Source organism: Enterococcus faecium, from assembly GCF_029023785.1.
Classification (GTDB): domain Bacteria; phylum Bacillota; class Bacilli; order Lactobacillales; family Enterococcaceae; genus Enterococcus_B; species Enterococcus_B faecium.
The window spans coordinates 1,757,672-1,815,342 of sequence record NZ_CP118955.1 but is presented as its reverse complement, the minus strand read 5'-3'; the positions used below and the strand labels follow the sequence as shown (position 1 = coordinate 1,815,342).

At 36.4% G+C, this 57,671-nt stretch carries 56 protein-coding genes (1 of these 56 cut by a window edge); 48 read left to right on the top strand and 8 right to left on the bottom strand.

Annotation, left to right across the window (positions count from 1 at the left end; translation table 11 throughout):
* Window positions 1-138: 138 nt before the first annotated feature.
* Window positions 139-1,371: an aminopeptidase gene (locus tag PYW34_RS08840; protein ID WP_002286469.1), complete on the bottom strand. Its 1,233-nt coding sequence runs from the start codon at window positions 1,369-1,371 to the stop codon at window positions 139-141.
* A gap of 255 nt (window positions 1,372-1,626) precedes the next feature.
* On the opposite strand from PYW34_RS08840, the gene PYW34_RS08835 reads away from it, so the two are divergent.
* Window positions 1,627-2,196 carry a TetR/AcrR family transcriptional regulator gene (locus PYW34_RS08835; RefSeq protein WP_002286467.1) on the top strand — a complete coding sequence of 190 codons (570 nt, stop codon included), beginning with the start codon at window positions 1,627-1,629 and terminating at the stop codon, window positions 2,194-2,196.
* 177 nt (window positions 2,197-2,373) lie between these two features.
* Here PYW34_RS08835 and PYW34_RS08830 read toward each other — a convergent pair whose 3' ends face one another.
* Complete coding sequence (locus PYW34_RS08830; RefSeq protein ID WP_002286465.1) at window positions 2,374-2,814, bottom strand: flavodoxin; 441 nt, start codon at window positions 2,812-2,814, stop codon at window positions 2,374-2,376.
* A gap of 157 nt (window positions 2,815-2,971) precedes the next feature.
* Here PYW34_RS08830 and map point away from each other — a divergent pair, with 157 nt between their 5' ends.
* From map to PYW34_RS08695, 27 genes are all read left to right on the top strand, one after another.
* Entirely contained in the window at window positions 2,972-3,736 is a 765-nt protein-coding gene (map, locus tag PYW34_RS08825) for a type I methionyl aminopeptidase (protein WP_002294533.1), read from the top strand.
* A 31-nt stretch (window positions 3,737-3,767) separates the two neighbouring features.
* Window positions 3,768-4,691: a YihY/virulence factor BrkB family protein gene (locus PYW34_RS08820; protein WP_002286461.1), complete on the top strand. Its 924-nt coding sequence runs from the start codon at window positions 3,768-3,770 to the stop codon at window positions 4,689-4,691.
* Window positions 4,692-4,766: 75 nt separating this feature from the next.
* Entirely contained in the window at window positions 4,767-5,906 is a 1,140-nt protein-coding gene (locus PYW34_RS08815; RefSeq protein ID WP_002286457.1) for an MraY family glycosyltransferase, read from the top strand.
* Window positions 5,899-6,699 (top strand): glycosyltransferase, encoded by an 801-nt coding sequence (locus PYW34_RS08810; RefSeq protein ID WP_002286455.1) that lies wholly within the window; start codon window positions 5,899-5,901, stop codon window positions 6,697-6,699. The genes PYW34_RS08815 and PYW34_RS08810 overlap by 8 nt, the downstream gene beginning before the upstream one ends.
* Window positions 6,699-7,526, top strand: coding sequence for a glycosyltransferase (locus tag PYW34_RS08805; protein ID WP_002286453.1), 828 nt, complete (start codon window positions 6,699-6,701; stop codon window positions 7,524-7,526). The genes PYW34_RS08810 and PYW34_RS08805 overlap by 1 nt, the downstream gene beginning before the upstream one ends.
* Window positions 7,527-7,530: 4 nt before the next feature.
* Window positions 7,531-8,238: a glycosyltransferase family 2 protein gene (locus tag PYW34_RS08800; RefSeq protein WP_002286451.1), complete on the top strand. Its 708-nt coding sequence runs from the start codon at window positions 7,531-7,533 to the stop codon at window positions 8,236-8,238.
* A 99-nt stretch (window positions 8,239-8,337) separates the two neighbouring features.
* Window positions 8,338-9,204, top strand: a complete 867-nt coding sequence (gene rfbA, locus PYW34_RS08795; RefSeq protein WP_002286449.1) for a glucose-1-phosphate thymidylyltransferase RfbA — start codon at window positions 8,338-8,340, stop codon at window positions 9,202-9,204.
* A gap of 13 nt (window positions 9,205-9,217) precedes the next feature.
* Window positions 9,218-9,790, top strand: a complete 573-nt coding sequence (gene rfbC, locus PYW34_RS08790; RefSeq protein ID WP_002286442.1) for a dTDP-4-dehydrorhamnose 3,5-epimerase — start codon at window positions 9,218-9,220, stop codon at window positions 9,788-9,790.
* Between the two features lie 21 nt (window positions 9,791-9,811).
* A complete protein-coding gene (gene rfbB / locus PYW34_RS08785) occupies window positions 9,812-10,840 on the top strand; it encodes a dTDP-glucose 4,6-dehydratase (RefSeq protein ID WP_002333319.1) in 1,029 nt (342 codons plus the stop codon).
* 97 nt (window positions 10,841-10,937) lie between these two features.
* Window positions 10,938-11,789 (top strand): dTDP-4-dehydrorhamnose reductase, encoded by an 852-nt coding sequence (gene rfbD, locus PYW34_RS08780; RefSeq protein WP_002294531.1) that lies wholly within the window; start codon window positions 10,938-10,940, stop codon window positions 11,787-11,789.
* Window positions 11,790-11,822: 33 nt separating this feature from the next.
* Window positions 11,823-13,856 (top strand): DUF7657 domain-containing protein, encoded by a 2,034-nt coding sequence (locus PYW34_RS08775; RefSeq protein ID WP_002294530.1) that lies wholly within the window; start codon window positions 11,823-11,825, stop codon window positions 13,854-13,856.
* A 43-nt stretch (window positions 13,857-13,899) separates the two neighbouring features.
* Complete coding sequence (locus PYW34_RS08770; protein ID WP_002322625.1) at window positions 13,900-15,180, top strand: EpaQ family protein; 1,281 nt, start codon at window positions 13,900-13,902, stop codon at window positions 15,178-15,180.
* A 209-nt stretch (window positions 15,181-15,389) separates the two neighbouring features.
* Window positions 15,390-16,196, top strand: coding sequence for an ABC transporter permease (locus tag PYW34_RS08765; RefSeq protein ID WP_002289081.1), 807 nt, complete (start codon window positions 15,390-15,392; stop codon window positions 16,194-16,196).
* An 11-nt stretch (window positions 16,197-16,207) separates the two neighbouring features.
* Window positions 16,208-17,428 carry an ABC transporter ATP-binding protein gene (locus tag PYW34_RS08760; protein WP_002289079.1) on the top strand — a complete coding sequence of 407 codons (1,221 nt, stop codon included), beginning with the start codon at window positions 16,208-16,210 and terminating at the stop codon, window positions 17,426-17,428.
* Entirely contained in the window at window positions 17,418-19,004 is a 1,587-nt protein-coding gene (locus tag PYW34_RS08755) for a class I SAM-dependent methyltransferase (protein ID WP_002294528.1), read from the top strand. Before PYW34_RS08760 ends, PYW34_RS08755 begins: the two co-directional genes overlap by 11 nt.
* Window positions 19,005-19,042: 38 nt before the next feature.
* Window positions 19,043-21,181, top strand: a complete 2,139-nt coding sequence (locus PYW34_RS08750) for a glycosyltransferase family 2 protein (protein ID WP_002294527.1) — start codon at window positions 19,043-19,045, stop codon at window positions 21,179-21,181.
* A 293-nt stretch (window positions 21,182-21,474) separates the two neighbouring features.
* Window positions 21,475-22,866, top strand: coding sequence for a sugar transferase (locus PYW34_RS08745; RefSeq protein WP_002295430.1), 1,392 nt, complete (start codon window positions 21,475-21,477; stop codon window positions 22,864-22,866).
* 19 nt (window positions 22,867-22,885) lie between these two features.
* Window positions 22,886-23,926: a glycosyltransferase family 2 protein gene (locus PYW34_RS08740; protein WP_002295428.1), complete on the top strand. Its 1,041-nt coding sequence runs from the start codon at window positions 22,886-22,888 to the stop codon at window positions 23,924-23,926.
* Window positions 23,927-24,105: 179 nt separating this feature from the next.
* The gene (locus PYW34_RS08735; protein ID WP_002295426.1) at window positions 24,106-24,978 is read left to right on the top strand and encodes a LicD family protein; all 873 of its coding nucleotides are present in this window, start codon (window positions 24,106-24,108) and stop codon (window positions 24,976-24,978) included.
* Window positions 24,975-25,676 (top strand): IspD/TarI family cytidylyltransferase, encoded by a 702-nt coding sequence (locus PYW34_RS08730; RefSeq protein ID WP_002295424.1) that lies wholly within the window; start codon window positions 24,975-24,977, stop codon window positions 25,674-25,676. Before PYW34_RS08735 ends, PYW34_RS08730 begins: the two co-directional genes overlap by 4 nt.
* A 7-nt stretch (window positions 25,677-25,683) precedes the next feature.
* Complete coding sequence (locus PYW34_RS08725) at window positions 25,684-26,751, top strand: NAD-dependent epimerase/dehydratase family protein (protein ID WP_002324408.1); 1,068 nt, start codon at window positions 25,684-25,686, stop codon at window positions 26,749-26,751.
* Window positions 26,744-27,715: a glycosyltransferase family 2 protein gene (locus tag PYW34_RS08720; RefSeq protein WP_002295420.1), complete on the top strand. Its 972-nt coding sequence runs from the start codon at window positions 26,744-26,746 to the stop codon at window positions 27,713-27,715. Before PYW34_RS08725 ends, PYW34_RS08720 begins: the two co-directional genes overlap by 8 nt.
* A 66-nt stretch (window positions 27,716-27,781) precedes the next feature.
* Window positions 27,782-29,215 (top strand): O-antigen ligase family protein, encoded by a 1,434-nt coding sequence (locus PYW34_RS08715; protein ID WP_002330257.1) that lies wholly within the window; start codon window positions 27,782-27,784, stop codon window positions 29,213-29,215.
* Window positions 29,216-29,250: 35 nt separating this feature from the next.
* Window positions 29,251-30,075 (top strand): LicD family protein, encoded by an 825-nt coding sequence (locus PYW34_RS08710; protein ID WP_002295416.1) that lies wholly within the window; start codon window positions 29,251-29,253, stop codon window positions 30,073-30,075.
* 65 nt (window positions 30,076-30,140) lie between these two features.
* Entirely contained in the window at window positions 30,141-31,112 is a 972-nt protein-coding gene (locus PYW34_RS08705; RefSeq protein ID WP_002295415.1) for a glycosyltransferase, read from the top strand.
* A 10-nt stretch (window positions 31,113-31,122) separates the two neighbouring features.
* Entirely contained in the window at window positions 31,123-32,547 is a 1,425-nt protein-coding gene (locus PYW34_RS08700) for a lipopolysaccharide biosynthesis protein (RefSeq protein ID WP_002295413.1), read from the top strand.
* Between the two features lie 201 nt (window positions 32,548-32,748).
* Window positions 32,749-33,696, top strand: a complete 948-nt coding sequence (locus PYW34_RS08695) for an NAD-dependent epimerase/dehydratase family protein (protein ID WP_002295412.1) — start codon at window positions 32,749-32,751, stop codon at window positions 33,694-33,696.
* Between the two features lie 39 nt (window positions 33,697-33,735).
* Here the strand turns inward: PYW34_RS08695 and PYW34_RS08690 are convergent, their stop codons facing one another.
* Window positions 33,736-34,896, bottom strand: coding sequence for a serine hydrolase domain-containing protein (locus PYW34_RS08690; RefSeq protein WP_002295411.1), 1,161 nt, complete (start codon window positions 34,894-34,896; stop codon window positions 33,736-33,738).
* A gap of 164 nt (window positions 34,897-35,060) precedes the next feature.
* Between PYW34_RS08690 and mltG the strand changes: the two genes are divergently transcribed.
* From mltG to PYW34_RS08655, 7 genes are all read left to right on the top strand, one after another.
* A complete protein-coding gene (mltG, locus tag PYW34_RS08685; RefSeq protein WP_002295410.1) occupies window positions 35,061-36,236 on the top strand; it encodes an endolytic transglycosylase MltG in 1,176 nt (391 codons plus the stop codon).
* Between the two features lie 135 nt (window positions 36,237-36,371).
* Window positions 36,372-36,851, top strand: coding sequence for a transcription elongation factor GreA (gene greA / locus PYW34_RS08680; protein ID WP_002295409.1), 480 nt, complete (start codon window positions 36,372-36,374; stop codon window positions 36,849-36,851).
* Between the two features lie 167 nt (window positions 36,852-37,018).
* Window positions 37,019-37,750, top strand: a complete 732-nt coding sequence (gene liaF, locus PYW34_RS08675; RefSeq protein WP_002295408.1) for a cell wall-active antibiotics response protein LiaF — start codon at window positions 37,019-37,021, stop codon at window positions 37,748-37,750.
* Window positions 37,747-38,814: a two-component system sensor histidine kinase LiaS gene (liaS, locus tag PYW34_RS08670; protein ID WP_002318624.1), complete on the top strand. Its 1,068-nt coding sequence runs from the start codon at window positions 37,747-37,749 to the stop codon at window positions 38,812-38,814. Before liaF ends, liaS begins: the two co-directional genes overlap by 4 nt.
* A gap of 6 nt (window positions 38,815-38,820) precedes the next feature.
* Window positions 38,821-39,453: a response regulator transcription factor gene (locus PYW34_RS08665; protein ID WP_002295404.1), complete on the top strand. Its 633-nt coding sequence runs from the start codon at window positions 38,821-38,823 to the stop codon at window positions 39,451-39,453.
* A 139-nt stretch (window positions 39,454-39,592) separates the two neighbouring features.
* Complete coding sequence (locus PYW34_RS08660; protein ID WP_002289151.1) at window positions 39,593-40,258, top strand: potassium channel family protein; 666 nt, start codon at window positions 39,593-39,595, stop codon at window positions 40,256-40,258.
* A gap of 27 nt (window positions 40,259-40,285) precedes the next feature.
* Window positions 40,286-40,579, top strand: a complete 294-nt coding sequence (locus tag PYW34_RS08655) for a HesB/YadR/YfhF family protein (RefSeq protein ID WP_002289149.1) — start codon at window positions 40,286-40,288, stop codon at window positions 40,577-40,579.
* 67 nt (window positions 40,580-40,646) lie between these two features.
* Here PYW34_RS08655 and PYW34_RS08650 read toward each other — a convergent pair whose 3' ends face one another.
* Together PYW34_RS08650 and PYW34_RS08645 are read right to left on the bottom strand one after the other, a co-directional pair.
* Entirely contained in the window at window positions 40,647-41,594 is a 948-nt protein-coding gene (locus PYW34_RS08650; RefSeq protein WP_002289148.1) for a phosphoglycerate dehydrogenase, read from the bottom strand.
* A 177-nt stretch (window positions 41,595-41,771) separates the two neighbouring features.
* Window positions 41,772-42,575: a DUF1189 domain-containing protein gene (locus PYW34_RS08645; protein WP_002295402.1), complete on the bottom strand. Its 804-nt coding sequence runs from the start codon at window positions 42,573-42,575 to the stop codon at window positions 41,772-41,774.
* A gap of 145 nt (window positions 42,576-42,720) precedes the next feature.
* Between PYW34_RS08645 and PYW34_RS08640 the strand changes: the two genes are divergently transcribed.
* From PYW34_RS08640 to PYW34_RS08620, 5 genes are all read left to right on the top strand, one after another.
* Entirely contained in the window at window positions 42,721-43,635 is a 915-nt protein-coding gene (locus PYW34_RS08640; protein WP_002317368.1) for a cation diffusion facilitator family transporter, read from the top strand.
* Between the two features lie 47 nt (window positions 43,636-43,682).
* Window positions 43,683-44,153: a GtrA family protein gene (locus tag PYW34_RS08635; RefSeq protein ID WP_002292862.1), complete on the top strand. Its 471-nt coding sequence runs from the start codon at window positions 43,683-43,685 to the stop codon at window positions 44,151-44,153.
* 84 nt (window positions 44,154-44,237) lie between these two features.
* On the top strand, window positions 44,238-44,846 hold the full coding sequence (locus tag PYW34_RS08630) for a superoxide dismutase (protein ID WP_002295401.1): 609 nt from the start codon (window positions 44,238-44,240) through the stop codon (window positions 44,844-44,846).
* A 133-nt stretch (window positions 44,847-44,979) separates the two neighbouring features.
* The gene (locus tag PYW34_RS08625; RefSeq protein WP_002292860.1) at window positions 44,980-45,180 is read left to right on the top strand and encodes a cold-shock protein; all 201 of its coding nucleotides are present in this window, start codon (window positions 44,980-44,982) and stop codon (window positions 45,178-45,180) included.
* A gap of 753 nt (window positions 45,181-45,933) precedes the next feature.
* Window positions 45,934-47,160, top strand: coding sequence for an LCP family protein (locus PYW34_RS08620; protein WP_002295400.1), 1,227 nt, complete (start codon window positions 45,934-45,936; stop codon window positions 47,158-47,160).
* 107 nt (window positions 47,161-47,267) lie between these two features.
* On the opposite strand, the gene PYW34_RS08615 is transcribed toward PYW34_RS08620, so the two are convergent.
* Window positions 47,268-47,738, bottom strand: a complete 471-nt coding sequence (locus tag PYW34_RS08615) for a TspO/MBR family protein (protein ID WP_002292857.1) — start codon at window positions 47,736-47,738, stop codon at window positions 47,268-47,270.
* Between the two features lie 321 nt (window positions 47,739-48,059).
* Here PYW34_RS08615 and PYW34_RS08610 point away from each other — a divergent pair, with 321 nt between their 5' ends.
* Window positions 48,060-48,638, top strand: a complete 579-nt coding sequence (locus PYW34_RS08610; RefSeq protein WP_002292856.1) for a lytic polysaccharide monooxygenase auxiliary activity family 9 protein — start codon at window positions 48,060-48,062, stop codon at window positions 48,636-48,638.
* Between the two features lie 173 nt (window positions 48,639-48,811).
* On the opposite strand, the gene rlmD is transcribed toward PYW34_RS08610, so the two are convergent.
* Window positions 48,812-50,194 (bottom strand): 23S rRNA (uracil(1939)-C(5))-methyltransferase RlmD, encoded by a 1,383-nt coding sequence (gene rlmD, locus PYW34_RS08605; RefSeq protein ID WP_002295399.1) that lies wholly within the window; start codon window positions 50,192-50,194, stop codon window positions 48,812-48,814.
* A 106-nt stretch (window positions 50,195-50,300) separates the two neighbouring features.
* Here rlmD and recX point away from each other — a divergent pair, with 106 nt between their 5' ends.
* From recX to ntdP, 3 genes are all read left to right on the top strand, one after another.
* Window positions 50,301-51,098 (top strand): recombination regulator RecX, encoded by a 798-nt coding sequence (gene recX, locus PYW34_RS08600; RefSeq protein ID WP_002295398.1) that lies wholly within the window; start codon window positions 50,301-50,303, stop codon window positions 51,096-51,098.
* Window positions 51,091-52,269, top strand: coding sequence for an A/G-specific adenine glycosylase (mutY, locus tag PYW34_RS08595; protein WP_002296955.1), 1,179 nt, complete (start codon window positions 51,091-51,093; stop codon window positions 52,267-52,269). Before recX ends, mutY begins: the two co-directional genes overlap by 8 nt.
* A 93-nt stretch (window positions 52,270-52,362) precedes the next feature.
* Complete coding sequence (gene ntdP / locus PYW34_RS08590) at window positions 52,363-52,896, top strand: nucleoside tri-diphosphate phosphatase (RefSeq protein ID WP_002290817.1); 534 nt, start codon at window positions 52,363-52,365, stop codon at window positions 52,894-52,896.
* Between the two features lie 77 nt (window positions 52,897-52,973).
* Here the strand turns inward: ntdP and PYW34_RS08585 are convergent, their stop codons facing one another.
* Window positions 52,974-53,408 carry a GNAT family N-acetyltransferase gene (locus PYW34_RS08585; RefSeq protein WP_002290819.1) on the bottom strand — a complete coding sequence of 145 codons (435 nt, stop codon included), beginning with the start codon at window positions 53,406-53,408 and terminating at the stop codon, window positions 52,974-52,976.
* A gap of 168 nt (window positions 53,409-53,576) precedes the next feature.
* Here PYW34_RS08585 and PYW34_RS08580 point away from each other — a divergent pair, with 168 nt between their 5' ends.
* From PYW34_RS08580 to PYW34_RS08565, 4 genes are all read left to right on the top strand, one after another.
* Window positions 53,577-54,530, top strand: a complete 954-nt coding sequence (locus tag PYW34_RS08580) for an IS30 family transposase (RefSeq protein WP_000222572.1) — start codon at window positions 53,577-53,579, stop codon at window positions 54,528-54,530.
* Between the two features lie 86 nt (window positions 54,531-54,616).
* Window positions 54,617-55,735, top strand: a complete 1,119-nt coding sequence (locus PYW34_RS08575) for an AI-2E family transporter (RefSeq protein ID WP_002290821.1) — start codon at window positions 54,617-54,619, stop codon at window positions 55,733-55,735.
* A gap of 127 nt (window positions 55,736-55,862) precedes the next feature.
* A complete protein-coding gene (locus tag PYW34_RS08570) occupies window positions 55,863-57,239 on the top strand; it encodes a hemolysin family protein (RefSeq protein ID WP_002295395.1) in 1,377 nt (458 codons plus the stop codon).
* Between the two features lie 400 nt (window positions 57,240-57,639).
* Window positions 57,640-57,671, top strand: the beginning of a protein-coding gene (locus tag PYW34_RS08565; protein WP_002295394.1) for a peptide chain release factor 3. 1,549 nt of this gene lie beyond the right edge of the window; only the first 32 of its 1,581 coding nucleotides appear in the window; the start codon lies at window positions 57,640-57,642; the stop codon falls past the right edge of the window.

The window sequence follows — 57,671 nt, the reverse complement described above, 5'->3', positions numbered from 1 at the left end:
AATACTTACAACTTTCCTTTTCAAAGTACCATATAAAAAAACGGTGGGGTTGTTTAGCGAAATAAAGGATCTAAGCCAATAGCTTAGATCCTTTATTCTATGCTTTATATTATTTTTTGCATGTGTGCGAAAGTATACTCAAGCCCAATCGCCATTTCGGAAAATCGGTACTGTAGAGCCATCTTCACGGATTCCGTCGATATCCATCTTGTCAGATCCTACCATGAAATCTACGTGGGTTTGACTTCTATTCAATCCAGCTTCTGCTAATTCTTCATCGGACATTTCTGTACCGCCTTTCACACTGAAGGCATAAGCAGAACCTAGTGCTAAGTGATTCGATGCGTTTTCATCAAATAATGTATTGAAAAAGATGATGCCAGATTGAGAAATAGGTGAAGGGTCAGGTACAAGTGCGACTTCTCCTAAACGACGCGCACCTTCATCTGTATCAAGCAGTTTTGCTAAGACATCTTCTCCTTGTTCGGCAGAAAAATCAACAACTTTTCCATCTTTAAAAGTAAATTTCATACCCGAGATGATGGTGCCAGCATAACTCAGTGGCTTTGTACTTGAAATGTAACCATCTACTCGATGACTGTCAGGTGCTGTGAACACTTCTTCCGTCGGCATATTTGCCATGAATTTTTCTCCACGAGCATTATAGCTTCCAGCGCCTTCCCAAAGATGGTTTTTAGGCAATCCGATAATGATATCTGTACCGGGAGCAGTATAGTGAAGGGCAGAAAATTGTTCTCGATTCAATTCTTCTGCTTTTTTTGCTAATTTTTCATCATGCTTCTTCCATGCTAAGACAGGGTCTTCTTCATAGACACGAGTCGTTTTGAAAATCTGATCCCATAATGCCTCAACTTGTTTTTCTTCTGGCAGTTCTGGGAAGACTTTTGCTGCCCATTGTTTACCAGCCGCAGCCACGACAGTCCAACTGACTTTATTTGCTTGAGTTGCCTTGCGTAAATTCATTAGTGCTTTGCCATTCGCTGATTGATAAGACGCTACTCGATGGCTATCTACACCAGCAAATGCATCGGGATCGGCAGAAACAACGCTGATCCTGCTTGCTCCTTTTTCAAGCCATTCATCCGCTTGATCGATTTTAGATTGTGGTACATTCTCAATACGATCCGTTGCAGCATGTAAAAGAAATTCTCTTTGGATCTGGTCGTCAGTCCATTGAACGATAACCTCAGCGGCTCCTAGTTTATAAGCTTCTTGTGTGATCAATCGAGCAAGGGGTGCCTGTTCCACGCTGATCTGTAAAACAACTGTGTGTCCTTTTTCTGTGGCTACGCCAGTTTCTGCAATTAAGCGTGCATATTTTTTTAGAAGTTCATTAAAATCAGATAACATAATAAAAATTCCTCCTCACCATTTTTTCTGGTAACTATTAGCATGATACCATTTAATTATGATTCAAACAATGAGGCTTTAAATAAAAAAAGGAGGTTATTTTTTTAAGGTTAAGTTTCATGATATATGTTACTACTTGCTATTTCAGCTTGTGAAGAAAATCAAAAACTAATTTTGCATATCAAAAAAAACATGTTACAATGAAATTAATCAATGGTGGAAGCGTTATAAAAAAATTAAGGAGATTAAAAAAATATGGCAAGAAAAAAGACGATTACTAGAGAACAGATTTTGGCAGCTGCTTATGAAGTAGCTGCCACCGATGGATTTACACGATTTACTGCGAGAAACATCGCGAACAAAATGAATTGTTCCACGCAACCGATTTATCTTGAGTTTAAAAATATGGATGACTTGAGACAAGCTCTTTTTGAGCAGATCTATGATCATTTACAATATGAAGTGTTCACTGTTGAGCATACAGGGAATACGATTATCGATCTTGCTTTTAATTATATCCATTTTGCAAGAAGAGAGAAGAAGTTGTATCGTTCACTGTACTTAGAAGAATATGGTGGAGGAAAAGAGATGCAGAATTTCTCTTATACTTACTTTGTGAATACAGTGAAACGCGATCCAGCTTATGTGAATCTTTCAGAAGAGCAGATCGAATCTTTGTATAATGGGACATGGATCATAGCTACTGGGATCGCAGCTTTGATGTCTTCAAGCATCATCCATCCAACTGATGAACAGATTGAAAAGATGATCCAAGACAGTATAGATGCTATCTTGAAATTCAAAGAACCAATCGAAATCGATTGAATATACTCAAAAGTTCCACAAATCAGTAGGTAACAAGAGATGTGTCAAAATAAGGAAAAGTTCGTTTTTCTTACAGCGTATGCATTTTTAACTCCCGAAGAACTCTTCCATGAATGCAATGAATAAAAGAGCCATCCAGATTGAATAAATCTGGATGGCTCTTTTATTGCAAGTATATTAAATTTTTGCGACTAGTTCTTTAGCGAAAGCTTCTAAATTTTCGATATCTTCTTCTTCAGCATTCAGATCCACTTTAACATTTTCGGCTCCTTTTGATGCGCCTGTTTTTGCAAAAGCAGCATCGAAATCATCCACCGATTTGCAGAATTCATCGTAAAAAGTATCACCAGATCCGCAGACACCGTAAATTTTTCCCAATAGATCCAATTCTTGCAAGTCTTCATAAAAGTCTACGATCTCATCAGGCAGATCGCCATCATCGTATGTATAAGTAGCTACTACGCAAATATCTGCCTCCTCGAATTCATCTGCATCTACTTGGGTACATTCGTTGATTTCGACTTCGATATCCAGATTTTCAAATGCTTCTGCAACAATATCGGCGATTTCTTCAGTGTTTCCTGTCATGCTAGCATATACGATTTTTGCTAAAGCCATGATGTGCCTCCTCGTTTATAATTATTTAACAATTATGAATTATACCAAAACATCATTGAAAAGAAAATAAAACCTAGAGACACCTGGGGAATGTCATTTGGCTAAATGTATGCCGCTATGTTAAAATGAGAGGGATTTGTAAAAAGGAGACGAAAATATGATTACTTTAAAATCAGCACGTGAAATTGAAATGATGGCAGAATCTGGAGCTTTATTAGCAGATGTACATAAAAATCTGCGTGATTTTATAAAACCAGGAATCACAAGTTGGGATATTGAGGTATTTGTCAGAAACTATATCGAGAGTCATGGCGGAATTGCTGCGCAAATTGGCTTTGAAGGGTATGAATATGCGACTTGTATCAGTATAAATGATGAAATTTGTCATGGATTCCCTCGTAAAAAGCCTTTGAAAAACGGTGATTTGGTAAAAGTCGATATGTGTATCGATTTGAAAGGCGGCATTTCTGATTCTTGTTGGGCCTATGTAGTTGGAGAATCTACACCTGAGATCGACCGATTGATGGAAGTAACGAAGAAAGCTTTGTACATCGGTATTGAGCAAGCACAAGTAGGGAATCGGATTGGTGACATCGGTCATGCTATCCAAACTTATGTAGAAGGCGAAAATCTAGCGATCGTTCGTGATTTTATTGGTCATGGCGTTGGTCCTACGATTCATGAAGAACCAGCAGTTCCTCATTACGGAGAAGCTGGAAAAGGGTTGCGGTTGAAAGAAGGCATGGTTATCACGATCGAACCTATGGTTAATACCGGAACTTGGAAAATGAAAATGGATCCTAACGGCTGGACTGCGTATACAAGAGACGGCGGACTTTCTTGCCAATATGAACATACATTGGCTATTACTAAAGATGGTCCAAGAATTTTGACATCACAAGGAGAAGAAGGCACTTATTGATCTATCCAGTCAATAGGTACGGGAGAGGTACATGAAAGTTTGGAACAAAATAAAACAAAATGAAAATCTGATGCGCTTTATTGAGACGACTCAAAAGCGCATCACTGATTCAGAAATGAGTACGACCTCTGTCGTCGTTGCTTATTATTTACTCTTGTCTTTATTTCCATTGATTATTGCTTTTGGTAATATTTTACCGTTTCTCCACATCGATCAAGAGACTGTACTGACCTATTTACGAGAAGTGATTCCTGAGACCGTTTACCAGTTTATCGGTCCTGCAATCAAAGACCTTTTGACACAAAGTTCAGGAGGCTTGTTATCCGTTTCTGCATTAGCGGCTTTATGGTCTGCAAGTCAAAGTATCAATGCTTTGCAAATTGCGATGAATAAAGCGTATGGCGTAGAAAATAGAAAAAATTTTTTGATCGTCCGTTTCTTCTCACTAATTGTCATTGTCTTGTTCATGATTGCTATTAGTGGGGTAACTATCGTTCTTGGGTTGGGACAGCTGATTTTGGATGCTATTCAGCCAATCGTACAAATACCCGTGAACTTTATCGATCAGTTCCAAACTTTGAAGTGGCCAATCACATTGGTAGCTTTATTTGTCATCATGTTCTTGATTTATTTAATTGTCCCTAATGCTCAGTTGAAGTTGAAGACGATCATTCCGGGCACGATCTTCGCTACTGTCGGCTGGATGCTGTTATCACAAGTGTTTAGTATCTATGCTAGGTATTTTGCAACGAGGATCAGCGGTTATCAGATCATAGGAAGTTTTATTGTACTCATGCTTTGGCTTAATTTTGCTGCTACGATCATCATTTTGGGCGGAATCATCAATGCAGTTGTTCAAGAATACGTGACGGGTCATCAAATCAAAAAACGTCGAGATCCAAGCCGAAAATGGTTCAATAAATTGAAAACTAAATTTTCTCATAAAAAAAAGTAGAAACAAGAGTTCTTATTGTAAATTTATATCAGTAATTTATAATAATTATGACTCTTAATTAAAGTAGGTGCCCATATGCTTGTTTCTTTTAGTATGGTTATAAGATTTTTTCTGACAATTTTATTATCACTGATATTAACACCTGTATTCAAAATCATTTCAGTACAAACAGGTATGGTCGACAAACCAAATGAAAGAAGAATAAATAAAGTTCCAATGCCTTCAGCGGGCGGACTGCCTATCTTTATTTCATTTGTTATATCGACTTTATTCTTATTCCGTAAAATTATCCCTCAATCGTATATTGTACCGATCTTGATTGCTTCTTTAGTAATCATAGTCACAGGAGTGCTCGATGATAAATATGAGCTGACACCTAAACAAAAAAGTATAGGGATCTTGATTGCTTCTCTTATTATTTATTTTGTAGCAGATATACGTATTGATTCCTTCACGCTTCCTTTTATTGGATATATCCAACTAGGCTGGCTTAGTTTTCCCGTAACGATTTTTTGGATCTTCGGTATCACGAATGCGGTCAATCTGATTGACGGTTTGGATGGGCTGGCGGCAGGGATTTCATTGATCGGTTTAATTACGATAGGAATCATTGGATATTTTTTCCTCCATGCTTCTACAGTGTATATTCCAGTTGTTATTTTCTGTCTTGTAGCAAGTATTATCGGTTTTTTTCCTTACAATTTTTATCCGGCAAAGATTTATTTAGGCGATACAGGAGCTCTATTCCTAGGGTTTATGATGGCCGTCCTTTCACTACAAGGGCTGAAGAACGTGACTTTTGTTTCATCGATTTCTTTGCTGATCGTCATGGGAGTGCCGGTAACAGACACGTTTTTTGCTATCATTAGGAGAAAAGCAAACCGTGTTTCTTTTTCTACAGCAGATAAAAAACATCTTCATCACCGACTAATCAGTTTAGGCTTTACTCATAAAGGTGCTGTCCTGACGATTTATGCGATGGCTTTGATGTTTTCTTTCACAGCTATGGTCATGAATTATACTGGAAGAATCGGAACGATCATATTGATTATTGCCATGTTGTTTGCTGCAATTTTATTATTTGAATTGATTGGTCTGATCAATGAGAAACATCAGTTTATTTTAAAAACATTGCGATTTTTAGGGAATAAAGAGTACCGTACGCAAGTAAAACAGAAATATTTGAAGAAATGGAACCGTCATATAGATGAATAACAAATTAAACCAGCCGATCCTTATTAGTATTGTGACGGCAAACAGTGATAAAATTTTTCGGACACTAGATAATTTTATTTCAACTGTAAAAGATGAAACAGCAGTAAAAATCCGAATTTTTGACAACAATTCACTTCCCGAGTACAAAAAAAGACTAACAGAGTATAGGAAATATCCCTACATCGATATCTATTTTCATGATGAAAATTCCGGATTTGGTTATGGACATAATCACAATCTGATAGCTAGCGATTCTCGCTATGGCATTATTTGTAACCCAGATATTTTAGTGGATGAAGAGACAGTTACAGCATTGGTCTTGTTATTGAAAGAACATCCGGAATGTGCGATGTTAGCACCTAAGATTCTTAATGAAGATGGAACAACTCAGCACCTCATCCGTGAGCAGCTGGCTGTTTTTGATTACGTTTTGCGCTTTGTGCCTTTCAAATGGGTCAAAAAAAAGTTTGACAAACGACTGGCTGTGTTTGAATGCCGAGGATTGCCTACTGATGCTAATAGTTATGTACGGATGATCTCAGGTAGTTTTATGGTAGCTGATATTGATAAATTTAAAGAGATAAAGGGGTTTGATGAGCGTTTCTTCATGTACTTTGAAGACAACGACTTGTGTTTGAGTTTTGAAAAAGCAGGTTACAAGTTATTGTACACACCCTTTTATGCAGTTATCCATTTTTACGGGAAGGGTGCGCATCGAAATGCAAAACTGTTTCGCGTGTTTTTGACTTCTATGATGAAATTTTTCAATAAGTGGGGGTGGCGTTTTTTCTGATGAAACCAGAAATATTAGTAGTCGTTGTGCTTTATCAGCAACTATTCAGTCAATCTCCAGCTTATGGACCATTAAGCAAAGCACTTAGCGAAAAGCAAATTCAGCTTATTATTTACGATAATAGTCCTCAAAGGCAGCAAAATGAGCTGTTTGAAAAAGAAAATATCGTTTATCATCATGATCCGCAAAATCCTGGTTTAGCGGTGGCTTATAATTTTGCGTTGTCTCAAGCAGATGAAGGAACACGTTGTCTCGTCACTCTGGATCAGGATACGAGGCTAGTCGACGATTATTTTGAACTATTGCGTAAAGTAACCTTTACAGATGAATGTGTTGCTGCAGTTCCGATGATTTTTTCTGGGAGCCGACAAGTTTCTCCCCTATATTCAGATCGTTATATCAATCGTACAGCTCAAGCAGTAGAAGTTGAAGGCCCAACAGCTGAACGAATCATGGCAATCAATTCAGGTGTTGCCTGGTCTGTCAAATTTCTAAAAAAGATTGGCGGGTTTAATCCTGCTTTTTCTTTAGATTTTTTGGATCATTGGCTGTTTTGGAAAGTGGATCAGTTGGAAAAAACTGTGGAGATCCTTCCTGTACGAATGGAACATGATCTTTCGGTTTTAGACTATGAAAAAGTTTCAAGTAATCGATACCGTTCTATTTTACAAGCAGAAAATCGATTTTATCATGAATATGATCAAAGGCATTTATCCAGTCACCGACGACAATTATTGTTAAGAACAGCTAAACAGTTCTTGACCGTCAAAAACCGGCATATCTGGCGGATGACTTTGCGCTCATATGTTAAGAATTGGAAGGTGTGAATTCGTGCGTTCGGTTTGTATAGCTACCTTTAATGGAGGCAGATATTTAAGAGAGCAGTTAGATAGTATTTTATCTCAGCTTTCAGCAGAAGATGAAGTAGTCATTTCTGATGATGGGTCAGTAGATGATACATGGGATATATTAACTGAATACGCAGAAAAAGATAAGCGAATCCAGCTTTTTTCGGGGCCTCGTCAAGGATTGATCGCTAATTTTGGTTATGCGATCCAGCAGACGAAAGGAGATCTAATCTTTTTGGCAGACCAAGATGATGTTTGGTTGGAGACAAAAGTGAAAAAGATCACTGACTATTTTGAGCAGAATCCGGATCAGCTAGTAGTAGTTTCTGATTTAATCATTGTGGACAGCGAGCTGCAAGAGATCCATGATTCGTATTTTTCGTTTCGAAATTCCAAAGAAGGATGGCTTAATAATGTGATAAGAAGTCACTATATTGGTGCTGGTATGGCTTTCCGGTCTTCTTTAAAACCCGATATTTTGCCGATCCCGTCAGAAGTGCCGATGCATGATATGTGGATTGGTTTGCTGGGAGGAAAGAAGACTGGGTTCCTAAGAGAACCGTTAACTCTGTACCGAAGACATGATTTAAACGCGAGTGAGATTGAAACACATTCTAAATTACGGCAAAAAATTTCTTGGCGTGTTCATCTGATTACGGCGTTGATCAAACGAAAATGGTTTAAACGTTGATAAAAGATGTTTAAATCCTTAATATTTCCATGACAAATATAACAATTGATGAGATAATAACAAAGTGAAATTTGAAATCAAAAAGGAGAGCAGATATCCATGAAGGGAATCATTCTTGCTGGGGGCAGCGGAACACGTCTGTACCCTTTAACAAAGGCAACATCGAAACAATTGATGCCGATTTATGACAAACCAATGATTTATTATCCAATGTCTACTCTGATGTTGGCGGGAATCAAAGAAATTCTGATTATTTCAACGCCACAAGATACACCACGTTTCAAGGAATTATTTGGAAACGGAAATGATTTAGGACTGCAGATCGAATATGCAGTACAAGAAAGTCCAGATGGATTGGCACAAGCGTTTATCATTGGAGAAGAATTTATTGGAGATGATAGTGTCTGCTTGGTATTAGGGGACAATATTTACTATGGTGGCGGTCTGTCTAAAATGTTGCAACGAGCAGCTTCAAAAGATACAGGCGCGACAGTATTTGGCTATCATGTCAATGATCCAGAACGCTTTGGTGTAGTAGAATTTGATGAGAATATGCAAGCTTTGTCGATTGAAGAAAAGCCTGCTCAGCCAAAATCAAATTACGCTGTAACTGGCCTTTATTTTTATGACAATGAGGTAATTTCTATCGCTAAAGGTATCAAACCTTCAGAACGTGGAGAACTAGAGATTACGGATGTCAATAAAGCATATTTGGATAAAGGAAAACTATCCGTAGAACTTATGGGACGCGGATTTGCTTGGCTTGATACAGGAACACATGAATCATTGCTTGAAGCATCTACCTTTATCGAAACAATTGAAAAACGTCAGAACTTAAAAGTGGCTTGTTTGGAAGAAATTGCTTACCGTATGGGCTACATCGATAAGGAACAATTGCTGGCCCTTGCACAGCCATTGAAAAAAAATCAATACGGTCAATATTTATTGAATTTGGCCGCTGAATAAGGAGTCCTTACAGATGAAAGTAACAGATACAAAATTAACAGATGTCAAAATCGTAGAAATGGACGTCTTTGGCGATCATCGCGGTTTCTTCACAGAAAGTTATTCAAAAGCAAAATTTGCAGAACATGGATTGAAATATGACTTTGTTCAAGACAACCATTCACTATCAGCTGAAGCTGGTGTCCTTCGGGGGCTTCATTTCCAAAAAGGAGAAGCTGCACAGACAAAATTGATTCGGGTAGTCACTGGAGCAGTTTTAGATGTAGTAGTGGATATCCGCAAAGGTAGCCCGACTTATGGTCAATGGGACGGATTTATCTTATCTGAACATAATCATCGACAGTTGCTTGTACCTAAAGGATATGCCCATGGATTCGTTACTTTGACACCAAATGTGAACTTCCTTTATAAGTGTGATAATTACTATAATGCAGAAGCAGATGGGGGCATCGCATTTGATGATCCAGATTTAGCGATTGATTGGCCAATTGATCCATCAAGAGCGATTATGTCGGAAAAAGATCACCGTCATCCGACATTAAAAGAATTTGAAGCAGAAAATCCATTTGTTTACGGAGAAATCTAAGAATTAAGGAGAAATTTTCTTATGAAAAACATCATTGTTACCGGAGGTGCCGGATTCATCGGCTCTAATTTCGTTCATTACGTGGTAAACAATCATCCAGAAGTGCATGCCACTGTTTTGGATAAACTGACTTATGCAGGAAACAAAGAGAACTTGGCTGGACTTCCTAGCGATCGCGTAGAATTGGTCGTAGGAGATGTTGCAGATGCAGAATTAGTGGACCGTCTAGTAAAAGAAGCGGACGCAGTTGTTCATTACGCGGCAGAATCCCATAACGATAATTCATTAAAAGATCCTTTCCCATTTGTACAAACGAATATCATTGGTACGTATACACTTTTAGAAGCTTGCCGCAAGTATGATGTACGCTATCATCACGTATCTACTGACGAGGTTTACGGCGATCTTCCATTACGTGAAGACCTGCCAGGACATGGGGAAGGCGAAGGAGAAAAATTCACTGCGGAAACACCATATAATCCTTCAAGTCCATATTCTTCTACAAAAGCTGGTTCAGATCTGTTAGTAAAAGCATGGGTGCGTTCTTTTGGCTTACGTGCAACCATTTCAAACTGTTCAAACAACTATGGTCCTTATCAGCATATTGAAAAATTTATTCCTCGCCAAGTAACGAATATCTTAAGCGGTATTCGTCCAAAATTATATGGCGAAGGAAAGAATGTTCGTGACTGGATCCATACGAATGATCATTCTTCAGCAGTGTGGCTGATTTTGACGAAAGGCAGAATTGGCGAAACCTATCTGATCGGTGCAGACGGTGAAGAAGATAATAAGACCGTGATGGAATTGATCTTAGAAATGATGGGTCAACCAAAAGATGCGTACGACCATGTAAACGACCGTGCAGGACACGACTTGCGTTATGCAATCGATTCGACAAAATTACGGGAAGAGTTAGGATGGAAGCCTGAGTTTACGAACTTCCGTGATGGGTTGGCTGACACGATCAAATGGTACGAAGAACATGAAGACTGGTGGAAAAAAGAAAAAGAGGCCGTTGAAGCAGCATATGCCAAAAATGGACAATAATACAGAGAAAATGTCACTGTATTAATGGAAAAACACATGTGAGGCAGGCGCTCGCCTGTCTCTTTTTTAAAATAAAAATCAAGGAGCGGATAATCATATGTTTTTATTAACTGGAGGAAATGGGCAACTAGGTACAGAATTGCGCCATTTATTAGATGAAAAAAATCTGCCATATGTTTCAACAGATGCAAAAGACTTGGATATCACAGATGCCGAGAAAACAATGGCTTACATCACAGAATTAAAACCTGATGTTATTTTCCATTGTGCAGCTTACACAGCAGTAGATAAAGCAGAAGAAGAAGCGAAAGAATTAGATGAGAAGATCAATGTTGATGGTACAAGAAATGTAGCACTTGCAGCAAAAGCTGTGAATGCTCAATTCGTCTATATCAGTACAGACTATGTTTTCGATGGAAAAAACAAAAATGTAGAATACGAAGTAGACGACCAAACGAATCCACTAAATGAATATGGTCGTACGAAATTATTAGGCGAAAAAGCAGTAGAAGAGATTTTAGAAGACTATTATATCATACGAACTTCTTGGGTTTTCGGGATCTATGGACACAATTTCGTCTTCACGATGCAACGCCTAGCGGAAACCCGCGACAAACTGACTGTAGTAAATGACCAGTTTGGGCGACCAACTTGGACACGTACTTTGGCAGAATTTATGGTATATGTCATCGAAGAAAAAGCACCATTTGGTATTTATCATTTGTCGAACGAAAATAGCTGTTCTTGGTATGAATTCGCAAAAGAAATATTGAAAGATACAGATGTAGAAGTTGCACCTGTTACGTCAGAAGAATTTCCGCAAAAAGCAACACGTCCGCAGTATTCAGTCATGAGCCTGAAAAAGACAGAAGCGTTAGGATTTGTCATACCAACTTGGCAAGAAGCACTTGCGCAAATGCTGGAAGCTGCCAAAAAAATGAATAAGTAATTTCCTTTTATCAAATAGAATTTGGAGCATGATATGGAAAAACAAACAAGAAGTGCACGACGAAAAGAAAAGCCAAAAGCGAACCAGGCAGATTCGAATTTGGTGCTTGACCTGTTTCTAAAACTCCGCTATCTTATTGGCGTTTTAGTCATCGTGGTCATCGTTACTTTTAATTTAAACGGAAGTTCACTTGGTGTTTGGGATAAATATGTGTCGCAAAGAGACGATGGGAAAAAAACTGATGTGATTTTTGGACAGAATCGGGAAGTGCGGTCAGACGAATGGCTGGTGCAGACACCTTTTTACCTCTCACAAGCTGAAGAGGACTTTCCGTTGGTGAACGAGGATTATTCATTAAACGGACAAAACATGATCATTGCGTATAATTCTCCTGTAAAGGATATTACGGTTATCGGAAAACCATTCAACTGGGGATTCTTTTTCCTCGGAAGAGATCGAGGACTTTCCTTTTATTGGGCGATGAAATTAGTCGTCATGGTCTTGCTTGGATTCGAAGTACTGATGATATTAACGAAGAGAAAAAAAGCTCTATCGCTAATCGGTGCATTTGCGCTGATATTTTCTCCAGCAGTCCAGTGGTGGTTCATGCAACATGTGGGCGATTTGATTTTCTTTACTTTGGGACTGATGACTGCTTTTTATCATTATTTCTACAATCATGATAAAAAATGGCTACGAACGTTGATGATGCTTTTGGTGGTTATTTTCGGTATTGGGTTTATTTTAGTGATTTACCCAGCCCATCAAGTGATGCTGGCGTACTTGCTGATTTTTTATTTTGTTGGCCTGCTTATTTACTATAGCAAGAAAGTTTCATGGGATCTGTTGGATGTAGTGTTGATTGGAGGGGCAGTTTTATTTATTGGCGGAGTCATGGTTCATTTCTGGCTAACGTCAAAAGACGCATTGTTAGCTTCTTTGAATACCTTATATCCAGGAAAACGGGTAAGTACTGGAGGAAAGTGGACGATTGGCGAATTTTTTTCTTTCCTTACAAATTGGAAAATTCCTTTTGAAGATATCAACTATTCGAATAACTCTGAAGTGGCCCTGTTCTATCACTTTTTTCCAACTGTATTCCTAGCAAGTCCATTTGTGTTATTTGGCAAAAAAGATAGCGAACAAAAGTTACTGGGACGTATTTTGATGATTTTTTGTCTGTTTTCTATCTTTTGGATTACCGTTGGGTTGCCAAAATGGCTAGCAGAAATCACTCTGCTGTCTTATGTTCCTCCATTAAGAGCCATCCTTACTTTTAGTTTTGCGGCTTGTTTATTATCGATCTGGTTTATCGCTTATATTTGGAGAGAAGATGTTATTCCTATTTGGTATAAATTCATTTTGTTGGCAGTAAATGCATGGTCTTATTTCTATGCGATTACGCATTCGAAAATGGATAATTATTTTTCGGATTTTGAAACCATCGCAGTTGCTGTGTTGGGAACAGTGATTTTAGCTTTTGCATTATTTGGCTGGAGACGCTTGTTTTACCTCGCTTTTGCCGCCTTAGTTATCGTATCTGGCTTTTTCGTCAATCCAGTCGTAGAAGGTACAGGAGCGATTTTTGAAAAAACACTGGCAAAAGAAATCCAAAAAATCGATCAACAAGATCCTGGTAAAGTTTGGTTGTCTGAAGATGAATTATATAACTTCACCCCAACATTGGGAGTGAAATCCTTCAATACAGTACGCTTTTATCCAGATATAGCTGCATGGAAGAAAATCGATCCGAAAGAAGAATACGAGAAGTATTATAATCGGTATGCTCATACAAGAGCTTTTATCGCTAAGGAAGATACAAAGTTCATTTTAGATCGTCCAGATATGTTTTCGGTCACGTTGAATTTTGAAGACGCAGAAAAATTAGGGATCGACTATGTGATCAGTAAACGACCATTAACTGATTACAACCAATTATATGAAGCGCAGTTCACGCAGCTATATGGACCGGATAAAGACGGTTATATGATTTTTAAAGTAGAATATCCGGATTATCCAGATGTACCACAAACACAAACTCAGGAAAATCAGCTAGTCGTACAGTAATAGGCTAGCTGAGAATAATCCTGAAATGTTAGTAGAAAGGAGAGTGGAGATAATTCAAGCAATCGTACAAAAATTTGTCAACAAAATGAGTGTCGGTTTCTTGCTTTTGTTGCTGACGCTAGTCTTTTTTGTTTGGACAGCAGGGTTAGGTTTTCCAGCAACTTTGTTTATATATAACAATAGTTCATTACTTATCGCTTTTAGTGTGGCTATTTTGCTCATTTTAAATGTTTATAAAGCAAAAGGCGTCGATTTTCTTTATCTAGGTGTTGCGCTTGCCCTTTTCATTTTCTTTTCTTACTTTCGGGAATTAAGAAATGAGTCTTTATTTGGAGACTTACTGTTTCCTTTGATTATTTTATTTTGTTTAGTAATTAAATGGATCGAGTGGACAAAATGGGATCGCGGTATTTATCTGATTGTCTTTTCGGTCTTCCTCGGAATCACGTTATATCGTGTATTTACAGAGATCCAAGTACCAGAAGGACAAAGCATCTGGGCTCCAGGCAATTCGCTTTCTGATATTTGGATCAATACGAATACAATCGGAAGTTCTTTGATGACTCTTGCTTTATTGATCAGTGGATTTGCCAGTTCTTTTGAACGATGGTATGTACGAATCATCGGTGCAGTAGCAGTTGTTGCAGCTTTTCTCGGGATTTGGGTCTGCCAATCTAGAGGTGCATTAGTCGCGTTGATTGTTTTTGCGATATTGGATCTTTTACCTAAATCGTTGATGCGTGTCATTCGTGCGCCATTTATTGCTTACACGGTTACGATTCTTTTAGCTTTGCCGATTTCTTATCTGGCGGCTGTCTCTGAAAAAGTCAATTTGTTTACCGGTCGAGAAGATATTTGGCATAAATTCTATCAGACGCTAGGAGAAAAATCTGAACAAATTTTACTAGGAATGAAAACATTTATCTTCCAACGAGGAAACCAATTTTTAGGAAACCACAATAGTTATAATTCTATTTTGAATATCTATGGATTGATAGGATTTGGGATTGCTGCTTTGCTGCTTATCCTTTTTATTGGTCGCTTAACGTTGAAAGCAGATTTATCCAACGGGCAGATGACTTTTATCTGGGCCTTTTTTGCGGTGATGATGCAGTCATTTATGGAGGATACATTGACTTCATACCCATGGGTTCCGATTATTTATATCCTGTTGGCTATGGCCGTTCATCGATATGATGAACCAGAAGTTGCGGAGGAATTCTATGTTATGGAAGAGGCATATGACGATATGACTTATGATGATACATCTTATGAGGAACAACCAGATAGCGCTCATTCTTCCAGGATCCAACGCTATCATTGATAGGCACAAAATACGAGAGAGGCTGTGACAACCGTCGCAGCCTTTTTTGGTTTATTGCAATTGTCTAGCATCTTCTGTAAAATAGAAACGTTAGAGAAAATCTTGTATCATAGAAAATTAAGAAAGAAATAAGAACGCAGCTCGGTACCAAAAATATGGTAAAATGGCACTTGACTGTAATTCACTGAAAATCGCTTGGAGGAACACAAATGTTTAAAGATTTGTATTTATTTATGAAGGACATTTATCAGAACAGAAAATTATTGCTACAGTTTTCGATCAATGACTTCAAATCAAGATATGCAGGATCGTTTTTAGGAATCTTATGGGCGTTTATCAATCCGCTATTTACTGTATTGATTTATTGGCTGGTATTTGGTGTTGGACTGAAAGCACAAATGATCGATGCAAAATACCCATTTATCGTATATTTAGTTACCGGGATGATTCCCTGGTTCTTCTTCTCAGATGCATTTGCATCAACTACGGTTGTTTTTCGGGAATATACTTATTTAGTAAAGAAAGTCGTATTCAATATTCGTATCTTGCCCACGACGAAAATCCTATCCAATCTGTACACCCATTTATTCTTCATTCTGATTGGCATAGCTGTCGCGCTTATAAATGGTATATATCCTTCAGCAATGTCTTTACAGCTGATTTATTATTTATTTTGCATGTGTGCTTTCTTGACAGGATTGACTTGGCTGACGGCATCGATCCAACCATTTTTACCTGATATCATGCAATTAATTACGATCGTGCTGCAGTTGATCATGTGGACATTACCGATATTATGGAGCCCTAATCAGTTTGATTCAGGTCTTGTAAGCATATTGAAATTAAATCCGCTGTACTATGTTGTTCAAGGTTATCGTGAGTCATTTTTAAGTGAAGCTTGGTTCTGGGAGCATGGAACATATACTTTGTATTTCTGGGTTTTCACGTTAGTAATGTTCGTAATCGGCTCTGCAGTGTTCCGTAGATTGAAACCACATTTTTCAGATGTGCTGTAAGGAGAATAGCTATGACAGAATATGCAATTAGACTAAAAGATATCACAAAATCTTATAATATGTACGCAAAACCTTCGGATCGATTTCGTGAAGCCCTCAATCCTTTTAAGAAATCCTATCATGATGTATTTTATGCGTTGAAAAACGTGAATGTAGAAATAAAAAAAGGTGAGATGATCGGTTTCGTGGGAGAAAACGGATCGGGAAAATCTACAATGTTGAAAATCATTACGGGAGTACTGACACCAACATCCGGCACGATGGAAATCGAAGGAAAAATCTCAGCTTTGCTAGAACTAGGTTCAGGATTCAATCCTGAGTATTCTGGTTATGAAAATATCTATTTAAATGGAATGGTTCTAGGATTTTCAAGAGAAGAAGTCGATGAAATGGTCGATGATATCATTGAATTTGCTGATATTGGCGACCATATTTATCAACCTGTAAAAACCTATTCAAGTGGGATGTTCGTTCGTCTAGCTTTTGCTGTAGCGATCAATGTGAATCCTGATATTTTGATTGTGGATGAAGCATTGGCAGTAGGAGATCTTGAATTCCAACTGAAATGTATGGAAAAATTTACAGAAATTAAGAACTCGGGAAAAACGATTTTATTCGTTTCTCATGATATTAGTTCGATTCGCCGTTTTTGTGATCGTTCCTATTGGTTGAAAAATGGAGAAGTTGTCGAATATGGTGATACGATGGAAGTAACGACGAATTACGAAAACTTTTTGAAGAAAAAATCAGTTAAAACAGTAGATCGAAATAAAAACCAAGTAGAACGCTTCGCAGCTCCAGATATCGTAGACGTGACGAAAGCCGAATTGTTGGATAAAGATAAAAATCCAGTGGATATGCTGGAACAAGGAGAAAAACTATACGTTAAAGTAACCTATGAAGTAAAAGACGATACAATCAAAAATCCAGTTTTAGGAATTGCTCTGCGTACAGTCGACAATTTTTATGTGTGCGGACTCAATACTCTACTAGATGGTATCAAGATCCCTTGGAAAAAAGGTGAGAATATCTTTTATCTGGAGTATGAAAAGTTAGGTTTGTTAGCTGGTGAATATTATTTTGACGTTGCGGTCTTTGAAGAAAATGCAACGGTTCCTTTGGTATACAAGACAAAATACATGAACTTGTTTGTCAGCGGTTCTTATATCGGAGAAGGCATCGTGGTCTTAGACCATAAATGGGAAGAAGGGACTCATAGCAATGAAATATGATTTTGAAATGGACCTAGATGAACAAAGCAGTGTGGGAAAAATTGCCGCACAGATCAAACCAGGAAGTAAAGTTTTAGAGTTTGGTCCTGGAAACGGCCGATTAACGAAACATTTGATCGGAGCAAAACAATGTGAAGTGAGCATTGTCGAGCTAGATAAGGAATTGTTCGATTTTGTCAGCGAGTTTGCCCAAGATGGATTTTATGGAGATATCGAAAGTTTTGAATGGGCAAACTATTATGCTGGACAAACATTTGATTACGTTTTGTTTGCCGATGTTTTAGAACATTTGGTAGATCCTGGAAAAACGTTGAAGAAAGTTAGAGAATTTTTGAATGAAGAAGGAGAAATTCTAATTACATTCCCTAACTTGGCGCATAATTCTGTCATGATTGATTTGTTCAATAATCAATTGCCATGGGCTTCTTATGGTTTGCTAGATGAAACCCATAATTCTTTTTATACTCATGATGGCTTCCAAAAAGTTTTTGAAAAAGCAGGATTATACATCAATATTGAAGATTATTTGTACTTAGCTGTAGGTGATACAGAATTAAAATCAACTTATGAAGAATTGCCGGAAGCTGTACGTTATGATTTCAAAATGCGACCATTTGGCGAAGTCTACCAATACTTCTTCTCATTGATGAAACATCCAGTAGCACAAAGTTCCATTGCGCAGCCACAAAATTCTAATTATGTGAAAGTATTAGAAGTAATCCAGCAAACGAAACAAGATGAAATAATTCAACAAATACCATTCAATAATTTCACAGGGGAAAATGAGACACTAAGTTTCCATGTATCAGAATTAGCAGAACGAATGGTGTTTCGCTTCGCGCAGCAACCTAGCTTTATCGAATTCAGCGCAGAAGCTGCTGGAGAAAAACTCACATTTATCGATTCAAATGCTGTAGTCAAAACAGTAAATGATTGTTATTTGTTTGATGGTAAAGATTTACCAGAGTTTTTTTTAACGGATATTGCAGGGAAAGAAGTGACTATCCATTGTCACTATCGTTTTATCGGAGAATTGACACCAACAATGAAAGAATTGCTGGAAACGATCCGTCCAATGGCTGAAGTTACAAAGCAGCTTTCTGAGAAAAATGATGAATTAGAAAGAGAAAATCATCATCTTATTGAGAATAATACAAGATTAGATCAGACGTTGAAAACAACCATAAATCGCTATTGCACGTTGTTGGAAAGTGATGAATGGACAATCAAACATAGATTAGGCCGACGTAAGAAAGAAACATCGAAAAAAATCCAAGAAAAAGAGCTTTCTCTATGTATTGACGAAAAAATCTGGGATGCAGAAACAAAGATATTGAAAATCATCGGGTGGGGAATCGCTAATTCGGATCGCCAACCATTGTCCTATAAGTTATCAGCCGACCAATCACCATTTTTTGAAGCAATTCCTGTTTTACGAGAAGAAGTCAATCAAGCAAAACAGCTAGCTGAAGGAGCAAAAGCAGGATTTGAACTGCGGATCCTTTGCGAGAAGGAACGTTCATTCTTAGTGGAAGCAGTGGCTCAAAATGGTCAATCATGGATCATTGAAATGTAAATAATGATTAACTTATAAAGATAAGGAGTAAACGAATCGTGCAAAAAAAAGAAATTGCCGTATTTATCGATCAAATCACTCGTGAACGGGCCACTGGCGATTTGCTTATTGTGGGCTGGGCAATTGATGAAGTGACCAAAGAAATCCCTACGATAAAGGTAGAAAAAGAAAATGTGATTGCTGAAGCAACACATGTCGTAAGATTGGATATCAATCATTTATATAATCTTGATGTTAAGACCCAAAGCGGTTTTAAGGTACGTTTATCAGGGAAAATGAGAGGAAAAGCAATCTTAGACTTCCAAACAGCAAGACATCAAAATGGCATAGCTGTGAAATTAAACGGTAAATATCCTTATGATGACGGCATTGAATCTTCATGGGAAAGAAAAAAAAGATTACTGAAAAAAGGGATAAATTATGCAAGGACTCATGGCGTAAAAAAAGCAATCCGCCGGGTCAAACTGGAATTGAAACCAGGATCGATCGACTATGCAGAGTGGATCAGTCGTCATGAGAAACCTGATCTGAAAGAGCAAAGGAAGGAAGTACAAGGATTTGCCTACCGCCCATTGATTTCCATACTTATGCCTGTCTATAACGTTGAAATCAAATGGCTCGAAAAATGCATTGATTCGGTACTTGGTCAAACGTATGATCACTGGGAACTATGTATCAGTGATGATGCTTCTACTGATCCAGCTATCCGAAAGTGTCTGGAATCCTATCAAGCAAAAGATGATAGAATCAAAGTCGTTTTCCGACAAGAAAATGGACACATCAGTCTGGCAACAAATTCTGCATTGGAAATGGCAGAAGGAGAGTTTATAGCGCTCTTAGATAATGATGACGAATTACCCCCATTTGCATTATATGAAGTGGCAAAAGTGCTAAACGTACATCCAGAACTGGATTTGATCTACAGTGACGAAGATAAAATCGATGCAGATGGGAATCGCTTTGACCCGCACTTCAAAGCAGACTGGTCTCCCGATACATTGATGGGAAATAATTATATCTCTCACTTAGGCGTATATCGGACAAGCATTGTTAAGGAACTTGGCGGTTTCCGTAAAGGATATGAAGGCTCTCAAGATTATGATTTGGTTCTTCGTGTGACAGAACAAATTCCTGCAGAACACATTTACCACATTGACCGTGTCTTGTATCACTGGCGGACGATCCCGGGATCAACTGCAAGCAATGGAGAAGCTAAAAGCTACATCTATGATTCTGGAGTGAAAGCATTGACAGATGCTCTATCTAGAAGAAATATCAAGGGAAGCGTACATCCTGGGAGAATTTCTGGTTTTTATGAAATCACTTATGATGTTTTGCAAGAAGACTTGGTCAGTGTGATCATTCCAACTAAGAATGGCTATGAAGATCTAAAAACTTGTGTGGATTCGATCATCGAAAAAACGTCTTATCCAAATTATGAAATCATTATTGCAGATAATGGAAGTACAGATCCTAAAATGCAAGAATTATTTGCAGAATACAAGCATCAGCTGAAAGACCGATTTATCGTCGAATTAATTGACATTCCATTCAATTATTCACGTATCAACAATCTGGCAGCAGAAAAAGCTAACGGCAAATACTTTTTATTCTTGAATAACGATACAGAAGTGATTGAACCTGACTGGATGACAGCGATGGTTTCTTATGCACAGTTTGATCGAATCGGCTGTGTAGGAGCAAAATTATTTTATCCGGATGATACAACGCAGCATGCAGGTGTATTATTAGGGATCGGTGGCGTTGCAGGACATGCATTGAATAACTATGATCGAACACATTGTGGTTACTTTGGCCGATTGGTCATTGACGTCAATTACTTAGCAGTCACTGCAGCTTGTATGATGGTCAAGGCAGCTGACTTCAATGCTGTCAATGGATTTGATGAAACATTAGAAGTAGCATTCAACGATGTTGACTTGTGCTTGAAAGTTTATGAACTGGGTCGTTACAATGTCTATGCACATCAAGCAGAATTGTACCATTTCGAATCTAAATCAAGAGGTTATGAAGATACACCAGAAAAACAAAGACGTTTTGCTGGGGAAATCAAAAAAATGCAAGATAAGTGGCCTTCTTATATTGCTCATGACCCATTTTATAACGATAATCTAACTAAAGAAGGAATCGGCGATTTTTCGTTGAGACCTGATTGATTAAAAGAACTGTATTTTCATTTTTATTAATGAAAATACAGTTCTTTTAATTTAATTATATGAATATTGTAACTTGTGAATAAGGAATTAGCAGGAGAATACTAGTTCAGCATAAAGGAAGTGATGGGACTTCTGAGACAACTTTCTGTTATGCAGAAATACACATATAAACAGACAATAGACGCTTTTCCCCGTTTCTTTTAATTTCCTTTACAATTTGGTTATTCACTAGGTTTTTAAACTTTGCTATGGTAAGATGATAGAGGCATTATTTTATGGTTAGGAGTGTATATATGAATAAAAATGGGGAGTGGAATGCGGCACGCAGAATATTCATTATTCTTATGGATGTACTTGTATTAAATGTGTCGATCTATCTTAGTTTTTTGCTGAAATTCCAGGGAGAAGTACCAGTGAGAAACTTAGAGACCTTTCAGCATTCAGCAATTTTTATTTCCATCATCTTTATTGCGTTGAATATTTTGTTAGGAGCTTATGTATTCTATAACCGAATGATCAGTGATATTGTCTTCATTACTGTTATTGGACAAGTACTAATAGCATTGGGGATCATGGTAGTTACTTTTGCTGGCCGATGGTTTGCATTTCCGCGTGGCGTCATTTTGATCTCGTTTATCCTAGGTACGATATTACTTAGTGTTTACCGGATAGTCGTTTACAAACTGTACTTAAGAGTCAGTCGTGATAAGAAAGTCCTTATCGTAGGTTTGGAGAAAGATGTCGCACCAGCTATCCAAAATTTTCAATCTAAGAAAAACAATAAACATAAGGTTGAAGCAGTGGCAATCGATAATTATTACGAAAATACAAAAAAATTGATCGATGATATGGATATCGTCTATTTGGCTTCTAAAATCCCAGAAGATGAAAAAATCAACATTTATCAATTAGTGACTAAAAAAGAGAAGAAATTATTTTTAAATACGACTTTTGAGAATCTGACAATGATAAATCCGAATATTATGAATTTTGAAGATGAAAGCATCATTGAAGCTTCTGGGTTCAGAATCCAACCAGAATACGAACTATTCAAGCGTCTCTTTGATATCATCGTTTCGCTTATTTTACTGATCCTCGCCTCACCTTTTATGCTAATCACAGCGATTTTGGTAAAAACAACTTCACCTGGACCAATCATCTATAAACAAGTACGTATTACGAAAAATCAAAAGGAATTTTCAATCTATAAATTCCGTTCCATGAGTGCGACAGCTGAAGCAAAATCAGGACCAGTCTTGGCTAAAAGTAACGATGCACGTGTGACACCAGTAGGTAAATTTATCCGTGCTGTACGTTTTGACGAATTACCTCAAATCTTTAATGTATTGAAAGGCGATATGTCGATTGTCGGTCCAAGGCCAGAAAGACCATTTTTCGTTGATCAGTTCAATGAAGAAAATCCTTATTATTATTTAAGACACAATGTACGTGCGGGAATTACCGGATATGCACAAGTATACGGAAAATATGTATCAGATTATAACAGTAAACTACGTTTTGATTTGTTGTATATCAAAAAATATTCATTACTATTAGATTTGAAGATTTTACTTCAAACAATCAAAATCTTATTTGATAAGATGTCATCTCAAGGACTAGATGAAGATGAAAATATTAGTTCATTAGCAGAAATCGACTTTTCACAAGAGAAAATTTATCGCTAGGCTGGAGGAAAGAAATGAAATGAGCCATCCGATATTTAGTATAATTATTCCAATTTATAATGCAGAAGACACGATTGCTCATACAATAGAAGTTTTAAAAAATCTGGCATTCGAAGAATATGAAGTGATTTTGGTCAATGACGGTTCAACGGACAAAACAGAACAGCTGATTCAATCAGCTATCCAAGGAGATAGTCATTTTCAACTTTTTACAACCGAAAACCAAGGCCCTGGACTTGCTCGAAATGAAGGCATCAAGCAAGCTACAGGGAAATATGTATTATTTTTCGATGCAGACGATGAGCCAGTCAAAGAAATTTTGGCAGACTATCAGCAGTTGTTTGAACAGTATCCTGAAGCAGATTTGCTTATCAGTTCTTTTACATTCCGCACGCTAAGCGGGGAAGAAATCATTTCGGAAAAGGACTATCTTGTTCCAGAATACCAATATACAAATCATGAACAGTTCGTGGATGATATGTATCATCTGATGAATCAGCAGTTGATGTATGTGGTTTGGAACAAATGTTACAAGAGGGAAATCTTGATGGAAAAACAGATTCTATTCAAAAATTACAGCAGTTGTGAAGACCGTATCTTCAATTTGAACTATTATGAACATTGTCAGCAAGTAATATTGAATCCAAGAATCGAGTATATCTATCATTTTGAAGGTGGAAAAGGGATAACCAACCAATATAAACCGAATAAATTTGAAACCTTTAAAGAATTTTATGAATTAGCAAATGTCGTGACAAGGGATAAAGACAAACCAGGTATGGCTTCTCTTCTTTTAAAAGGAACAACCTCTGTCATTTTTTCTATTTATGAGAATTCTGAGCGAACTGCCAAAGAAAAAAGAGAAGAAGCCTTGCATATCTTGAATGATCCAGCCATCCAAGAAGCTAAAAAGGTTGCATTGACTGATTCCAGCGCGAAAAAAGTAACAAAATGGCTGTATAATTTGCCAGCTCCTCTATTATTATCTGCGGTGAAAGCCGGCAGCTTTGTGGAAGTGAAAATGCCAAGCATCATGGCATTGTTGAAGAGAGTTTATTAAAAAAGTCGGAATAAGGGGTTGTGACTGTCTTTTGTCACAACCCTTTTAAAAACAAAAAATAGCTGTTTATCTATCCGTTTTCAGTCAGTAAAGAAAGAACCACTTGCATAAGATTGAAAACCGCCTCTATTTATGAGAAAATAGGGAAGATTAATAAAAGAATGGTTGAGGCAACTATAATGTACAGTACAGATCCTGAATTAAAAAAAATTCAAAAAGTAAATCTCGAAATGGCACAATACTTTGTAGATTTTTGTAAAAGTCACGATTTGTTGTGTTATTTTTGTGGTGGCGGCGCAATCGGAGCAATTCGACATAAAGGTTTTATCCCCTGGGATGATGATTTAGATTTTTTCATGCCTAGAAGGGATTATGATCGCTTAGCTGAATTATGGGAAACCGGCCCACAAAAAGATAAATTTGTTTTATTAAGACCAACTCTGACGAATCACGATCGGAACTCCTTTACAACTATCCGTAACGTCCAAACGACCTTTATCAAAACGTACCAGGAAGATTTAGATATCCCTCATGGTATCCAATTAGATATTTTTCCGTTAGATACTGCACCTGAAAAGCAAGCAGAACGGAAAAAGCAAAAGATATGGGCAATGATCTATGCGATTTATCGAAGTCAGCAAGTACCACAAAACCATGGGAAAGCAATGGAATTAGCTGGAAAGTTATTGTTAAATAGCGTACCCGCAAAAACGAAGTATAAAATATGGAGATATGCTGAAAAGCAGATGACCAAATACAATGATAACCCGACGAATTTCGTTACAGAACTTTGTGTCGGACCTCGATATATGGGGAATGTTTATCCTGCAAAAGACTTTGAATCTGCTGTGTGGGTGCCATTCGAAGATACAGAGATGCCAGTACCAGTTGGTTATGATAATTATTTAAGTCAAGTTTTTGGTGACTATATGCAGCTTCCGCCTGAAAAAGATCAGGTTTCTCATCATGAAGCAGTTTATATTGATCCAGAACATCCATACACAATGTACAAAGGAAAATATTATTTAACTAAAGGAGCAGAAAAAAAATGATTACAGCTATTATTATTGCCGGTGGTGTGGGTAAACGAATGGGACAAGATATCCCAAAACAGTTCATTACAATTGAAGGTAAACCTATTATTATCTATACTTTAGAATCATTTCAACACCATCCTCAAGTTGACCGGATTTTAGTCGTTTGTAAATCTGGCTGGGAAGAAACGATGTGGGCGTATATCAAAGAATTCAACATTAGCAAAGTCCAATGGGTCATTACAGGGGGATCAAAAGGACAAGAGTCGATCAATAATGGTGTCCAGTTTTTGAAAGATTACTCTGAAGACGATGATACGATCATCATCCATGATGGTATCCGTCCACTAGTAGATGAACTAGTATTGTCAGATGTAATCGTTAAATGTAAAGAATTTGGTAATGGCGTAACCTCTCTACCTTACAATGAACAAATTTTTATCAAGAAAACAGAAGAAACGACGGAACAGTATGTCGATCGTAACACATTGCGGCGTGTCTCAACTCCACAAGCTTATCAATACGGAAAACTACGGGCAGCATATGACCGAGCAGTGAAAGAAGACATTGGTATGACTGATTCTTCCTATACGAATACCATGATGGTAGATTTAGGAGAAACTTTATATTTTGCTGCTGGTTCTGATAAAAATATCAAATTGACAACAACAGATGATCTAGAATTGTTCAAAGCATATTTAAAAATGAAAGACTAGGTGAAAGATGATGACGTTGATTAAACAACCAATGTACCAAGAAGATTTGGCAAAAGTAATCAATCATACACCAAAAATAAAACAGCTACATGGAAAATCCGTTCTGATGATTGGTGCTTCTGGAATGATTGGCTCTTTTTTGATTGATACGTTGATGGCTGCTAATGAACAACTAGGCATCAAAATCAAAGTTTATGCAATGGGCAGAAACCGTCAGAAGCTTGAAAAAAGGTTTGCCAGTTATCTTGAATTAGATACTTTCGAAATTGTTGAAGGTGACGTCACAGAACCCTTACCAAAAGAAATTCAAGCTGACTATTTGATACACGGTGCAAGTAACACACATCCTAAGGCTTACGCAACTGATCCAATCGGTACGATCATGACTAATCTTGCAGGTACAGAGCAAGTATTGAAACATGCAGTAGCAACCCAACCGGTTAGAGTATTATTTTTATCAACAGTAGAAATCTATGGCGAAAATCGAGGCGATATAGAAAAATTCACAGAAGATTACTGTGGATACATCGATTGTAATACACTGAGAGCAGGCTACCCTGAAGGAAAAAGAGTCAGTGAATCATTATGCCAAGCCTACATCGCAAAACACGACCTCGACATCGTGATTCCAAGGCTTTGCCGTACGTTTGGTCCGACGATGCTTTTATCTGATACGAAAGCATCCTCACAATTTATTTTAAATGCAGTCGAACAAAAAGATATTGTTTTAAAAAGTGAAGGAAACCAATATTTTTCGTATGTATATGTTGGAGATGCTGTTTCTGCTATTCTTCATTTACTGCTTGAAGGAGAAAAAGGAGAGGCGTACAACGTTTCTTCAGAAAACTTTGATTTACGACTAAAAGAATTAGCCCAACAGCTAGCTGATATCAGCGGCAAACAAGTAATTTTTGAATTGCCGGATGAGATTGAACAAAAAGGTTTCTCAAAAGCTAGCACAGCGATACTTGATAACAAGAAAATCAAAGAAAATGGTTGGTATCCAATATTTGAATTGAAAGAATCATTGATACACACAGTAGAATTAGTTAAAGGTGAGAAGCAAAATGTGTGAGATTAGTATTATTGTTCCTGTCTATAAAGTAGAACCTTATTTAAGAAAATGTGTAGATTCAATCTTAGCACAAACATTTACTGATTTCGAAGTGATATTAGTAGATGACGGTTCTCCTGACAATAGCGGTAAAATATGTGATGAATATGCATCGAAAGACAGTCGTGTCCGTGTTATCCATAAAAAAAATGGCGGATTAAGTAGTGCAAGAAATGCCGGGATTGATGTGGCACGAGGAAAGTATTTAGGTTTTGTTGACAGTGATGATTATATCGAAAAAGATATGTATGAACTTTTGTACGACAACATTGTCAAAGAACAAGCAGATCTTTCTATTTGTGGGATTTATGATGTATATGAGGGGAAAAAACCAGTAAATAAACCAACTATCAAAAAAACGGTAACTGCAACGGAAGGATTGTTATTAATATTACATGGAAATATTATTTCTGTTCATGCTGTGAATAAACTATACAAACGAGAGCTGTTTTCTACACTCCGCTATCCTGAGGGAAAATATCATGAAGATTCTTTTGTTATTGTTGATCTTTTAGACCGTTGCAAAAAAATAGCAATAGATTCAAAGCAAAAATATTATTACTATCATCGTTTAGATAGTATAAATACGGAAACATTCTCTGCCAAACAATTTGAGTTCATTGAAGCATGGGTGATAAACGAGAATAAGCTAAGAGGAAGAGGCAAAAAAATTGAAGAAGCTGCGCACCAAAGAGTCTGTTTTGCCAATTTTTTAGTTTTAGATAAAATCGTAACAGCCAAGGCAACCAACTTGCCAGAGACCAAAAAAATCGTTCATTATCTAAGAAATAATTTCCTATTTATTATGAGAAATCGAATTTTTACGAAAAGTCGCAAACTTTCCATGCTTTTATTGCTATTTAGTATTCATTTATATAAATTTCCTGTGGAGTTGAGAAGAAAAAAATTGGCCAATAATAAATAGCAATGTTGGATTTTAACTAAAAGATTTTTAAATTTCATGGATAAATATAGATTATCGGAGGTTCATATGTCTAGTAATGTTTTAGAACGAATAGAAAAAATAGGGAATAAACTATCATTACCATACATCATTTTTTTCGAGTTGGTTTTAATAGCAAGAATGGTTAGTGTCTATTCGACACTTCCAACAAAAATTGATTCAATTTTTACATTGATAATCATTGTATTTTCAGGAATAGTATTTTTTTGTCATTTTTTTCCTATGATACTAAAAAAAAAGAAGATACAAATTGAATACTGGTTAGTCTTATTTATAGTTATATTGGTTATAACTACTTTAATCAATCACTCTTATGCATTTACAGAAAATATCAAACTTATTATTTGGCAATGTATTTTTTTCTTTTGTGTATTTGAAGTTGGAAGAACAAATAACCAGCGTATTTTTAAAATTTTTGAATATGTTTTGCTTATCGTTTGGACAGTTCTTACGAGTATTGCCTTGTATTTGTTTTTCGCACACGTCAATTTTTCAATGCCTGTAAAAACATTGTATTACGGAATGAGAATAGGATTTTATGAAAACCGATTATATGGGATCTTTGTTGATCCAAATTATGCCTGCACTATTTCTTTAATCTGTATATTATTTGCTATAAGAAACATAATTAAAAATAAAAAAATTATTCAAAGAACACTATACTCGTTTATAGCTTTGATTCAATTCAGTTATGTAGCTCTTTCAGGATCTAGATCAGGTATTATACAATTAATGGCTGCAACCTTCTTTGGTGTTTTTTTTGTTTATTTATATAAGAATCCTACAAATCGTAAATTTGTTGCTACCAAACTCGTTCAAGCTGTATTATCAGCAATAGTCTGTTCAGCTATTGCTTATGGTGGAGTGTCGTTTGTTCAATCCGGTTACATTTTTTTGGGGAATGAAATCCATGTAAGCAGTCCTAAGATGTTAGATAGTTTTGAAAAAAGAACGCCAGCTAACACAGAAAATAATAAATTGTCTGCTAAAAGACCCGATGTAGAAGAGAATACGGATATTTCAAATAGTCGATTTAAATTATGGAAAAGTGCAACAGAACTTATGAGGTTAAACCCATTATTCGGAGTTACGCCAAAAGGATTTGTAGATGTTGCTAAAGAAAAAATTCCTGAGACTCATATAGCAAGAACTGGGCAAACACCGCACAGTGCCTTTTTCTATTTGCTAGCAGCCACTGGTATTACAGGAACGATTATTTTCGTAGTATTTTTAATCACTAAAATGGTGAATTCTCTTCGAATCCTTTTTTCTAATAACAATAAAGATTATATTGAATTCATTATTGATAATCAGGTTGTACTGGTTATTTTGGTATCAAGCCTACTGATTACAGAAATTGTTCTTACACGGCGTACAGCAACTTTTGTCTTTTGGTTGTATTTAGGAAAACTTCAGCACACTTTTGATTTGATGAAAGTGAAATTACGTAATAAGAAATAGTTGTTTGATATAGGCGGCTTTAGGAGAGTACAAAAATGAAAAAATTAACGATGATAGAGGTACAGCAAAGAGCAGTGAATATTTTGATGTATATTGATAAGATTTGTCGAAAAAATGAGTTGAAATATACAATTTTTTACGGCAGTTTGATTGGGGTAGAAAGACATAAAGGTTTTATTCCTTGGGATGATGATATTGATATAGTTATGCCAAGGCCAGATTACAACAAGCTGATTGATTTATTGAAAACAGATGAAAATTATACGTTATTAGCTTTTGAAACTAGAACACACTATCGCTACCCTTTTGCGAAACTTATAGATCCCAATACAATTGCAAAAACAAAACAATATTTTGGTGGGGAAGACCCTGACTTAGGTGTCTTTGTAGATATATTTCCTATTGATGGAATACCAGATACAGAAAAAGAAAGAGAAAAATTGAGAGAAATTACAGAGCAATATCGTTTGAATCTGATGGACACATTTAAATGGTGCTATGCTCGGAGTTTTTATTTTTCAAAAGCTTTAATAAAACTTATTATGCGGTATCCATATCACCGAAAATTATTAAAAGAAGGAAATGATAGATATTGGAGAGATAAGTATCAAGAGATGGCCAAAAGTATTCCTTTTGGGGAAACTAAAACATGTGGTTATATGGAATGGATTCATATTAACTGGGGTGTTTTTCCAACAGAATGGTTTCATGAATTTGAAGATGTAGAATTTGAAGGTCATAAAGTCATGGCTATCAAAGATAGAAAAAAATTCTTGAAGTTGCGTTATGGAAACTACATGGAAATGCCTCCTGAAAAAGAGCGAGTAACACACCATCCTTATGATTTTTATGAAAAGTGATCCAACTGATTTGATTATCTAAATACAAACCACAGATTTTTAAAAATTAGAGAGAGTGAAATTTTATGTATGAGCAACTAAGTACGTCTGTTGTAATGGCTACATACAATGGTGAAAAGAATATCTTGGAACAATTAGATTCACTACTAAGCCAGACAAAAAAAATCAATGAAGTACTGATTTGTGATGATTGTTCTACTGATAATACAGTTGATATTATCAGTAGTTTTATTGAGAAAAACAATTTGTCATCAACTTGGCATTTAAAAATTAACGAAAAAAATCTAGGATGGAGAAAAAATTTCTTTCATTTATTAAATTTAGCTAGCCAGGATATCATATTTACGTGTGATCAAGATGATATTTGGCACGAAACAAAAATTGAAGAGATGAGTAGCCTCTTCAGAAATAAGAAAATTCAAGTATTAGTTACGGATTATCATGAATTAGTAGAACTTGGCGGTTTATGTGAAGAACTGAAAAAAGTTGATACAGAAAAAAATGAGCAACAAATAGAAGAGCGAGTCATTTTTAATGAGAATAATTTGTTTCTCCGAAGACCAGGGTGCGTCTATGCAGTTAGGAAAGAATTTATCCCACAAGTTAATCTCTATGCGTCTAACATGGAAAACCCGGTTCATGACATGTCGATGTGGGGGAGCGCGGTTCTAACAAATGGTTTATATTTATTGAGAAAACCGTTGATAGAATGGAGAAAACATGGACAAAGTTCTTTTAAAAAAGAAATAGATCAGTCAAATAAAGAGCAATTATACTACAAAAGGCTCATGACTTTGCAAAGAAGATTGCAACGTGTTGAAGCTGCCAGAAATTACTTGATAAATAATGTGACTATAGTAGATTATGACAAAAAGAAAAAATTACTGGATAATTTGATTAAAGAGTTAGAAATGCGTATTTACATGTTAGAAAAAGAAAAAATACGAACAGTTATTTTCTCGTTCTGGAAATACAAACATAAATTTTATTTTGGAACTGATATCTATCATCTTCTAAAACATAAGTATAAAAAGTGAGGATATCAATATGAATACTAAAGCAAAATCAGTTATAAAAAATCTTTATTATACAGTAGCCGCAAATTTTGCTACATTAGGTATCTCAATCTTGCTTAATTTATTTGTACCAAAACTATTGGGAGTAACAGAGTATAGTTATTGGCAGTTGTATGTGTTCTATTCTTCATACGTAGGCTTTTTGCATTTTGGATGGATTGATGGAATCTATTTAAAAATAGGAGGGGAAGAATATAATAAACTTGATAAACGCTCGCTCGGATCACAGTTTTGGTATCTAACGATTTTTGAGTTCTTTGTTTCAATAGCTATAGTTGTTTGGGCTTATTTCTTTATGCCAAACAGTTCCCAATCACTTATTTTAATATTGACAGCTGTTGTTTCAGTGATTACGATCGTTAAAACTTTTATTCTGTATATTTTCCAGTCGACGAATCGAATAAAAGAATATGCACAGCTTTCTAGGAATGATCGCTATCTTTATGTCTTGTTTATTGCTATTTACTTTGCTTTAGGCGGCAGAGATTTTTATTGGCTGATCATTATGGATATCGCTTCTAAATTGATCGTGACACTTTGGGGAATGTCTCGAATCAAAGATATGTTGCAAGTCAATATGATTAGTCTAAAAGAACTTGTCCCTGAAATTTTTGATAATATCAATATTGGTAGTAAGTTAATGTTGAGTAGTATTGCTAGCATGCTCATTCTTGGAACTATTCGATTCTTCGTACAACAACGATGGTCAATTGAAACTTTTGGTAAACTATCCTTTACATTGAGTATTTCAAATATGTTCCTAACATTTGTCAATGCAGTAGGAATTGTTATGTTTCCATTATTAAGAAGGACAAATCAGCAAAGACTCCCTGAACTCTTCCGTATCTTACGGGACTTATTTGTTCCTTTAACCTATGGTTTATTGATTTTTTACGTCCCAGCAAAAATTGTTTTGACCATGTGGCTACCCGAATATACGGAAAGTCTGAATTTTATGGGAATCTTGTTTCCAATCGTCATTTATGAAGGAAGAATGTCTTTACTTATCAATACGTATTTAAAGAGCTTGCGTAAAGAAAAAACGATATTGATGGTCAATGTGATGACGCTATCCTTTTCATTAGTGGCTTCATTAGTCATTATATTTGTGATAGGTAACTTGAATTTAGCAGTAGGCTTGATATTGTTGAGTCTAGCGTTTCGATGTAATTTAGCAGAATATTTTCTTTGTCGTGGAATGAAATTACCTGTTGGATACAGACAATTGGTAGAAACGATTCTAACGATTGCTTTTATCTTTAGTAACATCTGGTTTGGCGGTGACTTTATTAGTCTAGGTATCTATAGCTTGATTTATGTGATTTATTTGCTATATGTACATCGCAGCTTCCTTGCTAGCTTTGGTGAATTCCGCTCTCTACTAAAAGATCGTTAAGCTAAGCTATATTGAAATATAAAATAATGCAGAGTAAGTCCGATTAGGATTTACTCTGCTGTTTTTATTTTTTGAAGCGATTAATTTGTTAAATTCGGCAATCAGCACATACTGGCAGTATATTCTTTATATAGTTTTTCCTGGTTAAAAATGGTAAACTAACTGTATTAAGTATGAGAATGCATAATTGGAGTGAATTTGATGGATACTATATTGATTACTGGCGGAGCTGGTTTTATCGGTTCAACGCTAGCGAATTATTTGGGAAAAGAAAACAAAATCGTAGTAGTCGACGATTTATCAATGGGAAAAAAAGAAAACTTGGATATGGAGAAACAAGTGACTTTCATTGAGGGGGATGTATCAGATCCTCAATTGATGGAAAGAATCATGAAACAGTATCAGTTTGCCTATATTTTTCATTTAGCTGCTGTAGCTAGTGTGGCAGATTCTGTAGAACGTCCTCTAGAAACTCATCGTGTAAATTTTGACAGTGCGCTTTTATTGCTTGAATTGGTACGAAAATATCAATCTGGTTTAAAACGATTGGTATTTAGTTCATCAGCTGCAGTTTATGGCGATGAACCAACGTTGCCAAAAAAAGAAGAATCGGTCATCCGTCCTTTAACACCATATGCCATCGATAAGTTTGCAGCAGAACAATATGTTTTGGATTACTGTCATTTATATGATGTTCCGACTAGTGCTGTCCGATTTTTTAACGTTTATGGTCCAAATCAAAATCCTAACTCTCCATATAGCGGAGTTATTTCGATTCTAGTGGACCGATACAAAAAACAATTGGCAGGAGAAAAAACAGAATTTACTTTATTTGGTGATGGTAGCCAATCTAGAGACTTCGTTTATATAGAAGATGTTATACAAGCACTTTTACTTGTTGCTAAGGAAGAAAAAGCTTTAGGACAGCAATTCAATGTCGGTACAGGAAAAAGCACTACGCTACTTGAATTGATTCATTCAATTGATCAAATCTTAGGAACAGAGCTAGCGCTTAAATATGAAGCGGAGCGTTCAGGGGATATTCGTGATTCTTTAGCGGATATTTCAAAGATCCGTTCTTTAGGTTATCAACCCAAATTTGATATATTGAACGGAATGGAACGTTATTTAAAGACAGAAATCGATTAAAACAAAAAACCAGCATCCTGCTGGTTTTTTTGTTTCGACTTAGCTTTTTAAATTAACACCTTCCATCAGTTCGTAAATCTGATTTCTTAAATCAGTGGCCGGCAATTTGATGTTTTTATCAGATTGGATATTACTTTCCATGACGATTGCATCTTTTGTGTCTTTTTTCATCGCCGCTACTGCATGGAATCGATTGATATTTCCCTGAGCAAGGATATAATCATTTCCACTGTAAACACCGCCGCTGTAAGGATGTTTATCACCATTATTTTGCCACAATGAGAAAAGTAGTTCTTTTGGTATAATATCGCCAGACAGAACACTGGTAAAGAATTTGTTCAAGTCATAAACAGACATACTTATATTTCCTGTGCCTAATTCATTTCGGATGTCTGTTTCAGGCTCGACCAATGCTTTTGAATAATCGTCAGTTGCAGACATTTGGTAAGATACAGCATGCTGAGGGGAATTTTTTACATTTTCATAAAAATCTGTATGTTCTAGATGGAGTGGCCGAATGATTTCTTTTTTTAAAAGAGTTTCATAAGGCTGATTCGTTAGTTTGATCAATACCCCTGTAAGCAATGTATAATTTAATGGTTCATAATGATACGTATCATAATCAGTAAATTTCAAATGATGAAGGGCAAACTGAATGATCTCACTATCTGACATAGGTTTTTTTGGAGAAGCGGTTCGATGAAGACCAGAGCGCATGTAAAGCATATTTTTGATTGAGATTTGCTGACTTCCAGGAATCTGAGGATAAAATTCAGATAGCTTTGTGTCAAAAGTTATCTTGCCAGATTGAATTTGTTTTAGGATAAGTAAAGCAGTCATCGCTTTTTGGATCGAACCGATTTGATAGTAAAGAGAAGGAGAATTCGATTCTTTTATGCGTAGATTTGCGTACCCATATCCTTTTTCTAATATCACTCGATTATTTTTGCGTACATAAATCGAACCGATATAATCTGATTTTTGCAGTAATTGATCAATTTTGCTGGCAAGCATCTGCTCATTAGATGTTAAATTGGAAGCAAGTTGTGCGGGTTCCGTTTTATAAATTTGTGGTTGAGGTTGTTTTGTTAATTGCCATCCTGTAATGATGCCTGTTGAAAAGAAGCTGACAGCCAGCAACAAAACTGCGAGAAAAGAAAGAGAGATCTGCTGTTTTTTTTGATGTTTTCCTTTTGCCATGTTAATTCCTTTCTATCCATTTTTAACTATTTTTCATTGTAATCCTCAAAAAGAGCATTTGCCACTTACAATTTTGACATAATATTTGGTAAAATAATTCACGGCAGTAGAAATTTCATGTATAATAAACAGAGTTACGAAGATGATAGTAAGGAGGAGTTGTTTTGTCAGGAAACAAACAACACCCAAGCAAAGACAAAAAAGAAGCCAGTAAGGCAGCTACAGCAGATATAATCGACAAGCGGAGAAATCTGCGTAAAAAAGAAGATAAGATCGTGAGGAAGATCATTTTAGTGATCGCTCTTACATTATTGATTATTGGCGGATTTCTCGGGTTTACCGTATATCGTTATGTAGATAGCGGGTTGAAGCCTTTAGATAAATCGGACGACCAATTAGTCCAAGTGGAAATCCCAAGCGGCTCTTCTAATAAGCAGATTGGCGAAATTTTGGAGAAAGACAATATTATTAAAAGTGGGATTGTTTTCAATTATTATACAAAATTTAAAAACTTAACTGGCTTTCAAGCTGGTTATTATCAGTTAGCGCCTAATATGACTCTTGATGAGATTGGCAAGCAGTTGCAAGAAGGCGGCACATCTGAGCCAACAAAAGTTGCAGATGGGAAAATTGCCATTCCAGAAGGCTACGACATCGATCAGATTGCTGAGCGGGTAGCGAAGGTAACTGGTAAAGACAAGAAAGAATTTTTAGATTTAGTAAATGATGAGACTTTCTTTAACGAGTTGTATCAAAAATTCCCAGAATTGTTGGAAAGTGCCTCTAAAGCTGAGAACACAAAATACCGTTTGGAAGGCTACTTATTCCCAGCTACTTATGATTACTACACGAGTACTTCGCTTAAGGATCTTGTGATTGAGATGGTGAACAAGACAAATACGGTCATGCAAAACTATTATTCAGCTATCAAACAGAAAAATTTGACTGTACAAGAAGTTTTAACTTTGGCTTCTCTAGTTGAAAAAGAAGGCGTAAAAGAAAATGATCGTAAAAATATTGCACAAGTCTTCTTTAACCGAATCAAGGCAAATATGCCACTTCAGTCAGATATCTCTGTTTTATATGCATTAGGAGAACATAAAGAATTGGTGACGTATGAAGATACAGCTGTAGATTCACCATACAATTTGTATACCAATACCGGCTATGGGCCTGGTCCTTTTGACAATCCAAGCGAAGAGGCAATCAAGGCAGTATTAGAACCAGCAGAAAATGACTATTATTATTTCGTAGCAGATACGAGCACTGGAAATGTTTATTTCGCTAAAACGTATGAAGAACATATGGAACTAGTGCAAAAATATGTAAATAATTCTTAGAAAAACAGGGGCTAGTCATTGATCATTTTTAGAAAAACATTTACATTTTAAGAAAAGCGTGGTAATCTTTTTTGGACTATATTCCTCAAAAGATTACCTTTTGCGGTATTTTATCGAAAAAAGGAGACGTTACACATGGTAGAGAAAGTTTATCCAATGACTCTAGAAGGTAAAGAAAAATTAGAAAAAGAATTAGAAGAACTAAAAACAGTTAAACGCGGAGAAATCATTGAACGAATCAAAATCGCTCGCGGTTTCGGAGATCTTTCCGAAAACTCCGAATACGAATCAGCTAAAGATGAACAAGCATTTGTTGAAGGAAGAATCACAACAATTGAAAATATGATCCGTTTTGCACAAATCATCGATAATGACGGCGTAGATGCAGATGAGGTATCGATCGGTAAAACAGTTACGTTCATCGAGTTGCCTGATGGAGATGAAGAAGAGTACACGATTGTCGGAAGTGCTGAAGCAGACCCGTTTTCTGGAAAGATTTCCAATGATTCTCCTATCGCGCAAGCATTGATTGGCAAACGTAAAAATGATGAAGTAACCATTGCTACACCAGGTGGCGATATGTTAGTTAAAATCGTCAAAGTAGAACAAGCGTAGTCTGACTGAAAGATCTAGAGAGTTCATCTTACTGATGACGCACTCTAGATCTTTTCTCTTTGAGTATTGCAGGTTTCACTGAACGATCTTACATCTAAAGTCCTATAGCCAACAGTCAAAAAAATAGGTATGATGAAATGAGAATGTGTCAGGAGGGAGAAAAAGCGATGAATAGTTCTTGGCGTTTTTTTGTGGTAGTCGAAGCACTGCTGCTGTTATTTGCTGTTTGGCAAATCGTAAACAATACTGGACTTTTGCTTTTAGTAATATTCGGTATTTTCAATATATATCTAGCTATGCGCAAATATCCTCGTACTAAATTTCAAAATTTTCAATTGATCTTAGGGAGCTTGGTCATTTTTTTTAGCTTAGTCAACAGTCCTGCTTTATGGATGATGGTTGTATTGGCCGTTTTATTTATCGGGCTGAAAGGTGTAGAGATTTCAGGAATAGATTTGACAAAAAATGCTTTTTGGCGAAAAAAACAGATCATGATGGTCCAAACAGAGCAATTAAAAACACATAATAATGAGCGTAAAAGACAGCAATTATTTGGTAACCAACGTATTGGAAACGACGTCTATGAATGGGATGATATCAACATTGCCATCATTTCTGGTGATACTATCATCGATTTGGGCAATACACTTTTGCCAAAAGATGATAATATTGTGATTGTAAGAAAAGGGATAGGCAGAACACGGATCTTAGTACCCCTGGGAGTGGCTATTCGTTTAGAGCATGCGACATTAGTAGGAAATGTCTTGTTTGAAGAAGAGCAGTTTTCCTTAAAAAACGAACAGATCAAAATCTGCAGCAGTGATTATGATGAAAATCCTCGCAGATTGAAGATCATTACCAATACCTTGGTTGGAGATGTCGAGGTGATACGAATATGATGGGAAGAATATCCAAAGCAATGCTAGCTGTTTATTCGGGGATTGCGGCTTTCCTTATTATTCTATTTTCACTTTTCACTTATTTTTATGCCAGTAACCAAAGTCATTGGTGGGGAGAATTGCTGCGTGCGCGTTTATTATACGTTCCGCTTATCTTCCATTTGATGGCAATTTCATTAGGTGTAGGATTGATCGTATTTCTATTGTTATCACTTATTCAAAAGGCAAAATACGGGAAAATCGAAGAAAAGCTTCGTGCACTTTCTTCTGGCAATTATGAATCCAAACTTTTGCATCAGCCGATCCCAAGCGCGTCGGATGATCTGTACATCAAAGATATTGATATGGAAATTACTAAAATAAAAGAAAAAATGATCGAAGTATCCAGTGAATTACAGATTATGACTAGCCGTCCTCAATATGTAGATGGACAAACCAAAGAAGAGATTTTAGAATTAGAAAGGCATCGATTAGCTCGTGAGCTTCATGATTCAGTTTCACAGCAATTATTTGCAGCGATGATGATGATGTCGGCATTGACGGAGCAAGCAGAAAAAAGTGAGACACCAGAAATGTTCCGTAAGCAGTTGAAAATGGTGGCAGAGATCATCAACGCTTCCCAGTCTGAGATGCGTGCGCTGCTTCTTCATCTGCGTCCAGTCAATTTAGAAGAAAAAAGTTTAAAACAAGGCATTGAGCAGTTATTGAAGGAATTGCAGAATAAAATCCAGATTTCGCTAAAATGGGATGTAGAAGATGTAAAATTAACTAGTTCCATTGAGGATCACTTGTTCCGAATCGTTCAAGAATTGTTATCAAACACATTAAGACATGCTAAGGCTAATGAATTAGAAGTCTATTTGCATAAAATAGATAACAATCTTTTATTACGTATCATTGACGACGGGACAGGATTTAATATGAATGAAACCAAAACGGGAAGTTATGGATTGAACAATATCAAAGAACGAGTAGCTGGTATTGGTGGAACAGTAAAAATCATTAGTTTTAAAGGGCAAGGTACGAGCGTGGAGATCAAGGTCCCTTTGATGAAGGAGGCATAGATAAAGATGATAAAAGTTTTATTAGTAGATGACCATGAAATGGTACGCTTAGGCGTCTCTTCTTATTTATCTATCCAAGAAGACATTGAAGTGATTGGAGAAGCTGAAAATGGACGTCAAGGCTATGAAAAGGCGATGGCACTTCGACCAGATGTCATTTTAATGGATCTAGTCATGGAAGAAATGGATGGCATCGAATCAACAAAAGCAATCTTAAAAGATTGGCCAAAAGCCAAAATCATTATCGTCACAAGTTTTATTGATGATGAAAAAGTTTATCCTGCAATTGAAGCAGGAGCAGCAGGATATTTATTGAAGACGTCTACCGCACATGAAATAGCTGATGCTATAAGGGCTACGCAACGCGGCGAGCGAGTATTGGAACCTGAAGTGACAACAAAAATGATGGAAAAAATGAGTCGGCGAAATGATCCAGTATTGCATGAAGAATTAACGAATCGAGAAAATGAAATTTTGATGCTGATTTCTGAAGGGAAAAGTAATCAGGAAATCGCGGATGAATTGTTTATCACACTGAAAACAGTTAAAACGCATGTGTCGAATATATTAGCTAAGTTAGAGGTAGAAGACCGAACTCAAGCAGCTATCTATGCGTTTAAACATGGTTTGGTGAAATAAAAACGATGATAAAGAGGATAATCAAAAGCTGAGAAAATAACTATTATTTTTCTTGGCTTTTTTACAATAATGATGCTTGCTTTTGTTTTTGGAAAGGCTTTGTTATACTGAGAAAAGAAGATACTAAAGGAGGAAAATGGTGAAACAAAATTTTGCAATTGTAGGCCTTGGACGATTTGGCGGAAGCATCTGCCGTACACTGATCGAAGCTGGACAAGAAGTACTGGCTATTGACAGTAATGAAGATCGAGTCAATGAATATATGAATATAGCCACTCATGCTGTTGTGGCAAATGCACAGGATGAGATGACACTTCGTTCATTAGGTATAAGAAATTTCGATCATGTAATTGTCGCTATTGGAGAAGATATCCAAGCCAGCATCTTAGTTACTCTGATGGTAAAGGAAATGGGCGTACCGAATATTTTAGCAAAAGCCCAAAATGAGTACCATGCCCGTGTACTAGAGAAGATCGGAGCAGATCGTGTCGTACACCCTGAGCGAGACATGGGGATACGGATTGCACATAACTTAGTATCAAAGAATATTCTAGACTACTTAGAGCTGTCAGATAAATATTCTTTAGCAGAAATCCGAGTCTCCAATCCTAAATTTTTCAACAAAACATTAGCTGAATTAAATTTCAGGCAACGTTTTGACTTAACAGTAGTCGCCATACGAAGAGTAGATCAAACGGTTATCGCTTCTCCTGCAGCAGATGAATATGTTCGTGAAAATGATAATCTACTGGTTATTGGAGAGACAGGCGATGTGGATATTCTAGACGATAAGATGAATCAATAGAAAGAAAAGAGAAAGTAGGTTGTTGGGATGAAATTAACGGTAACGCCAAAAGCACAAAAGTGGTTTGACTCAGAAATTGATCTGCCAGAAACTTACGGAATACGTTTTTTTGGAAAAGTCTACGGCAAAACAGAGGTTCATGATGGTTTTTCGATTGGAATGTCAGTTGAACAGCCAGAACATCCTGTAAAGAAAGTGGAAATGGATGGGACACTTTTTTTTATCGAGGAAGCAGATGAATGGTTCTTTAAAGGATATGATTTACTTGTTGATTATGATCCCAACCTGGAGGAGCCAACCTATCACTTTAAAAAACAATAAAAAAAGAGAGGGTGACACAATTTTTGTCACCTTCTCTTTTTTCTTTTGAAAATATTGTTTTCAGCTATTAATATCCTGCAGACAATTTTACTTGATTGGTTTGAAGCTCATGGGTGGCAAAGTAGCTTTTCAGATTGGTTAAAAAAATAGCCATTAATTTCTTTTGAAAATCAGGTGTCAAACCTGCAATGTGGGAAGTAATCAGTACATTGTCCATTTTCCAAAGAGGATGATCTTGTGGAAGAGGCTCTTCCTCAAAAACGTCTAATGCTGCAAAGGAAAGTTGCTGGTTATTTAAAGCCTGCACCAGATCTTGTGTCTTAACAGAAGCACCACGGCCAACATTGATGAATACAGATTTTGGATCAAAGTGTTCAAACATATGCTGATCAAAGAGCCCAGTTGTTTCCTCCGTTAGAGGTAAGATATTGACTACGAAATCTACTTCAGGAAGAACTTCCTTTAGTTGATTTAAAGAAAAAGTCTTTTCCATTCCTTCTGCTGGATGACCGGATGTATTGATTCCATAGCAGTTCATGTCTAATGCTTTGCATTTTTTTGCAATCATTTTTCCAATATGGCCAGTTCCAATGATTAGTATTTTTTTCCCTTGGATAGATTGGTAATGGACCGATGAACCTAACCATTTCATGTCACTCTGTGCCTTTTGTGCTTGAAAAAGACCACGAGAATACCCAAGGATGATTCCTAAGACATGCTCCGTAATCGATTCACTGTGGATGCCACTACCATTTGAAAGTAAAATATGTTTCTTTGAAAAAGTCTCAAGGGGTAGCTGATCAACACCAGCTGAGATAGATTGGACCCATTTCAAGGTAGAAGAGGCTAATAGTTTTTCTTGGTAGTCTGAGTTCCAGCCCAAACTGATCTCTACATTTTGTAGATCCTCTGGTTGTAATTCTGTTTTAAAGATATAACCAGGCGCTATAGTATGGATTTCTTCGATAAATTCATCACGAAATGGACGATCTGCATAAATGATTCTTTCTGACATAGTTAATTTCCCGCCTTTCTTTACTCTAAGTGTAGCGCATACAAGAAGAACTTTGAAGCGCCTTGCTTGTTTTTTGAGAAAGAAATATTTTTCAAATAAAAAAGGGGCTGTGACAAAAAAATGTCACAACCTCTAAAAGGGTCTATTGAAGTAGAAATAACGAGTTGTCTTTATTTCTTAATTGATCGATATTTTTGCCCATCCTTTGACAGCTTGAGCAAAAATAAAGATTCCTGCAAAAGCAATGAAGGCGCTAGTGTCAAAAGAAGGAAGAAAGACCATCAAGATTGTTGCAATTATAGTAGGCAATGAAATTGAATAGATCAATGTTTTTAAACAATCAAGAAAAGTAGCTTTTGTTAGTCGAAAGCGTGCATAGAGAAAAGCAGCAATGTTGGTAAATAGCAAAGTGATCAGCAGATTCAGAAAACTAGGATAAATAGAAAATATAAATGTCAGGACTTTTATCCAAAGTGGTATAGATGCTTCACTTAAAAAAGAACGGAGCTGCTTACCTGTTAAGTTTTTTAAAGATTCATTGGTGTAGGGAAGTTCTAATTGGTTATTGTTCAACAAAGCAGAAGTCGTGCCTGTATTAGGAAGAGCTATGATAAGTTTGTTTTTTAACATCCCGACACTAACAAAATTCCCCATAAAATCAGTAGAGATGTCCTGTTCTGTTCGTTTTCCCTCTGGATCAAATGTGAAGATAATGGAGTTTGTTTGGTAAATGAATCCTTCTTTTTCTTCGGTTTGAAGCTGCCCGTTTTGGATTGTAAAATCAGGAATGCGAGTAGCAATCTTTTGCCCATCCAATTGAATGTTGTTTAAGACTTGAAAAACTTGAAAAGAGATTGGCAAAGCCATAATTATACTCAAAACTAAAAGATAGACAATGGCTTTCCAAAATGGGACATTTCTCGCCTCCTTTAGGTCTTTGAATCGTATAAAGGAACTGATAATTAATTGTTTTGTTGTCATAAGTACTCCTCATCTAGTAGTGTCATCACTTGCAATTCTAGCGAAGTATCAAGTGAAATACAAGTGCTTTAGGGAAACAGCTGAATGATTGGTGAAATATCAAAAAAATGTTATTCTTGTCTAAAGACTATCCAATATAAATAAAATGGAGGAAGGAATAGTGCCTACACAGCCACAGAGATCATCAAAAAAACTATTTGGAGTAGTGGTTTTGAATGCGGTGATCACTTTATCAGAATTTATTGGAGGGATTATGTCAGGGAGTTTGTCTCTTGTTTCAGATGCTTTCCATAACCTTAGTGATACATTGGCAATTATTTTTTCTTACGGGGCACAAAAAATGGCCCGAAAAGAAGCAAATAAAAAACGTACGTATGGCTACCAGCGTTTAGAAATATTGAGTGCTTTCATCAACTCATTCATATTGATCATATTATCCTTGTTTTTAACCGTTGAAGCATTCAAGCGGTTCACTTCACCAGAAAAGATAAATAGTCATTTGATGCTAACAGTAGCAGTTATTGGATTGCTCGCGAATTTGTTCTCAGTATTATTATTACGACAAGAAGCAGATGAAAGTTTGAATATAAAATCTAGTTATTTGCATTTGTTAAGTGATACACTGTCTTCGGTAAGTGTGATTATCGGAGCAATTTTGATCCGTTTTTTCGATATCTACTGGATCGATCCAGTTATTACACTGATCATTTCGATATATATATTGATAGAAGCGATAATGGTGATCAAAAAAGCTGCCGCTATTTTGATACAAAGTGCACCTGCTATCGACTATGAAAAAATGGAACAAGAAATTGAAGCAATCGATGGGGTAAAGGATGTTCATCATGTCCATATTTGGCAGTATAGCGAAAAGATAATTATTTTCGACGGACATATTGATTTTGAAGATCAGCTACTAAGCGAGATTGAAAAGATATATCCTCGTATAATTTCTTTATTAAAATTAAAATATGGTATTACACATGTGACGATCCAAGCAGAGACAAAGGCAAAGGATCAAAAAAAATTAATTTTTTTAAATAAAGATGAAAGTTATTGAAATATAGAGTATGATAAATAAGAATTTTTAATAAGGTAGGTTGGCTCATGAAGCAGTATCGACAGTTAAAAGGATATTTAGAAGCAAAAGGATATTGGGAGATACTAGTCTATCTCTTTTTTGGTGGTTTGGCTACGATTGTAAATTTTGTTAGTTTTGCTCTCGCACGCCAATATTTTGATTTAAGTATGGCCTTATCCAATTCTATTTCGTGGTTTTGTTCTGTATTGTTTGCTTTTGTAACGAACAAACTTTGGGTATTCCATTCAAAATCACCGAATTTTACACATGCACTTATTGAATGCGGTAAGTTCTTCTTCTACCGTATCCTTTCTTACGGATTGGACATGGGGGCAATGGTATTGTTGATCAATGTTATGAACAGCAATGAGTATGTGGCGAAAATCATCACTCAAATTATTGTTATCCTTGCGAACTATATTTTCAGCAAGTTGTTTATTTTTAAAGAAACTGAGGTTTTTGAAGAAGAAGTAGGTCAAAGTGAAAAAGACGACTAGGCATAACAATTGAAGAATTTCCTTCTCTTTGTTACTCTTTGTAATGTAGACATTATTAAGAAAACATTGAGGAGGAATTTTTTTATGACTTACACATTACCAGATCTACCTTATGCATATGACGCATTGGAACCTTATATTGACGAAGAAACGATGCATCTGCATCATGATAAGCATCACAATACTTATGTGACGAATTTAAATTCAGCAATTGAGAAATACCCAGAATTAGGCGAAAAAACAATAGAAGAATTATTATCTGATATGGACGCTATTCCAACAGATATCAAGACAGCTGTACGTAACAATGGTGGCGGACATGCTAACCATTCATTTTTCTGGGAAATCATGGCACCAAATGCTGGTGGCGAACCTACAGGAGAAATAAAAGAAGCGATTAATGAAGCTTTTGGTGATTTTTCTTCTTTTAAAGAAGAATTCAAAAAAGCAGCCGCTGGACGATTTGGTTCTGGATGGGCTTGGCTTGTAATGGAAAATGGAAAATTAGCTATTACCTCTACTGCAAATCAAGATTCTCCATTGATGGAAGGAAAGACACCAATTCTAGGTTTGGACGTTTGGGAACATGCTTATTATTTGAAATATAAAAATGTCCGACCAGATTATATTGCAGCATTCTGGAATGTTATTAATTGGGATGAAGTAAACAAACGTTTCGAAGCAGCAAAATAACCATTTCCTCCGTCATATCAGTCTTAAAAATAATTTGGAAAATAAAAGAGCGAAAGCTTGCTAGCGTTTTCTAAATTGGGTATAATGTTCTTGCAAGGTTACTTGCAAGAACTTTTTTGGAGGCTATACATTTATGGAACACGGAACGGTTAAATGGTTCAACAATGAAAAAGGATTTGGGTTTATTACAGTAGACGGCGGAGATGACGTATTTGTTCATTTCTCAGCAATTCAAGGAGACGGCTTCAAGAGCCTAGAAGAAGGTCAAGAAGTAGAATTCACGATTGTTGAAGGTGCACGCGGACCTCAAGCTGCTGAAGTGACTAAATTATAATAATTTGTTGAATAAAGACACGACTTCTTAGAGAGTCGTGTCTTTTTGTCTATTTATGAAGTTTTTAGATTTTTTGGCTAAGTAAATGCATTTGTTCACTTGACATGTCCTAACTAATTATCAAGCAAGGAACATTTTCTTCGTTAGTAATGGATTTTAAAGAAATTTCAGTTTTTGGATGTTGAATAAAAGACCATTTGTGAAACCACTAGTATACATACTCATTACCATGTCAATTCTATTACTTTAAAAGAAAATCGTTTTACTTTGAAGAGGAGCATATCTATCCATTAAAAGATGATGGTAATGCAATCACTAGTTCGAGTCATTTTAAGAGCCATGCAGTGAGCTGGAAATAAAACGAATAGAAGATGGGTTTAACAAAAGGACCAGTCATAGGAAGAAATTTTCGTGAAATCGAATGATAATCTGAACGGTAGGCAAAGACTGTTAAAAAGATGGGAAAGGTATGTGCGATCATTTTACTGCACGATTATTTGGAAAATACCTTGTTGTTCGCTTTTTCTGGAAAAAATACATAAAAAAAGATAAAACGATTGCGAACTGCGTGTATTCGGTCTTTCGATCTTTTTCACGGTATGGTATGATAGTTAAGAATTTTGAGAAATTTTAAAAAATAATAATCGTTACACAAAAATGTTTTTTAAAGTTTTCTTATGATTAAAAAGTGAATTTGCTGATTGAACAGTTATATGAGACAATATTTTAGAAAATGTGAAACAGAGGTGTATTATGAAGCGATGGCAAAAAGTTCTATTAACCTTGTTAGGGGTATTCGTTTTGCTGATTGCCGGATTATCAGCATACGGAATCAGATTTATGGGAGAAGCGAGCCAAACAGTAAACAAAATTTCTAAAAACTCTAATCGAATATCCTCCAAACGTTCTGAGAGAGTAAGCATTGATGACAAAGAACCTTTTTCGGTTTTGCTATTAGGTTTAGATACCGGTGGATTAGGAAGAACGGAACAAGGACGTTCTGATACGATGATGGTAGTAACAGTTAATCCGAAACAAAAAAAATCAACGATCATCAGTTTGGACCGAGATATTTATACGAATATCGTAGGTTATGGAACGGTAGATAAATTAAATCATGCCTACGCATTTGGTGGTGTCGAAATGGCCATGGATTCAATTGAGCAACTGCTCGATATTCCTATTGATCATTATGTAACGATCAATTTGGATGGCATGGAAGATTTGATCAATGCGGTCGGTGGCATCAAAGTGAATAATAAAATTGACTTTACTTTGGATGGTGTCCATGTACCAGTAGGTGAACAAACATTGAATGGAGAAAAAGGTTTAGCCTATTCTCGAATGCGACACGAAGATCCAGAAGGCGATATCGGTCGACAACGTCGTCAGCGGGAAGTAGTGACGAAAATCGTCAATAAAGTTTTAAGTTTAGATGGCGTAAGCAATTATAGAAAAATTTTAAAAGCAGTTGAGAACAATGTGACGACGGACTTAGATTGGGATGACATGCTTGATGTAGCGACGAACTACACCCCGGCGTTTGAAACAATCAAACAAGACCAGTTGCAAGGCGAAGGACAAATGATCAATGATATCTACTATCAAATTTTAGGAAAAAATGATCTTCTTTCGATCCAAAATGAACTGAAGAAACAATTAAATATAAAAACAAGCGATACATTACCTAATTTGAAAAATGAGAATGCTTCAATGATGTTCTTTGATGATTCGGAAGATGGCGATTCGACAAACGGTGATGGATCGAATAGTGAAGGGTACACCGATTATTCTTCCTATTCAGAAAACACATATGATCAGTACCAAGATCCGAATACCTATTATCAGCAAACAGAAGATACAAGTCAGTACTATACACCAAGTCAAGATACTCAAAGTTATGATCCTTACGCTGGACAGGAACAAAATGGTTATGGTTATGACCAGAATAATGAGTATGGAACAACAAGTGGGTACTAGAAAAAAATAGTTTGGTTAATAAAGAGTGCCACCTAAATTAGACAAAAAATCTAACTTAGGTGGCACTTTTTCTATGTGTTAAATTACAGGACGTCTCTTTTTAGCGCTTAGTTTAAAAAATAAATTGAATAATTCAATAGAGTTGCGAATAGTACCCATAAATAATAAGGAATCATGAGCCACATTGCCAGGCGATGATGCAGCCACAACTGATACATAAGCACTGACAAGAAAATAACTAAAAGTGTAATATCGATTGCTGCAATGAAAATATTTCTTAAATTAAAAAATAGAGCAGACCATATAAAATTAAAAATGAACTGAATCACAAAAAGACCGACAAGATTGTTTCGCTGTTTTTTGTTGTTGTGATTAAGTAACAAATAAAGAGAAATACCCATCAATATATACAGTAAGGTCCACATCGGCCCAAATATCCAGCTAGGTGGTGCAAATGGTGGAAGTTGCAAAGAATAGTAATATTCTCCGGGATTTCCGCTAAGCAACCCTGATAAAAAGCCTAATATGACAATTCCTATAACACAAACCCAAAAACGAATATCTTTTATCATCTTCATTTTACTAACTCCTTTCTATAATATTAGTTTACCATGAAGGCTCACAGCAAGACCTGTATTTAGTTTGTGAAGTAAGAAAAAAATTGATAATTGTTGTTATTAAAAAGTTGAACATTTGTTTATATGAATGATGTTTTTGAAAAAGATCATATGATTTGATTCTCATGTTTTCTATTTGTACTTTTCTCGTCTACTTCTGTTATAATCTGCATCTTACTTTTTTCACCTTTTTTACTTCAACATAAAATTATAAAAGCATAATGTTTGTGTTAATACAATAAAGCGTTTACAATGTGGTTATCAAATGAAGGAGGTTTCTACATGAAAAAGATTAGTACGTTATTGTTTATTGGGTTAGTTAGTTTAGGGTTGTTCGGTTTTAGCATTCCAGGTTTTGCGCATGGTTATATTACTTCTCCAGGAAGCCGTGCATACCTAGGAACATCAGCAGCAGGAAACTTAAATCAAAATGTCGGAAGAGCACAATGGGAACCGCAAAGTATCGAAGCTACCAAAAATACATTCATTGATGGAAAAATTGCTAGTGCAGGAGTCAGCGGCTTTGAGCCTTTAGATGAACAGACATCTAACAGATGGCATAAAAACATGGTTAATCCAGGAACATTAAATATTACTTGGAATTTAACAGCACAACATCGGACAAGTACTTGGGATTACTACATTACCAAACCAACTTGGAATCCTAATCAACCTTTGAAATTTAGTGATTTTGAATTGATCACAAAAATAGACGACAAAGCAACTGTTCCACCAAAAACAGTCAACCAAACGATCACACTTCCGCAGGATCGAAAAGGATATAATGTGATTTTAGCAGTATGGAATATCAGCGATACGACAAATGCATTTTATCAAGTGATAGACGTGAATATCCAATAATAATCAAAAAGGGCTGTGACAAAAACTATGTCACAACCCTTTTTTTAAATAAATAGTGTCCTCCTGTTAACTCTTCGGTCACAAGTACAGTATTCATAAAACATGAAGAGCTATTTTTGTTTGGCTGTTCTTATTACTTGATACAGGGCAGACTTTTTCACAACCTCTTTCATTTAGTCAGCGAGTCTCGTCATCTTCACGACAACTTCACAACGTGCAGTCTGAGGAAACATGTCGACGGACTGTAAATATTCAATCTTGAACTTTTTACTTAAATTAACCAGATCTCTGGCAAGTGTAGAAACATTACAGGAGATATAAACAAGTTTTTTTGGAGGGTATTTCAATAATGATTGGATCAATGCGTTATCCAAACCCGTACGTGGTGGATCTACGATGATACCATCAGGCTGAAAACCTTCATTCAACCATTTAGGCAGAACTTGCTCTGCTGTCCCGACTTCATATCGAGTGTTGTGATATCCTAATCTTTCCGCATTTTTTTTTGCATCAGCGATTGCTTGAGGAACGGTATCCATTCCCCGTACTTCTTTGGCTTGTTTTGCTACACTTAAGCCGATCGTCCCAACTCCGCAATAAGCATCCACGATCGTTTCATTAGGCTGGACATCTAATGCTTTGATTCCTTCGCCATAAAGCAATTCGGTCTGCTGAGGATTGAGTTGAAAGAAGGCACGAGGAGAAAGATCGAAAGTCACTTCATTGATTTGTTCTTCAATGGCTTCTTTTCCCCATAAGTGGATCGTTTCATCCCCCATCACGAGAGACGTTTTTTGTGCCTGGACATTTTGCATGATTGAAACAACTTCGGGCAGTCGTTCATTGATCTCACGGATCATTGCGTTTTTTTGCGGGAATTTTTTACTGCGAGTAATAAAAACAACTTGTAACTCCCCAGTTTTAACACCGATTCTAACCATGATTGTGCGGAAGATTCCACTGTTTGTCCGTTCATCATAGATGGGTGCATCAAATTTATTCAATAGTTGAACAACAGTATTCATTACTTTTTGTGTTCGAGGTTCTTGAACCAAGCAGTCTGTTATAGGGACTAACTGATGAGAGTTTGCTTCGTATAAACCAGCTTCAATTTTTTGAGTCTGCTTATTTTTTCGTAACTGAAATTGTGCTTTGTTTCTATAATGCCAAGGCTCATCCATCCCGATCGTCGGCAAAAGTTGATAAGATCGAAAGCCTGCTGGTTTGAATTTTTCCAATGCTTGCAAAAGCAGATCCTTTTTAAAATCCAATTGAGCTTGATAAGCTAAGTGTTGTAATTGACAGCCACCGCATTCATAGTAAACAGGACATGGTGCCACTACGCGATCTTTGCTTGTTTTTTTGACTTTTATTAATTCTCCTTCTGCATAGCGAGGAGTTGCTTTCGTGATTTTCACTAGTACTTCTTCTTTTGGTAGTGCATATGGAACAAATATGATCAACCGTTTGAAATAACCGATTCCTTCACCATTTATGCCTAAACGCTTGATTTTCAAAGGAACCGTTTGTCCAGTTTTGACAATTGTTTCTGCCATAAGTATCTCCCTTTTTCTTTTTTCTGTGGTTTATTCTAACATATAATACCTGATTACGGGGATTTTCTGTGGTATGATAGAGAATATATGTTCGAGGAGGATGTTTATGTTAACCGTTACGAGAATCAGTAAAGGCAAAGGCCCTTTCTATCGCGTAGATTTATCTGAAGGAGAAGCTTTACAAGTATCTGAAGATGTATTAGTACGCTATCGATTATTAAAAGGACGGGAATTAGACGAAGAAACTATCCAAGAGATCAAGAAGAGTAGCGGAGCTGATTTCGGTTTTCACCTAGCAATGAATTACTTAAGTTATCAGTTGCGATCGGAAAAAGAAATCCGAACATACTTAAAAGAAAAGGAAATCCTTCAAGAAGATCGAAATAAAATCGTAGCCCGCTTAAAAGAATTGGACCTTGTCGATGATTTGGTCTATGGGGAAAGTTATGTGCGCACGAATATGCGCTTAAGTGACAAAGGACCAAAGAAATTAGCGCAGCAGATGCAGCAAAAAGGTTTGAAACCTGAAATCATTGAACAAGCGCTCAGCCAATATACATTTGAAGACCAAGTTCAAAATGCACATCAGACAGCCGAAAAAGCGTTTGGAAAAAATCACGGAAAAAGCCAAAAAGAATTATTGAGAAAAATCCAACAAACATTGATGACGAAAGGCTTTTCTCAAGAAGTGATCCAACAAGCGATAGCTGATCTTCCGCAAGAAGCAGATCAAGAAATAGAATATGATTATTTAGTCAAACAAGGAGATAAACTATGGCGAAGAAATTTAAGGTTTGAACCTAAAAAAAGAAATCTAAAAGTAAAGCAAAGCTTATATCAAAAAGGATTTGATTTGGATATGATCCAGCGATTCATTACGGAAAAGGAAGAGGAAAGTGAATAAAGAATGGGAAAAATGGACAGATAAAGAAACAAAAGAATTTCAAGATCAGTTCATTCAATGGTATGAACAAGAAAAAAGAAACCTGCCTTGGCGCTATAATCGTGATCCTTATCGTATCTGGATCTCTGAGATCATGCTTCAGCAAACCAGAGTAGACACAGTGATCGATTATTTTTATCGTTTCATGGAATGGTTTCCTACAATTGAAGAGCTAGCAAATGCTCCAGAAGAAAAGCTTTTAAAAGCATGGGAGGGCCTTGGTTATTACTCAAGAGCCCGGAACATCCAAGCTGCTGCTAAACAGATCATGTCAGAATTTGATGGGGAAATGCCGCAAACGCCTGAAGAAATTAGCTCATTGAAGGGAATAGGACCATATACGACAGGCGCGATTGCAAGTATCGCATTTGGACTTCCAGAACCTGCAGTTGACGGCAACGTGATGCGAGTAGTCAGCAGATTGTTTTGCATTGAAGCAGACATCGCAAAAGCTTCTAGCAGGAAAATCTTTGATGAAGCGATGCGGAAAATCATTGATGAAAAGCATCCAGGTGAATTCAACCAAGCAATGATGGATCTAGGTTCAGCTATCTGTACACCAACTTCTCCAAAGTGTGAGACTTGTCCGATCCAAGCCTTTTGTTTAGCTAACAAACGAGGAATCCAAACGAGTTTTCCTGTAAAAACAAAAAAAGCAAAGCCAAAAGACGTTTATTATATCAGTGCAGCTCTTCAAAATCATTCTGGAGCGTATTATTTTGAAGAAAGAGATAGCCAAAAATTGCTGGCGAATATGTGGACATTTCCAATGATGGAAGTGACACAAGAGGAGTATGAGCGATTGAAAAAAGAATGGGAAACAAAGCCAGAAATCGATCTGTTTGATGACCTAGTAGCAGAAGAAGAGCAAAATCTCCCATTTGAAAAGCAGGAACTCTTTGTTTGGCAGACACGACATTTAGGAGAAGTTACTCATATTTTTAGTCATCTGAAATGGCATGTTCTCCTTTTTTACGGACGGGCAACCGAGGGAGCAGAACAAGAATTTACCGAGAACAAAACTTCGAAGTGGTTGAAGCCTGATGCATTTGATTCGGTCGTTTTTCCTAAGGTCCAAATGAAACTGGTAGATCAGTTAGAGAAAAATCGAAACAATAGGAATCCTTTCTAGGCAAAGCTCATTTTTATTGATATAATAATTATGATGTCGGTGTAATGAACACCCAAACACAAAGCACAAAATGCTGCTTAAGGAAGGGTTGCTATGGGAGTTCCAAAAGAAGGAGAGTTTGTGACGATCCAAAGTTACAAGCACGACGGCAAATTGCATCGAACGTGGCGAGATACCATGGTATTAAAAACAAGCGAACACTCTATGATCGGCGTGAATGATCACACATTAGTCACTGAATCTGATGGACGCCGATGGGTAACGCGCGAACCAGCGATTGTTTATTTTCATAAAAAATACTGGTTCAATGTAATAGCAATGATCAGAGAAAAGGGGGTTTCCTATTATTGTAATCTAGCTTCACCTTTTTTGCTGGACGATGAGGCCTTGAAATATATCGACTATGACTTGGATATCAAGGTATTTCCTGACGGCGAGAAACGACTATTGGATGTCGATGAATATGAGATGCACAGCAAAATGATGAATTACCCGAACGATATTGACTTCATCCTAAAAGAAAATGTGAAGATTCTGGTTGACTGGATCAATAATGGAGATGGCCCGTTCTCGGAAGGCTATATTGATATTTGGTATAACCGTTACAAGCAATTGTCGCGTAAGTAAACACAAAAAAGAACAGTAAGCCAGTGAGAGATTTTTCTCAAAAGCTTGCTGTTTTTTGCTTTTTTCGAAATAAATTTTTATAAAGTCTTTTTCATATAAATATGAGGCATGCCAGCATCTTCAAAAGGATCGCCGTAAGCTGTATATCCTAGTTTTTCGTAAAAAGTTTCAGCTGTGGATTGTGCCCCTAATAAAATCGTATTATAGCCTTGATTCTTAGCAAAGTTTTCTGCTTCTTCAATCAATATTTTTCCTAACCCTTGGTGTCTGTATTCAGAAAGAATCGCCATCCGCTGTAATTTCATTTTTCCGTTTTCTAAAGGCAAAAGACGTACAGTTCCTTGCGGTTCTTTTTTATCTGAGTACAGGACGAAGTGGATACAATGGGCTTCATCTTTGTCTATTTCTCGAGACAAAGGCACACCCTGTTCGACTACAAAAACTTGATGCCTGATCCGTACAGCATCTAAGTAAATATTGCTCATTGTATCTTTTGTTTGTACAACTTTCATGGTCTAGCCACCTTCCTTTCGTATAGTATACTGGAAAATAAAACAAATAAAAAGTATGGCAAGTTTTCAAAACGCCGTTTGTATAATTAAGCGAGACAAATAAAAAAGCCATTTATGTTACACTCAAATTGTAATACCCGCTAAAGCATACAAGGAGAGTGAACATAAATGACTTATACCCATCTTACACCAAACGAGCTTGTAATGATAGAAGCATATTTTCATCAAGAAACTCCGGTTGCTATCGTTGCGAAGCAGCTTAAACGTGGACGCCAAACAATTTACAATGTCTATAACTTTCTCAAATGTGGTGGAACAGCACTTGAATACTTTGAACAATACAAAGAAAATAAGCGACGTTGTGGGAGAACCGAAATCATTTTTCCTGCTGAGGAAAAAGAATACATTGAAAAAAGATCAACTGAAGGTTGGACCCCAGACGTCATTATTGGCCGTGCAGAGCGAACCTTCTCTTGTTCAGTAAGTACCCTCTATCGCCGGTTTAAGACGGGAGAATTCAATGTTTTACATTTACCGATGCAAGGAAAACGAAAACCAAATGGTTATAAGGAAAAACGTGGAAAACAGGCATTCAAAAGAAATATTTCTGAACGTAAAAAAGATTATGTCGTTTTCGAAGAAGAATTTGGACATTTAGAGGGTGATACGATTGTCGGCATCCACCATAAAAGTGCCGTCATCACACTCGTTGAGCGACTTTCAAAAGCCATTATCGCCTTGAAACCAGAAGGCCGTAAGGCAGTTGATATTGAAAATTCGATTAATGAATGGCTTCAATCCGTACCCAAAAATCTTTTCAAATCAATTACCTTTGATTGTGGAAAAGAATTCTCTAATTGGAAAAGTATTAGTAATACGAATGATATTGATATTTATTTCGCAGACCCAGGAACGCCTTCCCAACGGGGATTAAATGAACATTCAAACGGACTCCTCCGAAAAGATGGACTACCAAAAGAAATGGAATTCAACCAAGTCAATCAAGGATTCATCTCATCCGTTGCGTCTAAAAGAAACCATATCCCTAGAAAATCACTAAATTACCAAACACCATTAGAAGTTTTTTTGAGTTACGTAAATGGAAAGTTTTGTCTCGCTTAATTTGACAAATAATAAAAATAAAAAAAGAATAAAAGAATTTTTAACGAATATAATATATACTAGTAAGAAAGAAAGGAGGAAATCTATTGTTTGAAAAACTTAGACAGTCTAAACTAATGTTTTGGTCGCTTGAATTATTGATCATAGCTGCATTGATCATGATTTCATCAGAAATAAACTTTATTTTCGAACCGATCGGGACATTTTTTTCCACGTTATTTGCACCTGTACTGATTGCAGGCTTTCTTTACTATTTATTGAATCCTATTGTCAAGCTGTTGATGAAAGCAAAAATCAAAAGAATATGGGCTGTCGCAATTGTGCTGCTCCTTTTAGTTGCAGCAATTATTTGGATTTTACTTAGTGTCATCCCAAGTCTAGTACAGCAAATTTCCTCATTGGCATCTAATATGCCTGATTTCATCAAACAGGTAGAAAGCTGGTTAAAAGAGGTAGCCGAATTGCCTTTGTTCAAGGAAGTAGATATCAATAAATATTTTGAGCAATTAGACATTTCTTACGGGACAATCATTCAGCAATTCCTTAGTGGAGTATCCAATAGTTTAGGTTCGATCGTTGGAACGATCGCTTCGGCAACCGTAGTAATCATTACAGCACCATTCATCTTGTTCTATATGTTGAAAGACGGAGAAAAACTAGTGCCAAACATCCAACAGTTTTTCCCAGAAAAAAGAAGAAACCAAATTGTGGAGTTATTGGGGCAACTGAATAAAACATTGGCTAATTACATTAGCGGACAAGCAATCGAATGTTTATTCGTTGGTACCTTCACATTTTTAGGATATATGGTAATTGGTGTGGATTATGCTTTCTTATTTGGGGTCATTGCGGGATTGACAAACCTAATTCCATATTTAGGACCTTATCTAGGACTAGCACCTGCATTTCTAGTAACAGTCTTCAATGATCCGGTAAAAGCATTACTTTGTTGTGTGGTTGTGCTAATCGTCCAACAGTTGGATGGGAATATCATTTATCCTAATGTAATTGGGAAATCACTGAAAATCCATCCATTAACGATCATTATCGTTCTTCTAGTAGCTGGAAATATTGCCGGATTGCTTGGTATCTTCTTAGGTGTTCCTTTTTACGCAATCTGCAAGACGATCATTTCCTATATAATCAAAATCGTCAAAGAAGACAAGCAAAATGAAAACAAGAAGAAAATTGCTACGACCTCGTAGGTAGTTTTAGTACACTTGTTTTTATTGCAAAGAAAATTGCTTTGTGATACCATTTTAACGTGGCTATAGTGCCACGTTTTTTTCTATCGTAAACTAAAAATTAATTTTATAAGGAGAGAATGCGATTATGAATGCTGACCCTGAGAGTCAGTCGCTGTTAGCGCAGATTTTATTATTGATCGTTTTGACATTGATCAATGCTTTTTTAGCAGCTTCCGAAATTGCTGTTGTTTCGATCAATAAGAATCGAATCGAGCAAAAAGCTGATGAAGGAGATGTGAAATCTCAAAAGCTTTTAAAAATATTGCAGAATCCAAATAATTTCCTATCGACAATCCAAGTAGGAATCACTTTGGTCAACATTTTGTCTGGTGCTTCACTAGCTAATACTTTATCGGAACGGTTAGCTCCGGTATTAGGTGGCGGCACAGCGGCAAAAAATATTGCAAATATCATTGTGCTGGCTATTTTGACCTATGTATCGATTGTTTTTGGAGAATTGTACCCTAAACGTATTGCTTTAAATAAATCAGAAGAAGTCGCAAAGTTCACTTCAGGGCTGATACGCTTGATTGGTGTAGTAGCTAAGCCCTTCGTCTGGCTGCTTTCTGCTTCCACAAGTTTATTGGCGCGTATCACGCCGATGACTTTTGATGATGAAGATTCAAAAATGACCAGAGATGAAATGCGTTATATGCTTGAAAACGAAGGCGTATTGAATAATGAAGAATTAGAAATGCTCCAAGGGGTTTTTTCTCTTGATACGAAAGTTGCCCGAGAAGTCATGGTCCCACGAACGGATGCATTTATGATTGATATCAACGACACTGTGGAAGAAAATGTGAATGAAGTTTTATCCGAAAACTATTCAAGAATCCCTGTTTATAACGAAGACAAAGATAAAGTAGTCGGAATCCTTCATACAAAGAATTTACTAAAAGCTGCCCATAAATTCGGCTTTGATAATTTAGATATCAAGAAAATCATGCAGGAGCCTTTATTCGTTCCTGAAACGGTCTTTATTGATGATCTGTTATATGAAATGAAAAAGACGCAGAATCAGATGGCTATTTTATTAGATGAATATGGCGGCGTCGTTGGGTTAGCAACACTAGAAGACCTTTTAGAAGAAATCGTCGGAGAAATCGATGATGAATCAGATGAAGTTGAGAATCTTTATGAAAAAATCGATGAACACGAATATATCATCCAAGGACGTATGCTGATTGATGAGTTCAATGAAGCTTTTGACAGTGATCTGCATATGAGTGATGTAGATACGATGGCTGGTTATTTGATTACAGCATTAGGCATGATTCCGGATGAAGGCGAAAAGTTATCGTTTGATGTCGATAATATTACGCTGGTTTCTGAAGAAATGGAAGGTTCTCGAATCCTTAAAATCCGTGTCATTTTTCATGATCCGGAAGAAACAGAAGCGGAACCTGAAGAAGAACGAAGATACTTCAGAAAAGAATTCGAAGATGACGAGCCAAGAAGATAATTGGAAACTTGGTTATGAAAGACGTGTTGCTTGAATAAACAAGCAACACGTCTTTTCTTTTAGTCAGCTGACAAAAAAATATTTGACTCTTATGGTTTGGTGGCTTTTTCATTCGCTGAATCCATGCTATACTGATTCAGTTGTAGTAGTTGACAAAGGTTGTGAAAAAGCTATCCTGCATTAAGTAATAAGAGCAGCCAAGCAAAAACAGCTTTTCGTATTTTTGGCTTGGGTGGGCTTATTGCTGATAGGCTGTCTCTAGAACGCCGTTTACTCGGAAAAAGAGACTGCTACACGGCTTTTGTCACAGCCCTATATGAAATTGTCTTTCTTTAAGAGATCGGACAATCTGTGCCTAGAGAAAATATAAATAATTGAATGGAAGAAATGGAGTTAGGTTATGAATAATCCAAAATTAAAGCAACAAGTGGA

Bases quoted from the DNA above. Each gene is read 5' to 3' on its own strand.
- PYW34_RS08765 (WP_002289081.1), top strand. From the start codon at position 15,390: ATGTTTAAAGATTTGTATTTATTTATGAAGGACATTTATCAGAACAGA.
- PYW34_RS08705 (WP_002295415.1), top strand. From the start codon at position 30,141: ATGTATGAGCAACTAAGTACGTCTGTTGTAATGGCTACATACAATGGT.
- PYW34_RS08620 (WP_002295400.1), top strand. From the start codon at position 45,934: ATGAAGCGATGGCAAAAAGTTCTATTAACCTTGTTAGGGGTATTCGTT.
- PYW34_RS08830 (WP_002286465.1), bottom strand. From the start codon at position 2,814: ATGGCTTTAGCAAAAATCGTATATGCTAGCATGACAGGAAACACTGAA.
- recX (WP_002295398.1), top strand. From the start codon at position 50,301: ATGTTAACCGTTACGAGAATCAGTAAAGGCAAAGGCCCTTTCTATCGC.
- rlmD (WP_002295399.1), bottom strand. From the start codon at position 50,194: ATGGCAGAAACAATTGTCAAAACTGGACAAACGGTTCCTTTGAAAATC.
- PYW34_RS08760 (WP_002289079.1), top strand. From the start codon at position 16,208: ATGACAGAATATGCAATTAGACTAAAAGATATCACAAAATCTTATAAT.
- PYW34_RS08815 (WP_002286457.1), top strand. From the start codon at position 4,767: ATGCTTGTTTCTTTTAGTATGGTTATAAGATTTTTTCTGACAATTTTA.
- PYW34_RS08640 (WP_002317368.1), top strand. From the start codon at position 42,721: ATGGAGGAAGGAATAGTGCCTACACAGCCACAGAGATCATCAAAAAAA.
- PYW34_RS08650 (WP_002289148.1), bottom strand. From the start codon at position 41,594: ATGTCAGAAAGAATCATTTATGCAGATCGTCCATTTCGTGATGAATTT.
- PYW34_RS08730 (WP_002295424.1), top strand. From the start codon at position 24,975: ATGATTACAGCTATTATTATTGCCGGTGGTGTGGGTAAACGAATGGGA.
- liaF (WP_002295408.1), top strand. From the start codon at position 37,019: ATGAATAGTTCTTGGCGTTTTTTTGTGGTAGTCGAAGCACTGCTGCTG.
- PYW34_RS08645 (WP_002295402.1), bottom strand. From the start codon at position 42,575: ATGACAACAAAACAATTAATTATCAGTTCCTTTATACGATTCAAAGAC.
- PYW34_RS08630 (WP_002295401.1), top strand. From the start codon at position 44,238: ATGACTTACACATTACCAGATCTACCTTATGCATATGACGCATTGGAA.
- PYW34_RS08665 (WP_002295404.1), top strand. From the start codon at position 38,821: ATGATAAAAGTTTTATTAGTAGATGACCATGAAATGGTACGCTTAGGC.
- PYW34_RS08735 (WP_002295426.1), top strand. From the start codon at position 24,106: ATGTACAGTACAGATCCTGAATTAAAAAAAATTCAAAAAGTAAATCTC.
- PYW34_RS08655 (WP_002289149.1), top strand. From the start codon at position 40,286: ATGAAATTAACGGTAACGCCAAAAGCACAAAAGTGGTTTGACTCAGAA.
- liaS (WP_002318624.1), top strand. From the start codon at position 37,747: ATGATGGGAAGAATATCCAAAGCAATGCTAGCTGTTTATTCGGGGATT.
- PYW34_RS08715 (WP_002330257.1), top strand. From the start codon at position 27,782: ATGTCTAGTAATGTTTTAGAACGAATAGAAAAAATAGGGAATAAACTA.
- PYW34_RS08695 (WP_002295412.1), top strand. From the start codon at position 32,749: ATGGATACTATATTGATTACTGGCGGAGCTGGTTTTATCGGTTCAACG.
- PYW34_RS08615 (WP_002292857.1), bottom strand. From the start codon at position 47,738: ATGAAGATGATAAAAGATATTCGTTTTTGGGTTTGTGTTATAGGAATT.
- PYW34_RS08840 (WP_002286469.1), bottom strand. From the start codon at position 1,371: ATGTTATCTGATTTTAATGAACTTCTAAAAAAATATGCACGCTTAATT.
- map (WP_002294533.1), top strand. From the start codon at position 2,972: ATGATTACTTTAAAATCAGCACGTGAAATTGAAATGATGGCAGAATCT.
- PYW34_RS08805 (WP_002286453.1), top strand. From the start codon at position 6,699: ATGAAACCAGAAATATTAGTAGTCGTTGTGCTTTATCAGCAACTATTC.
- rfbA (WP_002286449.1), top strand. From the start codon at position 8,338: ATGAAGGGAATCATTCTTGCTGGGGGCAGCGGAACACGTCTGTACCCT.
- PYW34_RS08755 (WP_002294528.1), top strand. From the start codon at position 17,418: ATGAAATATGATTTTGAAATGGACCTAGATGAACAAAGCAGTGTGGGA.
- PYW34_RS08690 (WP_002295411.1), bottom strand. From the start codon at position 34,896: ATGGCAAAAGGAAAACATCAAAAAAAACAGCAGATCTCTCTTTCTTTT.
- PYW34_RS08625 (WP_002292860.1), top strand. From the start codon at position 44,980: ATGGAACACGGAACGGTTAAATGGTTCAACAATGAAAAAGGATTTGGG.
- PYW34_RS08810 (WP_002286455.1), top strand. From the start codon at position 5,899: ATGAATAACAAATTAAACCAGCCGATCCTTATTAGTATTGTGACGGCA.
- PYW34_RS08635 (WP_002292862.1), top strand. From the start codon at position 43,683: ATGAAGCAGTATCGACAGTTAAAAGGATATTTAGAAGCAAAAGGATAT.
- PYW34_RS08720 (WP_002295420.1), top strand. From the start codon at position 26,744: ATGTGTGAGATTAGTATTATTGTTCCTGTCTATAAAGTAGAACCTTAT.
- PYW34_RS08740 (WP_002295428.1), top strand. From the start codon at position 22,886: ATGAGCCATCCGATATTTAGTATAATTATTCCAATTTATAATGCAGAA.
- PYW34_RS08570 (WP_002295395.1), top strand. From the start codon at position 55,863: ATGAATGCTGACCCTGAGAGTCAGTCGCTGTTAGCGCAGATTTTATTA.
- PYW34_RS08835 (WP_002286467.1), top strand. From the start codon at position 1,627: ATGGCAAGAAAAAAGACGATTACTAGAGAACAGATTTTGGCAGCTGCT.
- ntdP (WP_002290817.1), top strand. From the start codon at position 52,363: ATGGGAGTTCCAAAAGAAGGAGAGTTTGTGACGATCCAAAGTTACAAG.
- PYW34_RS08610 (WP_002292856.1), top strand. From the start codon at position 48,060: ATGAAAAAGATTAGTACGTTATTGTTTATTGGGTTAGTTAGTTTAGGG.
- PYW34_RS08700 (WP_002295413.1), top strand. From the start codon at position 31,123: ATGAATACTAAAGCAAAATCAGTTATAAAAAATCTTTATTATACAGTA.
- rfbD (WP_002294531.1), top strand. From the start codon at position 10,938: ATGTTTTTATTAACTGGAGGAAATGGGCAACTAGGTACAGAATTGCGC.
- PYW34_RS08585 (WP_002290819.1), bottom strand. From the start codon at position 53,408: ATGAAAGTTGTACAAACAAAAGATACAATGAGCAATATTTACTTAGAT.
- PYW34_RS08710 (WP_002295416.1), top strand. From the start codon at position 29,251: ATGAAAAAATTAACGATGATAGAGGTACAGCAAAGAGCAGTGAATATT.
- PYW34_RS08745 (WP_002295430.1), top strand. From the start codon at position 21,475: ATGAATAAAAATGGGGAGTGGAATGCGGCACGCAGAATATTCATTATT.
- rfbB (WP_002333319.1), top strand. From the start codon at position 9,812: ATGAAAAACATCATTGTTACCGGAGGTGCCGGATTCATCGGCTCTAAT.
- PYW34_RS08580 (WP_000222572.1), top strand. From the start codon at position 53,577: ATGACTTATACCCATCTTACACCAAACGAGCTTGTAATGATAGAAGCA.
- PYW34_RS08775 (WP_002294530.1), top strand. From the start codon at position 11,823: ATGGAAAAACAAACAAGAAGTGCACGACGAAAAGAAAAGCCAAAAGCG.
- PYW34_RS08725 (WP_002324408.1), top strand. From the start codon at position 25,684: ATGATGACGTTGATTAAACAACCAATGTACCAAGAAGATTTGGCAAAA.
- PYW34_RS08820 (WP_002286461.1), top strand. From the start codon at position 3,768: ATGAAAGTTTGGAACAAAATAAAACAAAATGAAAATCTGATGCGCTTT.
- greA (WP_002295409.1), top strand. From the start codon at position 36,372: ATGGTAGAGAAAGTTTATCCAATGACTCTAGAAGGTAAAGAAAAATTA.
- rfbC (WP_002286442.1), top strand. From the start codon at position 9,218: ATGAAAGTAACAGATACAAAATTAACAGATGTCAAAATCGTAGAAATG.